This window comes from Acidaminobacter sp. (assembly GCF_030247605.1).
Lineage (GTDB): Bacteria > Bacillota > Clostridia > Peptostreptococcales > Acidaminobacteraceae > Acidaminobacter.
Genome location: NZ_JAOTSB010000024.1, coordinates 1 through 41,379 on the forward strand (window position 1 = coordinate 1; position 41,379 = coordinate 41,379).

Consider the following 41,379-nt stretch of genomic DNA (forward strand, 5'->3'; position numbering starts at 1 on the left):
ATACAAACGTCCACAATGCTTATGGCTAAGTGGACACCAATAAGTACTGCTATTATATTTATTCTAGGTAGCGCAATGCCTATGTATACAATATAAGTAATGTATAGCGCTTCAAAAATTGTAAGAATTAATTTGTATATCATATCTCTGCGCAATATATGTATTTTCCTTATAAAATTTTCATTTTTATCATTCATATAATTTTACAGGGAACCACTTTCCATTTATAGTAAAGCGGAAGGATGCTTTTGTAGATAATCATCCCTATCCTGTGTCCTCCTTTCATATCAATATAACGATTGGAGCAATGGCTTTGTTACTCTTTATACTACTATTTTCAATTTTTATCTTTAAATGTAACATTCTCTGCAATTTTTATAATTTCAGCTTCGTTTATTTCCCCAATAATATAAAGCGCGGTCTGGTCTATTGTCCAAATTAAAGTGCGCACATTGCCTTTTACAATTAATATGCCTTTACCGTTGTTGATCTCAACTTCAGATGTAACTGCATTTTCCGTATCCACCTGAAAGCTCGTGCCGATGGGTGATTGTGCAATCTCAATAACTTCACCTTCATTATTTGAAAAATGCATAATCCTCATAGTTCCAAATTCCTGACTCTCCGTCAACGTGTAATCCATTGGCATATATCCTGGAAAGAGCGTGTTTTCCAAATCCAATCCAGTGCGCTCTTCTTTAGGTCCATTGTTTTCCCTAAACTCAATCTTAGTGTATTGATCCTTAATCTCCGTCACAAAATTAAAGAGCCGAAGTCGGAATGCCTCGACACTCAGCGTCGTCAAAGCAAACCCTGAAATGATGACGATTAGAAAGATCGCGGCTCTCCTTGAAAATCCATTCAATTGTTTTCTTCTTCTGACGTTTTGTTCTTTCTTTTCGTTTTCTTGAAGAAATTCTTGAAACCATGCATTCAGTCCTTCTGGATAATCCAGTTGATTCACTGCCTCATCCATATCCTCCAACTCTTTTGAAATATGCTCAGCATATTGCTTTCCAATTTGATAATAGAGCCCACTCAGCAATTTGTCCTCTTCTTCAATATGAACCTTCATTCTCACACATCCCTTTATACTCCAAGTCTTTTGACCGTTCAGATCCTATTATTTTTTTGAGTGCCGCCTTTGCCCTAAACAATCTCACGCGTGCATTTTCATGTGAAATATTGAGTAGCTGCGCAATTTCTTTGTCATTGAAATCATGATAAAACTTAAGCGTCAAAATATCCGCATAGTCAGAATTGATCTCAATTAATTTTCTCAAGAGCTCATGAACCTCACTAGTTTTTATGACGAGATCCTCAATATTCGATGCTTGAAAATCAGTAATCTCATCCACAAGATCAGAATGTAAATTGGTCTCTTTTTTCTTTTGCCTGTATAGATCAATGGAAGTACTCTTTATAATAGTAACGATTAGGTGCTTCGTTTTGTTACAGTCAATATCGTTTATGCGATCCAAATATTTTACGACTTTCAAGATTGCGGTTTGAACAGCATCTTGAGCAGAATGTGGATCTCTTAAAATATCAAGTGCAATAAAATACATAGTTCTGTGGTATTTGACATAGATTTCTTCAAGCTTTGTTCGATCCTCAACGTTTTCAATACACATCAGAAATAACAGCATCATCATCCAACCTCACATTGTGTATGGCTTCAAAATAAGTCGGCGCATTGGAGATTATCCAAAATATCATAATTCACTATATTTATTGAATTACTTCTATTGTAGCATAACACTTTCACACTTGGTGTAATTTGGATTTAAAGGAATTTAATTTACACATTTGACTTTTTATAAGCATTTAGTGCAAAACATTCATGTCTCACTCAGATATGGTAATAAGTCAAGTTATATGGAACTGAAGCCCATAATCGTCCAGATTTTGAGCATAATATAGAATAATGTAATTAGTTAGGACGCGAACAATCGTCAAGAGTCTGAATTTCGCCAATAAAAATCAAAAATATGCCCGACTGGGCACAATTCCCATTTTGCACCCCTCAAAACAAAAATGCACCCTCCCCATCCTTCAAATCGTTGAACATTAGGATGGGAGGGTGCATTTTATCAATTGTTGTGGGTGTTTCCACATCTGTAAACACCTATTGATAATGAGCATTTATCAGCAGGTGTTTTTATTTTGCACTCAATGCTTTGAAACAAGCGGCCTGCGTGGTTTCTCGCAAGAACGCTTGTTTCACGTTCTTTAGACTATAATGCCACATATGGCCTTATGCACCTATGTTAGCGTATTTAACATAAACTTAAATCGTTGAACATTAGAACTGAAGGGTGCATTTTCCGAGTAATCGTTGAACATTAGAACCAATCGTTGAACAATTGAATTGGAGCTGTTTTCAGGAATTAGACTCGTTTCTCTTGTTTGTCATCCAGAGATTTATTCCACAAAATAAGATTTGTGTGCTAACTATTTTTAGCCCCATTATTTTACATGAAATATTAGCCTATACTTCATTTAAAATTTGCCTCATCATCAACTTAGCCCTTATTTATCGGAATTCAACATCAAGTTCACTTTCTCACGCATATTCACTTTTCTAATATTAAAATCGGAAAAATGGCAAATAAAAACCATCGGCAAACGTCTTAAAAACTTTAAAAGCCTTAAGCACTGCCGATGGTTATGCAATTCTAATAATATTATTACAGCTATTTCAGCAAACTCTCCAAAGTCTCGCTTTGTACAAATTCCTTAAGATGTGCATCGAACAGAATCAGCGCGGAAGCACTGGACGGACTCGGATTGCGGTGCGTAATTTTATAACAAACCCTGTTGGGCGGCGGAGAAGACAGCTCCGAAATCTTGATATTTTTGACTTTCTGGAAGGACCGGGCCATCGAGATCGGAACAATGGACCACAACTCAGCAGAATCCAGTAGAGTCAAAATCAAAATGGCAATGTCCACCGTGGAGCCGGAAGCTTTTGCCGGATCCCACCAGTAATCGTGCCAGATCTGAAACTCAGGACCCAGATACATGAATAGCTCATTCGCCTGGTTCAGCTCCCTGGGGTGAACCAAATCCGGCAGCGTCAACATATCCGGTGCGCTGACCACCACCATCCGCTCCTCAAATAAAGGTTCACTGATGATATTTTTAGAGTGAAAATTCCGCATTATAAAGCCAATATCGACTTCATGCGTTTCCAGCCGGTTGAACACCGTGTTGGACCAATGGGTGTTAATGGTCAAATTCATAGGCGCTGTAGGCTTCACAAATTGCTGATAAAGTGGTGGGAAAATATAGCCATTGAAGCTGTCAATGCACCCTATTCTAAGGTTCTGCTTCTGCTCAATCTTCTGCCAGGCGGTTGTATCTTTATGCAGTGATATCCATCGTTCAGCGATGGGGATAAAGTCCTCGCCCTTAGGCGTCAACAGGATATAGCGCTGGCCTTTGTTGCGCTCAATCAGTTGCACATCCAGATTTCGTTCCAGAAGCTTGAGTCTGTGGCTGACGCTGGATTGCGATAAATGCAGCTTTTCGGAGGCTTTCGACACGCTCCCGGTTTCGACGATCGCGAGAAAGGCTTCAATTTCAATAAGATTCATATTCAGCACTCCTTTAATAGCGATATCATCGAAATTATATAGCTAAAATATCTGCTATTCAACCTTTTCTTTTTGGAGTATATTGTTCTCATGAAAGAACATTGAACCACCCGTGTTTGCGCAAACACATTTTGAGAATTGTTCGACATTATTGTTCTGAATATTCTGTCACAGTTGATTCGTCCCGAAAGGAGCTTTTAATACAATGACATCCAAAGCGATACACTACGATTTCTTCCCTGATGACCTTCAAAAAGAAGTACGCCAAGCCTTTTACAATGTAGATTTTGATAAGAACATTGGAGAGCGCGTCTTCTTTGAGAACGCCGGTGGATCCTTCCGGCTAAAGTCCGTGGTTGAAGTTGACCAGTATTACGCCCAGTTCCCGGATTGTCCCGAAAGGCAGCACGAAACCTCATTAGAACTTAAAAGTGTTCAGCACAAAGGCCTTGATGACATTCGTCTTTTATTGAACGCGAAAAGCGGCAGCATCCTTCCTGCCTACACCGCTTCCATGGCTATTTTTGATGTGACTGGCACCATCATTGAAAACGTTCCGGGTACAAACGTCGTTACATCCTGTTTGGAACACCCTTCCGCTTATGATGCCTGTGCTTTCTACGCAAAGAAAACCGGCAAAGAGCTTCGGATTGCTGCAGCGGATCAGACAACAGGCAGAATTGAAGTCGATGCCATTACAAAACTCATTGACGAAAATACCTGTGTCCTCAGCATCATGTACGCATCAAACTTGTCAGGCGCGATTATGGACCTTGAGACGATCATTGCGGAAGCCAGAAAAATCAAACCCGATCTGCATATTGTTGTCGATGCCGTCCAACATGCGCCTCACTGTCTGATCGACCTTGAGAAGACACCGGTGGATGCCATGAATTTCGCGCCTTACAAGTTTTTCGGCAATCGCGGCGTTGCCTTTGCCTATGTCTCTGACCGTGTCGCAAAGCTGCCGCACCACAAACTGATCGCGAAGCTGGAAAACGAATGGGAGCTCGGCAGCCCTACACCATCCGACTATGCGTCCGTTACTGCAGTGATTGATTACATCTGCTGGTTGGGCAGCAAGTTTAACGATAGTGCGGATCGCCGAACCTTAATTGAGGAAGGGATGACCAAAATTAAGTACCAGGAAATGGCGCTTCTCGACAGAATGCTTAATGGAACCCCTGAAATCCCGGGGATGCGTCATATGAAGGGCATTACAGTCCACTTTGACACAGAAGATTTATCTAAACGTGATCTGATCCTTGCTGTCAGCGTCGTTGGCTGCGACTGCGACACACTGACAAAGCTCTACAGAGATAAAAGTATTATTGTTTATGAACGTGTCTCAAGCAGTCCTTATTCCGCACGCATGTTGGAATCCCTGTCATTGGACGGCGTCGTCAGAGTATCTCCGCTCCACTGCCACGGTCCGGAGGATGTTGACAAGTTCCTTTTGGTCACAAAGGAAATACTGGAAGGTCTTATCATCTAAATCTTATGAACTAAAACTTGAAAGGAGCTAAGCCCCGTGAAAAAAATGCAACTTAGCACAAAGGTATTTATAGGTTTTGGTTTGGGAATCCTTCTCGGCGTTATTTTTAAAGAAAAAATCCTCATTATCAAACCCCTGGGAGATCTGTTCCTACGTTTAATCAAAATGATCGTCGTTCCACTCATCTTCTTCTCCATCGTCAGTGGTGTCGCCAGCATGGGGGATGTTAAAAAGCTTCAGCGCGTCGGTTCCAAAACATTGCTATATTATCTCGTTACCACAGGCATCGCCGGGTTGATTGGCCTGTTCGCCGCAAAACTCATCAAACCGGGCGCTAACTTCTCGATGGCGCTGATCCAGACGGGCAATGTTGAAGTCAAAGAAGCACCAAAGCTTTTGGACACCCTATTAAATATGGTCCCTACCAACCCTGTTCAGGCGCTGGTGGATGGAAATCTGATCCAGATTATCGTTTTCTCTATCTTCTTCGGTATTGCCATTACATTTGTCGGTTCCAAAGCAAAGCCTGTAAAAGATTTCTTTGAGAGTGCCACTGAAATCATGTACAAAGTCACGAACTTCGTCATGGAATTCTCACCGATTGGTGTTACAGCACTGATTGCCACTTCTGTTGGCGAGTATGGTCTTAAAATCTTTGGACCGCTCGGAAAACTGATCCTTGCGGATTATGTCGGCATGATCCTGATCGTCCTAGTCCTCTATACATTTATGCTTAAATTCATTGCGAAAGTCAGCTTAACCGACTTTTTCAGATACATCCCTAAAATTTGGGCGGTTACTGCCAGTACCACCAGCAGCTCAGGTACCTTACCTGTCACCATCAGCGTCACAGAAAAAGACTACAAGGTCAAAGGCGAACTGGCCAGTTTCACACTTCCGCTCGGCGCAACCATGAACATGAATGGCGCCGCAAACTACTTCGCCGTTGCCGTCATCTTTGTCGCTCAAATCTACGGCATCGAAATGAGCCTGACCCAGCAGCTCATGACCATCCTCCTCGCGACGCTGATCTCCGTTGGCGCGCCTGGCATCCCGGGTGGCGGCATTGTCCTCACTATCATGCTCCTCAATACTATGGGCCTCCCGGTCGACATCATGGGCTTGATCGCAGGCATTTACAGAATCCTCGACATGGGCCACACGACACTGAATGTCACTGGCGACGTCGTCAGTACATTATGCATCGCCCGCAGCGAAGATATGTTTGAAAAGGAATCTGATTACAACATAGCTCAGGTGAATTCGTTCTAGGTAAAAGATTATGCCGATGGTTTATGAAATTTCATCTTTTGCATAGCCAATTGTTTTTCAATCGAAATCTTTATACTAAAAATGCACCCTCCCCATCCTTCAAATCATTGAACATTAGGATGGGAGGGTGCATTTTTTCAATTGTTATTGGTGGAGGCTTGCCCTTAAAAAACGTCCTACGCTTTCTAGCCCTATAGCTCTGCGTGGAATATTTCGCAAATCTACAGCCAACCGCTAATACATTCCTTCAACTTCGAAACGCTTATGCTTCATCAACACATATATTCCCAATAGCATAAAGCACTGCACCGCCACTTAATTTCACTCTATCACCATAATACTCACAGTAAACTGTACCACCGCGCTCCGATACTTGCCTTGCCACCATTTTATCTAATCCCTTTTTTTCTCTCCAATACGGGATAAGGCTGCAGTACATTGAACCACATACCGGGTCTTCATCAATATTTATCTTTGGCCAAAATGCCCTTGCCACAAAATCGAAGTTCTCACTTTTCGCTGTGACAAACGCTGATAATCCTTCAGGAATTTGCTTCAGCTTCGAAAAATCAGGTTTTAGATTTTTAACTACGTCCTCTGAATCAAAGATGAAGATCAGGTCCCTGTCCGTTTTTAGTACCTCAACAGGTGTTGCGCCAAGAGCCTCAACCATCAGATCGGTCAATTGGTACTTTTCCGGTAATGCAGTCGGAAAATCCATTTCATACAAATCATTCTTTTTTGTTACGACCAAATGATAATTCTTCATCTTAGTATTAAAATGGAGTACCTTCTCATTCGTTTCAATAAATCTAAAAATCACATACGCCGTTGCAAGAGTCGCATGTCCACAGAGGTCAATCTCACCACCAGGTGTAAACCACCTTAGGCCGTAAGCTTCACCTTCTTTAACTGCAAAGGCGGTTTCGGACAGATTGTTTTCTTTTGCTATTTTGTCCATTTTCTCGTCCGGGATCCATTCGTCCATTATACAAACGCCTGCTGGATTCCCTTCGAAAATTTTTTCGGCGAATGCATCTACTACATAATAGTTCAACATAATATTTTCCTCCTAACTATAAATGCGCCATCGCATCAATTTCAACCAGCGCCCCTAGTGGAATCTTAGCCACTTCGACGCAGATCCGTGCTGGATATGGCTTTAAAAAGTGCTTATCATAAACCCCATTAACTTTGCCAAAATCATTAACATCACTGAGAAATACCGTTGTTTTAATTACTTTGTCCATAGAACTGCCCGCAGCTTCCAAAACGGCCTTCATGTTAGTGAGGATCCTTTCTGTTTGAGCTTCGACATTTCCGGACAAAGTACCTGTAAGTGGATCAATTGCAATAATCCCAGAAACATAGACAATACCGTTGTATTCAATTGCTTGTGAATATGGTCCAACAGCTTTTGGTGCTTTTTCGGTTTGAATCTGATTCTTCTCCAAGCTGATCCTCCTCGTACCCAATTGTTCAATTCCCTTCACATTAGGTTGATTGAATGTAAAATCAATATAACATTAAGAAACAAATTTACAAGTACGCACATTTATGTGCCCTAATGGAGGAAATTTTTATGCTTGAAGATGAGCATTTTGAAGTCATTAACAATCGAAATTGTGTCATGATTTATGCTATGGACATCCTTGGCGGAAAATGGAGATTGCCCATACTTTGGAAATTATACCAAAATAAAACCATGCGTTATAACGAGCTTAAAAGAAGTTTAGTCGGGATTACAAATATAATGTTGACTCGATCTCTTCAAAGCTTAGAAGAAAATGGTCTCGTCAACAGAGTAGAGTTTAGCCAAATTCCACCACGCGTTGAATACTCACTAACGGATAGCGGACTGGAACTCGTGCCAGCGTTGGAAGTTATTTATAATTGGGGACAAGATAAAATTTCAACTTAGAGTACAGTTTGAAATTTTGGGTTAATTGAATACGACAAAAGACCATCGGCAAGGACCTAAAGCTTCTCGTGAGAACGCTTTAAGTGACTTTAATCTGCCGATGGTCTTCATTATTTATACCCTATTCTCCTGAACTTTTTCGCTGACTATACAGTCTTGTCTGTCGCTTTCGTTCTCTGCAATTACTTTGTGGTCTATTCAGCGAATCTAGAGATCCATGCTGTATTCATCTGTACCTATTCATCTGTACAAGGTAAGCCGCGCGAAGATGGTGAAGTTATTGTTATTAAGATTATAAGCTTCGCACTGATGTACGCTTGATCAACTGACCCTGAAATAGTTTCAGTTCAGGCTCAAAGTCACAATTTTCAATACTCTTTAAAAGCATTTCTACGCCCGTATCCACCATTTCCACAATAGGTTGTCTCACTGTGGTCAATGAGTAGGACGGCCATGAGGCAATCGTCACATCATCATAGCCTATAATAGAAACATCGTCAGGTATGTTGAGACCTAGATCATGACGAGCAGCATCCATTGCACCTAATGCTAATACATCACCTGAACAAAAAATTGCGTCAGGCCTGTCCTGACTTAGAAGTAATTGTCTAGCTGTTTTTCTGCCTGTTTCATAATAATACTCACCGCCATACACTACAACGAGATTATCGACGCCCCGTTCCTGAATTCGGTCTCTGAAACCTTTCAGGCGATCGTTACTAGATGAAACTTTGTCTCTGCCACCAATAAATGCCAGTCGCTTATGTCCTGTATCTAACAAGTAGTTCGCTACCATTCGCCCTACGTCGACATTATCAGAACTTACAGAATTAATATTTATCCCCATCATTTGTCTGTTGAACAGTAAGATCTGGGTCCCTTGTCTTGCACAATCTTCTACTAGTTTAGAAGTGAATGTTGTTACGGTTATAACCAAACCATCTACCTGGTACTGCAACATCTTGGAAATTACATCATCCAACTCCTGGTCTGTATCAACGTTAAAAAGCAAAACTTGCTTGCCTTCTGTCTGCAGTTTTCTCGAAATTAAATCCAAAGTGTATAGTGAAAAATCTTTATTTAACTGAGCTACGATTCCAATAATGTTTGTCCTTTGAGATGTAAGACTTCGAGCAATTGCATTTGGTTTATATCCCAGTTCTAGAACCGCATTCAAAACCTTATCTCGAGTTTCAGGTTTGACTTTATTTGCTGATGAAAAAACCCTTGAAACAGTAGGTTGAGAGACACCTGCAATTCGCGCCACATCTTTTGAGGTAATCCTTTGTTTCCCTATGCCAAGATTAACCATACGCCCTCCCCCATTCATAAGGTTTTGAATGACTTTGTTCTACTTAACCGGAGGTACTACACCCACAGGATATCGCTCTTTAATATCCTCAATTATTTTACTAATGTAATCTACAGCAGAAGTAACGATCTGCTCACCTTTTTCTGTCGTTGCTCTCGTTGCCCAGCCTATAACACCGCTTTCCAACTCTTTGTATTCAGGTCTCGCTATTGTTCCTTCAAAGTAGAACATTTGGCCAGGTTTTGGCGTCATGCCAGGAAGGCTCACAAATTCTCTGCTGACCAGCGGTTCTCCTCCATCATCCACGGCTTTGCTCATATCTACATATTCAGGGTACATGTACAAAGCTAATGAGGTTTCTGCTTCATCAGCATGTACCATTGGTGTTGAAAGCACCGTCTGGTTATCTCTAAGCAAATCATACCAGTGACAAGATAATGTAAAGAAACCTTCCAGACCCAATTTATGAACAGCAATCATAGTGGTGGACAGTTGACCATGAGCAGATAAAATGAAGAATTTCTTATATCCGGTAAATGATGCTGCACGAATAATGTCACACAGCACCCCAATATGAGTTTCATAAGAAAGCGGCAAGTTACCGGGCATATACCAGTGGTGGTAAGGATGAGCACCGTACTGCATAAGTGGCAGAAGCATTGCGCCTGTCTTTTCAGCAATGCGTTCTGCTAAACCTTTTGCATTGTAGGCGTCACTGCCACAAGGACAATGAGGGCCATGCTGCTCAATTGCGCCAATTGGTAAAATTGCGATATCACACTCTTTAACATCTTCCAAAATTTCATCTTTTGACAACTGATCCCACCACAAATATTTTCTCTTCAACATGTCAATTCTCCTTTTTGGTTTTATTATTAAGATAATTTTATTGCTTATGATCAGATTGAGGACTCTGATATTTTAATAAATTCAGGATTGATTTTTTAAGTGATCTAATGTTTTTTACTAACATCACTGCAGGAGGAAGACCCGTGTTATGACCAAAAAAATCATGGTGAAGCTCATTCATTGAGTACAGACACTATTATGTGATTTTTCTTAAACGCTTTTGCGTGTTCTGGTGCTTCTCACAGTTCCATCATACAGTTTAGTTTTTTCGGCCACAACGAACACATTTACCACATTATGTAATAATCGTTAGGTGCACTTTTGAATTATCTATATTTTCAGTTATTTTATTAAGAATCCAGTAATTTCAACGATCAATAACTTTAACTTCTCAGAAAAATGAAACAACAAAATTTCTATCAATAAACTTCTATTATTTTACCTGGCTCAACTTGTTGAAAAAACTAAGTTCTTGTATCATGTGGATGATGTAAAAATATTGAATTTCTATTACCTGAATGGATTCATTTATATTACATAATTAATCAATCTCTCCAAAAAAGGAGACCATCGGCAATCTTTAAGCTTCTCGAAGAACGCTTTAAGACGCTGCCGATGGTCTTCTCTACTTCAACCAATTCAACTTAACACAGCCTAGCACATCACAAATTGTCTTGTTTCAAATGGCGAGACATCATAGCTCTTTACAACCACTGAAATTACAGGTCCATAGCCGCATGATGCCCTTGATAAATGGCCGTTGTAATGGTTGACGCCTTGACGCAGTCTCCAATTTGAGCCACTTCCAGTGCGCTGTCCCAAAGCGCGTTCACGACATCGCGGCGTGGACGCTGCCCTGCAGCACAAATTATGGTCGTCCCGGGCACCAGTACTTCCCTGCCCTCCAGGTCTAAGCAAGCCAGGCCCTCGGACTGGACACGCACTGCTTTGTGGCCGGTAAGAACCTTAATGCCGCGCGCCTCGATCTCTCCCAAAAGAAGCGGACGGTGTCGGATATTCGCGTCTGGCGCAAGCTCTGCCCGCATTTCCACCAAATGCACCTGTTTGCCCTCACGCGCGAAATGGATCGCCGCCTCGCAGCCCGCCAGGCCGCCGCCGAGCACAACCACCTGATCGCTCACTTCATCCCGGCGGTGATGCAAGTCATTTACCACAATGACACTGTCTCCATTCAGCCCCGGAATTGGAGGCAGGATAGGCGCGGAACCAGGCGCCAAAAGGATGGCATCCGCGTTCTCCAGATCCGCGTAAGCCTTCGTCACGACCGTGTTGAGCCTGATTTCCACACCGGCCTCTTCCGCCAGCTTTCCAAGGGTGACGCCCAGCTTGTACATCTCGTGCTTGAACGGGATCGCCTGTTCACCCACCAGATTGCCGCCGACCTCATCACCCTTATCACAGAGCACGACCTTGTGTCCTCTGCGCGCAGCCGTCAGCGCCGCTTGAAGTCCGCCCGGACCGGCGCCTACCACCAGCACCTTCTTCGATTTTGCCGCCGGCAGGATTTCCATGCCGTCCAGCTCCCTCCCTATGAGCGGGTTGACTGTACAGCGCCTGGTCGCAGTCATAGCCCGCTCCGCCATACAAGTGAAGCACCTGAGGCAGTGAATGATGTGGTCATCCCGGTTGGTCATGACCTTCTTTGGCAGCTCAGGATCCGCCAGCAATGCCCTGGCCATTTCAACAATATCCGCCTTGCCGGACGCGACAATCTCTTCCATCATCTCCGGATCATTCAGCCCGCCGATGGTCGCAACAGGTACACTCACATGCTTCTTAATCTCCGCCGCCAGATAGACATTGCTCCCATGTGGCAGGAACATGGACGGATGGGTCACGCCAAATCCGCGCTGATAAGTGCCCGCCGACACATGAAGCAGGTCAATCCTGGATTCCAGAAGTTTTGCAATTTCAACACCCTCAGAAAGGTCATAGCCGCCATCAAACAGCTCTGAGCCGCTCATGCGAAATTCAATGGGAAAGCCGGGACCTACAGCTTTTCGGACGCTGTCCAGAACTTCCTGTGCAAACCGCACGCGATTCTCCAGGCTTCCGCCATAGTGATCCGTCCGCTTATTGAAGTAAGGAGACAGGAACTGATTTATCAGCCAACCATGGCCGCCGTGGACCATCACCATTTCAAAGCCGGCCCGTTTCGCCAGCGCGGCGCTGGTTCCGTAGGCTTCTACAATTTCCGCGATCATTGCCTCGGTGAGTGCCTGAACTTCAAGACCGTCAGGCCGCACCCCTTCGCTTGGACCCCACTGATTGAGCCCCTTTTTCTTATCCTTATCTGTCAAATAGGTGCCGGCATACTGGCCTGAGTGGGATAGCTCCACACTGGCAATGGCGCCGTGACGTCTGATGGCATCTGCGGTGTAGGTAAAGCTGGACAGTGCACCCACCGTCTGCAGATCCAAATGATACATATGTGACCCTTCCGTTTCCGGATGAACCACCAGCTCACTCACCGTTACGGAAGCGGCGCCGCCTTTGGCTCTAAGTTCGTAAAAGGCTGTGGATGCGCGCCCGATCGTGCAGTCCGCTGTGATGTCTGTGCCACCCATAGGCGCTCCAAACATGCGGTTTCTGAAATGCACGTTTCCTATTTGAATAGGTTTACAAAGATTAGGATACTTTCTGATCATGATGAATGCCCTCCTTGATTCTGATTAAGTTGTACCATAGCCACATTAAACATGTCAATATTTATATGTTTAACTATACCTGTTTTATTTAATCCCTATTGCATAACATGTCTGCTTGTCAACGTCAATACGCTATGTTAAGGTAATCTTGTAGCCTGAATCTGCTGATCTGCAGCGGCTCGAAATCATCAATAATTCATGGATATCGAGGGATTCTTATGAGAACATTGAAATTTGCTGTACTGGGCCTATTGAATCGCAGACCCATGACCGGATATGAGATTGGCAAGGAATTTGATTATGAGCTGGGCCAGTTCTGGAATGCCAAGCACAGTCAAATTTATCCCGAGCTGAAAAAACTGCTGGACGAAGGCCTTGTTGTCTTCGATATTGAAATCAGCGGCGATATTCTGGAAAAAAAGCGATATACCATCACTGAAAAAGGTCAGCTGGAGCTGCTCAAATGGCTTCACAAGGATGAGCCTGTGGAAAAAACGCCAAAAGACATTTTTCGTCTGAGGATGTACTTCAGCAACAACCTGGATCTGGAATCCCGAATTCACCTGTTGGAAAGCCAATTGATCCAGCACAAGAAGCGCTTGTCGATTCTTAACAAAACCATGGAACAATACCAGGGTGGTGTCCCGCCTCATGATACAGACCGCTTTGGAGACTTTATTGTGCTGGAAAGCGCTATTCTGAGGGAAGAATACGTCATTAAGTGGATTGATAAATGTATGGGCTACTGCAAGGCTGCGCTGGAAAAGGAACAGGGTAAGGCAAAATAAGGCAGTTCGTTGCACGTCCATCGGCACAAAAAAGAGAAAACGCTCGAAACCACTTTTGAAGGTTAAGAGCGTTTTTGTTTATTTTACTCAACTCACTTGCCGATCAGGCTGCACTTATAATTCATATTCCTCCAAGCAAAATCGCGAAATAATGTTCTTCTGTATCAGACCTTATTCAACGTATGCCACTGGGCAAATACTAATGCATTTCCCGCAGGTATCTGCCATTTCCAAAGGTGTGCTTGCCGTCATCAGCGACTGATTTTTGTTGAGTTCATCCTGACAATCAAACTTCTTGAATGATTCAGTCTCAAGTGCTTGAACAGGGCATATTTTCAAACAAAGTGAACAAGATCCATTTTTCATATATAAGCATTTATTTTCAATTGGTTTTATGTTCGCCTGTAACGGCGCAGAGGTGATCACCGTACAAAAGCGTCCGGCGGAGCCCTTTTCTGTGATCAGCAATCTGTTCAGACCAAATGCACCCAAACCTGCAATCGCTGCCGCGCTCCGATGGGACCACATTGATTTCAAATCCTTTTGATCATAGGTATGTGTTGCCTGTATCGTTTTTGTTGAATAGCCACGTTTTGTCAAATAGTCGGCCACCGCTTGATTCATCTTGTCGAAATGCCGATTGATTTCCTGATAGGCTTCCGACCATAAAAAAGAACCATTCACCACCGTTAGAGGTTCCATTGCAACTGCTTTTGTGAAAGGCACGAAATAGCTGATCACACTTTTAGCATCCGGCAGCAATTCTGCAGGGTTTAGATGCCAATCACCAATGATCTCTTTGAGTTTTGAATATCGCTCATCTTCAGCTGATGAAAAGCCAATGATGGGACTTCTGAATAAGTCAGGTCGATTAAGTTCGTTTAAGCTGTCGATGATTCTGTGTTCTATACTTTTTTCTAGACTTTCACTCGCTCGCATAAGACAAACCTCTCTGTGATACTCATTGTATTTTTGTTAAGTACATGATACAACAATATTGACATGAAGTAAACGTAGGAATCCCCGCCGCCGGCTGACAAGCTTTAAGTATAAGATCATTCACAATAATTAAAAATCAGATATAATAACACTAAAAATGTACTGTGAATACCGTTTCGAAAGGAGCACATTAAATGTTATATAAATATAGAAACCCAATATTCAATTTGCTTCTGGCAATTGCGATTATTGCCGGATCCACTTTGACCCTTGGAGCACCTTCCTTTGCCGCAACTTTTAGCGATATCGAGAACCACTGGGCAAAATCCTATGTAGAAAAGGTTACAACTTACAACGCTGTAGCCGGCTATCCGGATGGTTCATTCAAACCTAATGACAGCGTTAAAAGAATAGAATTTATCGCGATTGTCGTCAATTCACAAGGGGTTGATGTTCGAGCGCCATTACACGATGAGTACTGGGGACAACCCTACATTGAAGCGGCACTTGAAGGTGGCCTTATCCGCTCGAATGAATACGGGACTATGGATAAATCAACCTTCAACAACAACATATCGAGAGAAGAAATGGCCAGTATCGTTGTCAATGCGTATAATAAATCAGGAGTCTCAGTGGATCCTTTAGTCCTAAACGAAGCAAGCACAAGATTAAGCGACCTGGGGACAGTATCCCCAGGTTATTACGAGAATGCAGTTGCCTCTGTTGCCCTGGATTTCATATCAGGTTATACTGACGGAACCTTTGCGCCCAAACACTATGCCAGCAGGGCGGAGGCTGCAGTATTGTCTTATAAACTGCTCGTAAAACTGGGCATTATTACAGACCTCAAGCTTCCCCTGAATATCGTGCTTTCAAAAACCACTTTAAAACAGGGCGATTTATTAAAAATCTCTTTATTTCACGCAGCGAGCGCTTCTGAAATAGCTCTGGTTCAAGACTTGTATCCAAATTTTAAATGGTATGATCAAAACAGTGTGATCCAAGGGTATATCCCAACCAACTACAGTACAATACCAGGCAGATATAGTCTTAAATTTACCGATTCTGAAACCGGTATCAAATTATCAAAGGATATTGAAATCATTGCTAGGGAATTCAGAGTCCAAAAACTAACAGTGGATCCCAATATTGAAGCCAGCACGCGAAATGATAATGCCTATGCTGAATATAACAAATACTTTATCCCTTCACGGGAACTGTCCTCACCTGTAAAGTATTATACAAAAAGCTTTATCTTGCCAACCATCGGCAGACTTTCCACTGAATTTGGTGAGTCTCGCACTGTCAACGGCGCTCTAACGAATTACAGACACTCAGGCATAGACATTGCTGCGCCTCGAAGCGCTGAAGTACTATCCACCAACACAGGCAAAGTGACGCTTTCCATGCCTCTGATCTTAACGGGCAACAGTATTGTTATTGACCACGGTGAAGGGCTGTTCAGTGTTTACTTTCATCTTGATAAATTATTTGTTTCCGAAGGTGAACTTGTAGAACGCGGACAGTTAATTGGAACCGTTGGTTCAACCGGTTTTTCTACTGGTCCACACCTCCATTTCACGATGTCTTATTATCAGTTTAATATCGAACCGGGCTATATACTCTATGATAGAAGCATTACCAAGGATAATTATCTGGAGCTCATGAAGTGATAGTTTAGGAACAAAAAAAGATCATGACTTCGCAGTCATGGTCCTTTTTTGTTGTTCATTTCACATATCCTAATTTCCCAAAAGAAAATCTACAATATTGACCTGTTTGATGCCAGCATCTCCCATAGGCAGCTCATCTAAAGATAAGATGAACTTGGGATAATGGTCTGCAATCTTTTTCAAAGGGGCTATTTCACGCTCAAAAGTGGCGGGATCGAGAATACTTGCCGCAACTTGATAGTAAACTCGATCACCACCGAACTCAGCAACAAAATCGATTTCATTATTGTCAATCTTACCAATGCTGACTTTATTTCCGCGTCTCAATAGTTCAAGGTAGACAATATTTTCGAGAATATGACCCAGGTCGGCACTTCTGTCACCAAGCAGCATTCGGCGAAGTCCCACATCCACAAGATAGTATTTTTCAAGTGATTTAAGATACTGTTTCCCCTTAACATCATATCTGCCAGCTTTATATAATATGAAGGCCTCAGTTAGTGCCTCGATATAATTTTCCACAGTGACTGATGTTGTTTTGCGTCCGTAAGTGGTCAGACTATCGGCAATTTTCTTTGAAGATACTATACTTCCAATATTATCGAAAAGAAATTTGATTACACTTTCAAGAAGGGGGATATCGCTAATCCGTTTTCTTGCTACGACATCCTTGAGTAAAACGGAGTTATAAATGCCCATCAGATACTCTCTTCGAATTTCCTCTTCCTCAATAACAGCTGCATATGGGAACCCACCGTTTTTAAAATAATTGTTCCAAGCATCACGTTGATTTCCACCAACCATTTCATAATACTCTGCAAACGAAAGCGGCAGCATGGCAATTTCGATATATCTCCCTGAAAGCAATGTGGCAAGCTCACCTGACAGCAATTGCGCATTTGATCCTGTGATGTAAACATCTACGTTATCTTTAATAAACAGACTGTCGACTGCCTTCTGAAACTGCGGTACATTTTGGATTTCATCCAAAAATACATAGGCCATTTTATCTTGATGAAGATTCTTAGTGACATGATCATGAAGTTTTCTATAATCAAGCAAAGGTTCGTTTGCAATGTCTTCAAAATTGATAGTGATAATCTGATTGTCTTCTACTCCACATTCTTTCAGGTATTCTTGAAACATTAAAAGTAAGGTAGACTTTCCACAGCGGCGTATTCCGGTAACTACTTTGATAATTTTTTTGTCTTTCAATTTTTTCAGCTTACCCAAATATTGCTTTCTTTGAACCATGATCAGCACCTCGCTTTAAGTACAGTATAGCATAATAAAATAGCCGTTTTTAAATGTTTTTATACCGAAGTATAAAAATTATATATTTTAAAAGAGTTTTTATATTTCGAGTTAAGTTCACCGATTCACTAAACAATAGAGCCATTAAAGACTTTAAGTATAATTTGAACAATTATTGTGAGTGTTTCAAAAAATAATCAAGGCTTGTTAGTGTTAAGTCCAGATCAGCGCCACCGTCACATCATCGCGCCTTTTTTCATAGAACATAATCCGCCACTCCACCTCGTCAACTGGTTCAAAGTGTAAAGCAGAGCACGCTGTACGGTACTCACCTTGTCCACTTCCACTTATTTGGATGGCCGCTTGGCCGTCTGCACCGCCAATAATGCCTATACAAGCGCTACTGTCTGCCTGTGGCTCATTGAGACCTCCACCCTTCTGCCGTGGTCTGTCGGAACGTACGGTATCAGTGACCATGATAGCACCCTCAGGTAAATCAGGTGTGAGTGTATAGGTCATAAGGACAAAATGCGTCGGAAATTCTTGATTTTGGCAGCCAAAGTGCTCGTGGGAAATACTCTGTTGCTCATAGTTCAGTACGGTCAGGGTATGTTGTACCCCGGTAGTCGGGTGAGCGAAATCAACGTGTTCACCGGACTTTGATGCAAGAAAATGAGGCCCCAAAACAGCGACCGGTTCCTGTGATAAGGTTACGCTGAGCGTCTCAATTAAGGGCCTCAGTTTTTTCATCCAAGGAAAAGCAGCGCGCCAGACTCCCCAACCTATTGTAGGATCAAGGCCGTAATGCTGGATCACACTCTTGGCTGCCGGATCATTACTTTCCGGAAAGCAGGGATTCCAGGATACACCACAGCCACGGGCGAATGAATGGACCGTTCCGTTCAACATTAGTTTGGGATTTACATGAATACTCAGCGGGTTTTCTGCCTCGATTTGCATCCGCTGCTCATCCGAATAGTCAGCGCCATCATTCTCAATGGAGAGCTCCCATTTGTCCATAAAGGAACGGATCCGCTCAGCCGGAACCTGCACGCAAAAGTCCATGACCAACCCTTTGCTACAGATATAAATCGATGGGATGTGCCAAACTTCTTCGCCCCAGACAAACTGTTTATTCATGGCTATTTCTTTACCGGCTCTTTCGTGGCCTTGATGTCCCCAAAAGTTGCCTTCAAAGTAAACTTTCCATTCTGGAATCTTTGGCTCGGCTGGAACACACGCATAATAATCCTCAGTGTATTTGATGCGGCTGTATTCAAACTCGGTCTGCAGGGCTTTTATATAATCAAAGGGTTGCTCCATGGGCACGAGACTTAACTTGTCCTTAATGGCAGCCAGAATAACCTGTTGTTCAGCAGTGATGGGATTATCCCGCAAAAAGGCATCAAACTGCGACTGATCCATGAAGTTCGCCTGTTCCAATGCCGCAGTATCTCCGCAAGTCATCAGGAGTCTCAGGAAGTCCTTAAAATCTCTCGCAAGTGGATGCACATAGTTTCCCTTTGTATTCATTGGGCTGACGGCGAATACCATCTCGCCAAAACCGCGCACGAAGCAATAGTGAATCCCATCGGCACCAGCCCAGCCTATTACTTTCGCACCTCCAGGCGTACAGAAGTAGTGACTTTCGCTCTCACCGCGGGCCAAGCCAATTATCGAACTGTCTATATTCAGTTTTTGATATCTATCATAAAGAGTTGCCATCATAACCTCGCAGCTAGTGACATGTATTTTTCGAACTGCTCTAGGTTTTCGCTGTAAACATGTAATTTAATTCTAGACTTCTTACCAACCAACTCCGAATTTCCCTTCAATTTAACGGTTGCATATGATTTAGTTTTAGAAACTTCTTCGACTCTAACTTCTTCAGGAATACTCACATTGCCTTTGTAAAAGAAATGAATCACATTTTCTTTGATGTAGAAATCCATATTCAATCGAAGAAGAACCAGCGACACAACCATGAAGGCCAGAACAAAGGAAGAAATCAGCGGCCCAATAAACCTCGGATCGACATTTTCACGAACCGCCTCAGCTGCTTCTTTATATAACAGAGTAAATAACAAAGCAAAACCGTAATATGCATAGGTTTTAAGGCGGATTAGATTTGGCTTAATATTGCATACGACAACCTCTTTCATGTTCGCCTCTCGCAGAAATATATTTTTCTTATATTCAATGAAAATCACCAGAAGGATCATGGGTAGAGCATAGGCGTATTCTGTAAGCATTTGCTGACCTCCTCCAAAAAAACTATCGCTCTAACACCTACAATTCAACGACTCCCGAAGTATCTGTAAAGATAGTCACTTTCATTGAAGTAAATCTTATAAACTTGTCTGCTATTCTCATTAAATATTATCATTTTTGTAGGCAATTCCCAAATCGAATAATTAATTCTTACATCTTCTGATTCAATCCAAAATTTGACTTTTGGTGGTTGAGTCAAAACTTCCTGATCCTCATAAATCTGCGCCTTACTTAACTCAAACATGATGCCCAAGACTTCAGCTTGTTTTAATATAGTCCTGATTTCTTTGTCTCCCTCTTGATATCGAATGATGATATTATTTTGTACATGCAAAAACTTCCTAGAGCTATTAGAGAACTTATAATCAGCAAAAGGAACAACAATTTTTTTCTCATGCTCAATCCCTCCCCTTCATACACAATAACGATCGAGGTGCAGGTTTTGTTACAGGGTATCCATGAAAAACCATCGGCAAAACCTAAAAGATGCAATAGTCGTTCATAACACCAAACTAAACAACTCTTGATCTTCTCCTGCCACTGATGGTATACTTCATAGGAATCGCACAAAGACAGTTCATTCGCACCATCCTGTCTATAAACAAAACTAGGGCTTATTTTTATATTGTTTTTTTGAAGCGATATTTAAGGAGGCATAGTTTATGCTTCCTTTTTTTGCGTTTAGCCCAGGAACTGCGTGCTGAAGTTACTTTTCTCGATCTTATTATTTTCGAAAGGATGAAACTCTCCGTGTATGTTTTAAAATCCGAACACAGCTTTGATTCAGCCCATTTCCTCGCAAATTACGAAGGCAAATGCCGCCAGATTCATGGGCACCGCTGGCGCGTCATAATTGAAATCATGAGTGCCACCCTGAACACTGGTGAGCAGCTAGATGGCATGATTGTCGATTTTTCTAAACTGAAGAAGGACCTTAAAGAAGAGGTCGATTGTTTTGACCATGTGCTCATAATTGAAAAGGGCTCTTTAAAACCTTCGACGCTCACCGCTTTAATTGAGGAGGACTTTCGCGTCGTAGAAGTGGATTTCCGTCCCACTGCCGAGAGATTTTCGAAATACTTCTATGACAGAATGACGCAAAAGGGCTACAGGGTTAAGTCCGCCACGGTTTATGAAACGCCCACAAACTCTGCTTCCTATGAGGAGGATCCTCATGGCGCAGTATAAAGTGATTGAAAAATTTGTGAGCATCAACGGCGAAGGACCTTTAGCCGGTCAACTGGCAGTCTTTATCCGGCTTCAAGGGTGTAATCTTGCCTGTTCTTACTGTGATACCGCTTGGGCAAACACAGAAAATGCTGCTTTTACTTTAATGTCAGAGTATGACCTCTACCGTTATATTAAAGAGACTGGGATCAAAAATGTAACGCTGACAGGCGGTGAACCACTGCTGCAGCCTAATATTATTGATTTGCTGAAACTGCTGACCTCTGATGTTGATTTAGGCGTTGAAATCGAAACAAACGGAAGTATAGACATTACGCCTTTCACACGAATGGACAACCCACCTGTCTTCACCATGGACTACAAGCTTCCGGGGAGTTTAATGGAAGCCAGCATGTTGGTCTCAAATTTTGATCTGTTAACCAAAAAGGATACGGTGAAATTTGTCATTGGCAGTCTGGAAGATTTTAATGTTGCAAGGGACATCATTCACAAACACGCACTCGTTGGAAAATGCAAAGTTTACCTCAGTGCGGTCTTCGGGAAAATAGACCTAAAAGACATTGTTGAGCTGATGAAGGTTAATAATATGAATGGCGTAAACTTACAGCTCCAAATGCATAAAGTCATATGGAATCCAAACGAAAAAGGCGTCTAATGATCCGCGCAGCGGTGAAATCAATCTAAAGGGTGGTTATGAAATGAAAGCACTGGTACTCCTGAGCGGCGGCGTTGACAGCACCACTTGCCTTGGCCTGGCAGTAAATCGATATGGCAGTGACAATGTCGTAGCGCTGTCCATAGCTTATGGGCAGAAGCATTTAAAAGAACTTGAAGCAGCGAAGAAAATTGTGGCGTACTATCAGGTTGAACTAATGGAACTCGATTTAGCAAAGATATTTGAGTCCAGTGATTCGACGCTTATGGCGCACTCAGACAAGGAAATCGCAAAAGAATCCTATGCAAAGCAGCTTGAACAACTCGATGGGAAACCGGTCTCCACTTACGTGCCGTTTCGCAATGGTTTGTTTTTGTCATCAGCTGCCAGCATTGCCTTATCCAAAAAATGCAGTTTGATTTTTTACGGCGCGCATAGTGATGACGCAACTGGCAATGCGTATCCGGATTGCAGCGATGCTTTCAACGAAGCCATGAACCTGGCTATTTTCATAGGAAGCGGAGAGCAGCTCAAGATTGAAGCGCCTTTTATCTCAATGTCCAAGGAACAAGTGGTTAAGACCGGACTTGACTTAAAGGTCCCTTACGAGCTGACATGGAGCTGTTACGAAGGGGAAGCCCAACCATGCGGACATTGCGGAACCTGTCTGGACAGGATCGCTGCCTTTGAGAAGAACGGCGTCCTAGATCCCTTGATGGACTTTTAATTTTGATCAAGCATTAACGCATACTCAGAACTTCCGTTTTGGGCGGTGCAAACTTAAACCCTATTGAAAGGACACGGTAATATGACAGAACGAAAAATCGAGGAATTAAGCGGCATCACACATTTAGGCAGCCAAGGGACAAAATATGATATGAACTATAATCCGTCTGTGCTGGAGACTTTTATCAATAAACATCCGGAAAATGACTATTTTGTTAAGTTCAATTGTCCCGAATTCACAAGTCTTTGCCCCATCACTGGGCAGCCGGATTTTGCCACCATTACGATCTCCTACATTCCAGGTTTAAAAATGGTGGAAAGCAAGTCGCTGAAGCTCTATTTGTTTAGCTTTCGCAACCACGGTGATTTTCACGAGGACTGTATTAATAAAATTATGAAAGATTTGATTGTCCTGATGGATCCCAAATATATTGAGGTTTGGGGCAAATTTACGCCAAGAGGCGGCATCTCCATTGATCCCTACTGTAATTACGGAAAAGCGGATACCAAATGGCAGGAAGTCGCCTTCAACCGGATGGCAAACCATGATTTGTATCCGGAAAAGGTGGACAACAGGTAGGAATATTTATACACTCCACCAATAAAATAGGTGCCCACCCTTCCCTGAAGTTTATTTGGGAATGGGTGGGCACTTTTCATTTTTGCGTTGCTTTTCCCGTCATTAATAAACCCTATTTCACTTAATCTACATAGTTCTGAGTATGTACAATAGTCTGAATATTTTTATAATTAGGGTTGTCACTACTTAGTTAGAGCGATCCAAAATGAGCCGTCTCCCCATCCCGGCTCTGTTCTAAGGAAGGGCACGAATTCCCAAAGATTTATTTTCAGTCCTATGACAGATCTCAAAGAAAGGTAGTTGAAGCCTGTGAACGCCATTACATTATGTATGTCCAATCCTATTAGTGAATTCCGTGCGGATGAAATGAACAACTGGTACACCGCTGAGCATGTTCTCACCTGCATGCTGATGGACGGGTCTATTGCTGTTCAGCGTTTCAAACAGAGTAGGTTCCAACCCAAAGATGCCTATCTGGATTTCAGTGTCATTGCCCTCTATGAGCTATTTGACCTTGAAGCTTGGACAACCATGTGTTACAGCTGGGGCCGCGATCCTCACAAGATGCCGGTGTCATCCGCCTTCGGCAACTTTTGCGAGGATTTCTGGAAACCTGGCGTCATGGTGGATGATTTTGCCGATTTTGCGGATTACGAAGGTGACAAATCCGTTCTGCTTGTGAAGTTAGAACAACGTGGTGATGTGAAGACGGACGCGTTCTTTACTAAAGAAGTCCTGAAAAAGTTCAGAACATATGAAGGCTTCAAAACAGCGCATCTCCTCGAAACCGCTGGTACGAATCCATCACCCTCAAATTTGAAAGACGCTTCAACACATATGCTGGTGGGTCAGCTGAGCAATTCCTACTTTGCCAAGGTTTCCTGGGACACTTTTGTTGATGAAAATCCCGATTTAAAGACGTTGTTTAATGTTCGCGCTGTGATCTACGACCCGGTCATGCCGCGTACAAAAGCTTGCGATGTGTTGAAAGATCCCATTTCTCAGTCGCTCTTCACTATTACCCGACAGCTGATGAGACTACAGCTTCCGTGGGGTGATCAAGGCTGAACAAGGCTGATTAAGCTTATACACCTGTGATCCTGAGTCCTATAAGGTTTTGAAGTTCGGATGCGATTTAGTGCTCACACAAAAATATTAAAAGGATGTGTCTATCTATGGCTGACAGATTAAACGGAAAAATTGCGATTGTTACCGGTGCCGGAGCAGGCATGGGTAATGCAACGACTCTGGAATATCTCAAAGAAAACTGCAAAGTGGTCGCAATGGACAATAAAGCCGACCGTCTGGACGCTCTGACGAAAGAGGTTGCAGGTTTAGACCTCTCCGCAAACCTCGTCACTTTTACAGGTGACGTCACCAGCAATGCAGATTGCGACAAGGCAGTTGAAACAGCGGTTGAAGCCTTCGGTTCACTTAACGTCCTCTCACATTTCGCCGGCGTCATGGACTATTTTTCAACGGCGGATGAACTTGCAGATGAAGACTGGGACTTCGTAATCGCCAATAATTTGACAGGCTCCATGAAAATTTCCCGTTCGTGTCTGAAGTATTTCCTTCCGAACGAAATCATAGCAAGCATCATCTTGGTCACCTCGAACGGCGCTGTGCAAGGCAGCACCTCCGGCGTCGCCTATATTGCCTCCAAAGGCGGAACGGAGTCCTTGGCCCAATGCATGGCCTTTGAATACGGCCGAAGCGGCATCCGTGTCAACACCATCCAGCCCGGTCCATACGCGACCTCGATCTGCCTCGATCCGGCATGGGGGCCAAAAGCTATGGTCAACAAAGGCGCCGCCATCCATCGCGGCAGCGGCTACAACAAAAGCTCTCGTGACTGGATTCTGGCTGGCGAATGGGTCACCGAGAGATTTGTTGCCGCAGATCCAAAGCATATCGCCGGCGGCGCAGTTTACCTGGCGAGTGATGAATCTGCCTTCATGAATGCAGGCACACTTAGAATCGACGGCGGCATTTGCCTTGGTTAATGAATCTTCCCCTATCCCGAATACATTCCAAAATCAGCGGCGCCTCATCTTGTAGAGTCATCAGCACGCACCAATAAGTAACTTCAATCTCGTCAGGCTTTCCCACACACATTAAAAAGGACAGATGCCGATGGTCACTATAATGCACTACAAAGGCATTGAAGTGGAGCGGCCTAGACAGGCACCTTCTTCAAAAAATGCCGAACGTCAGCTTCAAACCGCGATCCTCGATAAAGTCCTGACACTCAACGACATTGAAGTCCCACAGGACTTAGTCAATCAAGAACTCACCCTAATGGTCATAGAGCACTCTCATAGGATGAAATACGATAGTATGTCGACAGGCGCTCCTTTCGATTTCATTCAGGAAGATATGGCCGAACTATTGGAATCGTTCAGAGAAGATGCCTTCAAGCTGGTGAAGACAAGGTTGGTCATTCAACGGGTTATTGAAGCAGAAAACTTCGAAGTCACAAAGGCAGAGCTGGAGGAAGAGGCGAAGATCATAGCTCTCCGCCAGAAAATCTCCCTTGAGATGGTCAAAGATTTTCTCGGCGAGGATTTCGAATCATTGAAAGAGGATTTGCTGGTCAGAAAGGCCTTTGACTGTATCTATGCCCACGCCGTCATCAATTAACAATCAAAAATTACCACCAAATGAAGGGAGAGAGCATTATGTCAGAAGAAAAAAAAGAAATGGAAATCAAATCAGAGGACAAAAACGTCAAGTCATCCAAAATGGTCAAAGGCCGCAAAACTATAGCCTATCTCCAGAAACTCAAAGATGAGGGCACTCCAATCGTTCAAATGTGCCCTGCGAATCGCGACCAATACTTCACCATGGCCGCTGAAATGGCTGGCTGCGACATTTGCCGCCTGACGGTACCTGCCGAAAATACCCTTATGTCAATCGCGAATGCGCCTTGGTGGATTCGTACTGTCAGAAACGCCGCCAAGCTCATCCATATCAATTTCTATATGCAGACCCCAACCTTCTCCTCAAAGGAAAAAGCTTTGGAGTACGGTTCCATGTACATGGCTGAAGGTGCTGACTCCCTGCTTCCTATGGGCGTCAGCAATGAGACCCTCAAGTATATGGCGGATAACCATTTGGTAGTCTTTGGCCACGTTGGCGCGCTTTCCGGCTGGCAGACCAGCAGACACGGCGGCTATAAGCGCCTGGGACAAACCGCTGAGGACGCAATGAAGGTCTTCCGCATGGCCTATGAGTATCAGGAAAATGGCATGATGGGCATGACCATTGAGCTGACACCTATTGAGGTGACAAATGCCATTGCCAAGAAACTCCATGTCCCGGTTGTCTCCATTGCTGCAGGCGGTGCTGCCGATGGTTGCGAAATGGTCGACTTCGACACCTTCAACATGATGCCTTCCCTCGCCTCTCACGCAAAAGTCTATGGCGACTTCTTCAAATGGTCCGCCGGCGCTTACGGTGCCTGGGCTAATGATGTCCGCACTGGCGTCTATCCTGAAGACAAACACGGTTTCCACATGGAAGAGAAAGAACTCGACAAGTTCCTGAATGCGCTTGAGAAATACTAATTTTCATCTCTAAAACACACTAAAAAAACAGAGTCGAAGCGACTTTAGTTCCAGTCGCAGCGGCTCTGTTTTGTGTTAGGCAAAATTGCGATCAAAATAATTTATGTTGATTGGGATTGGTACTGCCTTGAAAATAACTGTATAAGGCAAGGATCAACCCCTGACGATTAGAGACGTTAAGTTTAGTATGAATATTAGCAATATGCTTGTATGTGGTTGTCTGGCTTATGCATAATTTAGTGCTGATATCACTCGGCGTTACACCTTTGAATAGCAATTCTGCTATTTCATGCTCTCTCTTGGTCAGAGAAATTTTAACTTCAGGGTTTTTATCGAAATGCGTACTCGACAATAAAGTTACGAAAGAATTTCTGAGCAAATTCTGAATGTGGGGGTGAACTATGCTAAGGATTTCTATCTCCTGATCTTGAAATCTGGAATAACTGGTGCGGTCGAAACAAAAAATACATCTCCCAAAAGCATCCCCGTCCAGGGCAAATCCTAAGCTGTGTTTAATGCCCTGGGGTTCGATATAACTTGAAATGAATTCGTCAATCTTAAAGTTGGACCAATCCGTTACAGAGCCTTGAATCTCAGGTCTCTGGTATTTACGATTGATAAAAATAGAATAACGATTGTTTTCAATTTTGGAGTAATAGGTGAGATAGCTTTCACTCCATCTCTTCTCCACGCCAAATAAGATTTCGTGACTGATTTGCTCGTTGTTGTTGATGATATAGATTCGGGCTTTATCATAGGGCATGAGCGTATAAATCTGATCCATCACCTGCATGCAAAATTCCTTAGGGCCCCAGGATTTCTCTATTGAGAGCAAGAAATCATTGATTTTTAACCACTGCACTTGATTTAATTGAATCATGGAAGTATCACCCTCCCTATTTGCAATAGTTGCGATCGCTTATTCCAAGTAATTACAATGACTTCAAAACAGTTGAAAGGTTTGCACTCATTATAACAAAAAAACTAACAGATTAGACAGCACTTTCATTATTTCAGTTTGACTGGTAAAGTAGTTTAAAAGGACGGTGTAACCATGATCAAAGCAGTGATCTTTGACCTCGACGGCACGCTGATAGATACGAATGATTTAATTCTGGACACTTTTCAACACGTCATTAAGGAATGCCTTGGCCGGGTGCCCACCGAAGAAGAGCTCCATCACGTCTATGGTAAGACGTTGGATGAACAAATGGCCTTTTTCTCAGTGGAGCGAAGCCAGGAACTTGTTGCCTCCTATAAAGCCTATTACAGGACCCATATGGACGAACGAACTCACCTGTTCGATGGTGTGAAAAGCCTTCTTGACGAATTGTTTTCAAAAGGCATCCAAATGGCGGCCGTGACCAACAAGGGCTCGCGGGGTGTCCATCACGCCTTTGACAAGTTCGATATTGGAAAGTTCTTTTCTGCTGCCATCACTGCAGATGATGTCGTAAAAGGCAAACCTGATCCGGAAGGGATTCTTGCCGCGCTTAACCACTTGGGCGTGACGGCGGAAGAAGCCCTGTTCGTTGGAGACAGCCACAGCGACATTCTCGCGGCGAAGAACGCCAGTGTCAAATCAGTTTTGGTAGGTTGGACCTTCTTTCATGAAGACCACTATGCGACCTTCGAAGCGGATTTCGTCATTGAGAAACCATTGGATTTGATGGATCTGATTACTATGAGCGAGGAACAATTCAATGTTGAAATTGAAAAAGGGCTCAATGATCTTGCAAACGGAAAGGTTGTTTCAGCAGAACGTGTTGCCAAACGAATGAAGCGAGATTATGGTGTATGATTTCGTGGGAAAACATACAAATTCTTTAATTTGATTAACTTAAACGCCCTTTTAGGTGAAAATCCACAAAAAAGCCGCTTCTGCATTTATCGCAAAGCGGCTTTCAACTTTTATAGGCATTCAGAGTCAAATCATCTCTTCCATTTTAAGTATAACATTCCTGGTCTATAGTAACCAGACTGTTTGTTGTAGTGGGGACTTGGTATAATTCTAACACAGATCATTAATATTTTGACACCACATCCACTTATCTAAAACCCCGCAAGGAGGCAGCCCACAATGCCCTACGTCATAGAGCTTCTTAACACTGATAGAACAATGATTTCGCTCGTTGGGGGAAAAGGCGCTAATCTTGGAGAGCTTTCCAAACTGGAAGGGATCCGCATCCCTAATGGCTTTTGCATTACTGTTGAAGCTTTTAACAGAATCATGGAGACCGCGTCAGCTATTAAAGACTTAATGAATCAATTATCCACTCTCACTTTGGAGGACCAAGACAGAATTAAAGAACTCAGCAGCTCGCTTCGCAGCGTCATTGAAGGGATCCCTCTCCCAGAAGCGCAAGTTGAAGAAATTACCCTTGCACTTAACAGCTTTGAACCTGGCACCGCCTTCGCCATTCGATCCAGCGCGACGGCGGAGGATTTGCCAACCGCTTCTTTTGCCGGGCAGCAGGACACTTATTTGAACGTTACAGGAAAGGACGCCATCCTTGAGCACATCAGCAAATGCTGGGCCTCACTGTTTACTGAAAGGGCCATTACCTACCGGATTCTAAATAGTATTGATCACCATCAGGTACAAATGGCTGTAATAGTTCAAGAGATGATCTCCCCTGAAGTCTCCGGTATCCTCTTCACTGTTGATCCCGTGACTTCGAACAGAAAAGTTTCCTCCATTGACGCGGGCTTTGGCCTTGGCGAGGCCCTGGTCTCCGGCTTGGTGAACCCGGATGTCTATAAAGTACGAAGTGGTGAGATTATCGATAAGAAGATCAATCTCAAGAAACTAGCCATCGTCCCCCTGAATGAAGGCGGCACCCAACATATGTCGCTCCCGCCAGCCCAGCAAACTATGCAGGCGCTGACAGATAATCAAATTCTGGAGCTCGAAAGTATTGGCCGCAAGATTGAAGAGCATTTTGACGCGCCTCAGGACATTGAATGGTGCTTGGCGGACGGCCACTTTTACGTGGTTCAAAGCCGGCCAATCACGACTTTATTCCCAATCCCTGACGCAGCGGATCAGGACAATCACGTCTATGTCTCAGTGGGCCATCAGCAGATGATGACGGATGCCATGAAGCCTCTAGGTCTTTCCTTCTTTCTGATGACCACGAGCGCCCCTATGGCGCAGGCAGGCGGCAGGCTGTTTGTGGATGTGACGCAAATGCTGGTTTCACCTGTTTCCAGACCAGTAGTACTGGATGCCCTGGGACGATCCGATCCGTTAATCAAAGACGCGCTTTTGACGGTCTTGGACCGGGAGAATTTCATTAAAATCATCCCAGCGGACGAAGCCCCCAGCCAACCTGATACGGCAACTGTCAAACCCGCTCAGGAACCTCAAGCACCAGCTGATTTTGATCCGTCTGTCGTTTCTGACTTGATCCATCGCAGCCAAGCCTCTCTGGAAACTCTGAAACAGGACATTCAAGCCAAGACAGGACCTGAGTTGCTCGATTTCATCCAGGCGGATCTCAAGGAACTTAAGGCGCTTCTATTTGATCCCCTGAGTATGAAGGTGCTCATGGCTGGCTTTGACGCCTCCAAGTGGATTAATGACCACCTGGAGTTGTGGCTCGGCGAAAAAAACGCGGCAGATGTCCTGTCCCAATCCGTTCCAAACAATGTTACCTCTGAAATGGGCATGGCGCTCCTGGATGTGGCAGATATCCTACGGCCTTTCCCGATTGTCATCGAAGCCCTCCACCACGCAAAAGAGGATGACTTTTTCGAGGCGCTCTTTGGGCTGGAGGGTGGACAGGAAGCCATGGAAGCCATATCTGCATTTCTCGACCGCTACGGCATGCGCTGCCCTGGTGAGATTGATATTACCAGAAGGCGGTGGGCTGAACGACCATCGGCAATAGTCTCTGTCCTACTCAGTCATATTAAGAATTTTGAAGTCGGGGAGAGCAAGAGGAAATTCGAAGATGGGCTTAAGGAGGCTTTGAATAAAGAAGCTGAGATTTTAAGCCGGCTGAGGTCATTACCAGACGGTGAGGATAAAGCCAGGGAGACACAGCTGAGGATCCGCCTAATCCGGGATCTTTCAGGCTACCGGGAATATCCAAAATACGGCATGATCAGCCGCTACTTCATTTATAAGCAGGCGCTGCTCATAGAAGCGGCGCGGCTCGTGGGGGAAGGGATCCTTCAAGACAATGAGGACATTTTTTACCTGAGCTTTGAGTCGCTGCAGGAGGTTGTGCGTACAAAGCAGCTGGATTACGAGATCATTCGCAAACGAAAAATTGAGTTTCAAACTTATGAGAAACTGAAGCCATTCCGGGTCATGACCTCTGAAGGTGAAATGATTGCCGGTGCCTATAAGCGGGATTCGCTCCCAGACAACGCCTTGTTGGGGCTGCCGGTTTCATCCGGTATTGTGGAAGGCCGGGCGCGTGTGATTTTGAATATGGAGGAAGCTGATTTGGAGGAGGACGACATCCTGGTCACCACCTTCACCGACCCAAGTTGGACACCGCTGTTTCTCTCCATCAAAGGCCTGGTCACTGAAGTCGGCGGTTTAATGACCCATGGGGCTGTGATCGCTCGAGAGTATGGCCTGCCAGCCGTAGTCGGCGTGGTAGACGCTACCAGGCTGATTAAGGACGGACAGCGCATTCGGGTGAACGGGACTGAAGGGGTTGTCGAGATTCTGTGAAGGTGAAAGTCGGTGTCAGGTGAAACTCGGTGTCTGACACCGAATTGAAACTGGATGAAACTCGGGGTTGATAGGCCAAAGCCGCAGACACCGAGTTTCATCTTCCTTTATGGCCCTACAAATCAATCTCCCTGCTCTCGCGATCCATCAGATGAATCTCCACTTCTCCGCCCAAATACTTCTGAGTCAGCTCCGCCAGCGACTTGGCCGCCGCTGCCAGATCATCTGACCGGTCAGGATCCACAGACTCAATAATCAAAAATGCGTTAACGGTGTCCTCCGTGAGCATGGTTCTCTGGCCGTCACGCCAGTTCCAACATCGGCAGACTGCGCCTTCCTCATCCTTGTAAATAATTTCTCCCGGCAGCGCATTGTCAAAGTCCGCGTCCCCGAGGGCCAGAAAATACTCGCCGCCCTCTGCCTTCGTGAGCAGGAGGTCACCTTTGAAAGTATCTATGTCCTCTCCCCCGCATGGAAGCCCGTAGGTCAGGGACACAGAATTGTAAATGTCCACCAGTGGATTGATTGGCCCGACGCCGCTGCCCTTTTCAACCCGTTTCAGCAGCGCCTCAATGGAGCATCTGACGCCCTTTTTCGTCTTGAACTGCTGGTAAGCCTTCCGCCACACCGCAATGACTTTGTTGTCACTGAACACGTCTGCCGTCAGGAATTTGACCGCCTCGCCGCTGCCCTTCTCAAGCAGCGCGTCGAGCTCACCTCTCACCGGCTCTGCGTGGCCCATCGTGTTATTGATCCCCTTGGCCAGCACCACCGCGATCTCCGCCTGGGGGAACACCTCCCAGAATTCATTTGTGATAATAAACTTTGACATCTCAACGACTCCTTATTTTGTGTTTTTCACGTAATTGACTTTGATAAATTGCGCTTCATCACTTCTGCTCCTATTATACCCGATCCTGCTCAGAAATGGAGGTACAGAAAGGTTGAAGTCCAAGGGCAGCTGCGCCAGCAATATGCCCGAAAACATGATAATGCTGCCGATGGTCTCCCGAACCGAAATCGATTCACCCAATATCAGGATCCCCGCAATCACCGCTATGACGGATTCCACACTCAGGATCAGGGAGGTCATGGTCGGCTCCGTACGCTTCTGCGCAATCACCTGCAAGGTATACGCCACCCCGCAGGACATGACGCCGGCGTACAAGATAGGAATTTTGCTTTCCATTATCCCCGCCCAGCTCACCGTTTCAAAACCCAGCATAAACGGCAGCGAAATAATCCCGCACACCAGGAACTGAAGGCTCGACAGCTTGACCGGATCCGTCTTCGGAGAAAAATGATCAATCAGGATAATATGAACGGACAAACCTACAGCACTTAGGAGAATCAGCAGATCTCCCCAGCCTATGGAAAATCCCTCTTTGACGCTGAGCAGATATAAACCGGCCGTCGCAAGGATCACGCTGACCCACAGAACCGGACGAACCTTTTTCTTTAAAAACAGTCCCAAGATAGGTACGATTACAATGTATAGCGCCGTAATGAACCCAGCCTTCCCTGCGGTTGTATAAATCATACCCGCCTGCTGCAAAGAGCTGGAGATAAACACGACCACCCCGCACCAAAATCCACCCAGCATTAAATATTTTCTGGAAGAAGCAGCCTCAGCCTGAGCTTCTGCCGCCGCAGCAGAGGTTACAGAGCCCACACCAACTGTCGCCCCACTGACTTTTCTCTGACGATCCATAATCAGAATCACAGGTACCAGTACCAGCGCGCCAATCAGACTTCTGATGCCGTTGAAGGTGAAAGGCCCAATATAGGCCATCCCTGCTCGTTGTGCTACAAATGAAACGCCAAAGATCAAGGCCGTCAGCGTCAGCATGAGTTCTCCACTTACTTTTTTCTTCATTTTATTAGCCTCCATACGAAATTAATAATCTCAACGTTTTATTAAGCAAGCCTCGTGCCAAACCACTCAGTTTACTCAAAATTTAGATCAAACCCAGTATTTAACCGCCCTCCCGCTCATAGATGCCCAACTCATCCGACTTCAAAAGAATCGATACCGAGTCAAAAATGAAAACAGCGATACGAAATCGATTCACCCTCTATACATCCACCTCTTCAAAAGCTATAATAATTGGAAAGGGGGTGCCTTAAGTCCATGACGAAAATACATGACAGGTTTGGTTTGAGTCGCGTCATCGAGCCAAGGGGCGCTGTTCCTGTCACTGCGTGGCAGGTGGACAACAACCGGGCGATTTCAAAAACTGAATGCAGGCTCTCCCTGGAACGGATCCATTTGGAAAGAGACAGTTTCCAACAGCTCTGCAATGAGTGCGGTTTTGACGAAGCGAAGATCATCGCCAAAATCCTGGATCTGGTCAAGCGCAGAGGCAAGCTGCACAACCCCTTCACGGATACAGCCGGGCAATTTTACGGCACAATAGAAGAAATGGGCAGCGACTTCGAAACACACGCAAGGTACAAGGTCGGCGACCAGGTCCTATGCCTGACGACCATGTCCGCCCACCCTATGTTCATTGAAAAAATTCATAGTATTGACTACAACTATGGCGAATTAATAGTGACGGGCTATGGTATCCTATTCATGGAGTCGCCCCTCACCGCCATACCGCCAGACTTGGATCTGAATTACACCATGGCGACTTTTGACGAGGCCGCAAGTCTAAAAAGCATCTATCAGGCTGCCGGTGAGGGTCTAAGATACCTGATCATTGGAAAAGACCTGGTTTCCAGCGTCACCTATGCGGCGGCCATCAAAAAGGCTGCCGGTGGGAACTGCCACATTACGGTTCTGATGGACGAGGACGGCATTGGCACCCTGACCCACGCTCAGGTAAAACAAGAGCTCAGCCGATGGGTAAATTCCACCTACATACTCAACATCGCACAGCCCATCCTGGCATCCGAAGTGGTCTTAGCGTCTGAAACGGGGCTATACGATTTAACCATCAACTGTGAGGATTTGATGGGGTCAGAAGTTCTCTGTGTCCTTTTGACGCGACAGGGCGGGAAACTTTATTACACCAATCTGAAGAACAGCTACACCCACTCTCTCCTGTTTGCGGAGAGCATGAGCAAGGAACTTGAGACTTATGTGCTGGGACAGTTTACCATCGGCTACGAGTCCTTTACGTTTGAGTTGCTGGCTTCCATAGCGGAGGACCTGGCGAGGATCAACGCGCTATACGAGTCCCAGGCCATAGCTTTCAGGCAGGCCTCGAAAAAGGCCATGGCAGCGTCCATGGACAAAGTCGGAAGAATCGACGATTTTGTGTTCAGCAGCGCGACCACCAAAGCACTGGTGGATGAGGTGCTGAACATTGCGCAGTACGACTGCAGTGTCATCCTCCAGGGGGAGACCGGCGTCGGCAAGGAGAAAATTCTGGACCTGATCCACAAGAACAGCATCCGCAAGAATAAGCCATGCATTAAGATCAACTGCGCCACCATCCAGGAGAGCCTGGCCGAGAGCGAATTCTTTGGTTATGAGGCCGGCGCCTTTACCGGAGCGCAAAGCTCGGGTAAAAAAGGCTATTTCGAGCTGGCTAATGGGGGCCTGCTGTTTCTGGACGAGGTCGGCACGCTCTCCATGAACCTCCAGTCGAAGCTGCTGAGAGTCCTGCAGGAAAGTCAGTTTTACCGGGTGGGGGGCACGTCGCCCATCACTATTAATGTGAGGGTCATCTGCGCCAACAACATCCCTCTCCGGCAGCTGGTAGAGCAGGGAAAGTTCAGGGAGGACCTCTATTACCGTCTGAACATCTGCACTATTACAGTGCCGCCGCTCAGAGAACGGCGTGAAGACGTGGCGGCCTTGGCGGCGTCTTTTCTGGATGCCCATTGCAAGCGATACGGTGTCGACAAAGCACTGGACGCTTCTGCCTTAGTGCGTCTGGCGAGCTACGACTGGCCCGGGAATGTGAGGGAGCTTGAAAATCTGATTCATAGGGCCGTCATAAGGATCAGAGGCTATGTGATTACGGGGGAGGACATTCAGGAGATCCTGAATGAAAACCTGTACGAAGACTTGGTCCTGGACCTGAAGCACAGTATGCGGGCGTCATCCTCACTGAACTTCGAGGACATCATTGAGCAGCAGGAAATCAAACTCATAGAATACGCCCTTAAAAAATTGGGCACCACCCGAAAAGCCGCGGAGTTTCTGGGCATGACCCAGCCCAAGCTGATGCGCAAGAAGCAGAAGTACAATATTCAGATTTAATTGGATTCAAGCGCAACTATGCCAGATCGGGTCAGGTGCGTTCAGCCCACAGGGGCGCCACACTAATGCAATTAAATACATGTAAGAGAGAGGAATGAAGCTATGTTCAGAGAGATGAGACGCATTAAGCAGCTGCTGTCCGCTGAGGACACCACAGCCGTCATGAACCGCTGCACCAACGGTATCCTGGCCTGCCTGGGAGACGAGGATTATCCTTACGCCGTGCCCCTCAGCTATGTCTATCACAATAATAAGATCTATTTTCACTCCGCCAAAGCCGGTCATAAAATTGACGCGATCCTGAAAAATCCAAAGGTCTCCTTCGCGGTCGTCGACGAAGACACCATTGTGGGCAAGGAGTACACCACCTATTTTCGCAGTGTCGTCGCCTTTGGAACAGCCAGAAATGTGGAAGGCGAAGAATGGGTGGAAGGCTTTAAGGCACTGGTCGAGAAGTATTCCGGCGACCTGCCCGAAGACGCCAAACACAAGGAGATCATGGGGTGTACAAACTCTTTGATCCTTGCCATTGATGTGGATCATATCACCGGCAAAGAAGCGATTGAATTTGTGAATGCAAAGAAAAAAGGACTTTAGCCTCTGGCTATTGTCCTTTTTCTTTGCTTAGTTTATATCTTTGCGAAGCTTATATCTTCGCATAATTAAATTTATACATTATTGCATTTTATGCACAAAAGGTGTAAAATTACACTATAGAGAAGTTGAAAGGAGGAATTGATATGTCTGAACGACCATGGCTAAAGAATCTGATTGCTGCCGTCGTAATTATGGCTGGTGGATTTTTTCTATTTAACTTCGCCTTTATTTCAGCGGCTTTCATCATCAACGCCTCAATCAAACTTTTAAACTTGCCGGGAAACTCAGCCCCTCCATTCTTGGCACGCATTGTCTATGTGGTTTTTATCCTCGTCCTGAGCTGGTTTGTGCTTCGTTCCCGTCTGAACGACACGCTCAAAGCCACTTATCTTACAATGCCGCTTATGGTGGTTCTCGTGTCCATCGGCATATTTACTTATCAGTTGTCCATGAGCGTTGTGATCGGTCTGGGCGCAGCGGTCGTCGCTGCAGTCCTATTTTACGTTCATCATAAAAAGCTTTCCTGGAAGTATTATTTTGCTGTCTTTTATGTTGCTGCTTTAGCGCTGATGATCATGCTATTGGGGATCGATATTTAATTGAGGTGCTGTGAGTAAGGAAACAGAAGGTTTGATTTAAATTAGGTTTTCCAGTTGTTATGCCATATTGTTCAAATGTTAAAACCAAATCCAAATCCATTTCTGACAACTTCAGAGATGGATTTTTCTTTTTTTTGCATGCAATCCTCCACTTCCAGGCACATACCCCGGAGTGACAGCTGGTGTCTGACCCGCAACCTACTTTTTTCTCAAAATGTGCGCACGGTCACAGAACAAACCTCCGACTGGGTCTATAATAAAACCACAACAAGTATAATGTATACAGCATACACGGATTAATTTTCGTCACACAAAGCCACTAATCCACCACACATACGCAAAATCGGAGGTTTTCAAAATGACTCAAAACTTTACACAAGGCACTTGGAGCGACGCCATTGACGTTCGCGATTTTATACAGAAGAATTACACCCCTTATACCGGTGATGACCGTTTTCTCGTCGGGAAAAGCCCTAAGACGGAAAATGTCTGGGACAAGGCGAAGTCCCTGATCGAGGAAGAAATCGAGAAAGGCATCATAGGCATTGACACGACCGTCTTCTCCGGCATCAACAATTATAAACCGGGCTATCTGAGCAAAGAGAACGAGGTCATTGTCGGTTTTCAGACGGATGAGCCCCTCAAGCGCATCATGAATCCCTACGGCGGCTTCAGAATGCTCGAAGCGTCACTGGAAGCCTACAACTACGACATCTGCGACGACATGTCAAAGGACTTCCAGACCTATAGAAAAACCCACAATGAAGGGGTCTTTGACGCCTACACCACTGAAATGAAAACCGCAAGAAGCGTCGGTCTCCTGACCGGACTCCCAGATGCCTATGGCAGAGGCCGCATCATAGGCGACTACAGGCGGATCGCCCTTTACGGCACAGACCGCCTCATCGCTGAGAAAAAGAAGGACTTCAAAGCCCTCGAGGCAAAGCCCGCCACAGAGCAGGTCATTCGCCTCAGAGAAGAGCTTTCCATGCAGATTAGAGCGCTGAAGGAAATCGCCGAAATGGCAATTTCCTACGGTGACGACATCACCAAGCCGGCGACCACGGCCAAAGAGGCTATTCAGTTTTTCTACTATGGCTATTTATCCGCCGTCAAGGAGAACAACGGCGCCGCCATGTCCCTGGGACGCAACACGACCTTCCTGGACATCTACATTGAACGGGATCTGCGAGCCGGTCTGATCACTGAAGCCGAAGCTCAGGAGCTCATCGATCAGCTTGTCATCAAGCTCCGAATGGTGCGCCACCTGAGGACGCCGGATTACAACACGCTGTTTGCCGGGGATCCGACGTGGGTTACAGAATCCATCGGCGGCATGGGTACTGATGGAAGGACCCTCGTCACGAAGACCGCGTTCCGCTTCCTGCACACGCTGATCAACCTCGACCCGGCGCCGGAGCCCAACATGACGGTGCTGTGGTCAAGGGCGCTGCCGGAGAACTTCAAGCGCTTCTGCGCCAAGATGTCCATTGACACCGGCGCGATCCAATACGAGAACGACGACCTGATGCGCCCAATCTACGGCGACGACTACGGCATAGCCTGCTGTGTCTCCCCAATGCGCATAGGCAAGGACATGCAGTTCTTCGGCGCCCGGGCCAACCTGGGAAAAGCGCTGCTCTATAGCATGAACGAAGGCCGTGAAGAGCTGAAACGCCAAAAAGATGGTCAGCCGATGGTCATCCTACAGGACATCCACGCCCTGACGTCAGTGGATCCTGACGGACGGGAAAGCCTGTCCTATGACGAAGTCATGCCAGCCTTCAAGCGCGTCATGGACAAGCTGGCGGGACTTTACGTCAACACCATGAATACCATTCACTTCATGCACGACAAATACGCCTATGAAAGCGGCCAAATGGCCCTTCATGATTCTGAGGTACGCCGCTATATTGCCTTTGGCATTGCGGGGCTTTCCATAGTCGCCGACTCACTGAGCGCTATTAAATACGCAAAAGTCAGACCGGTCAGGGATGAGCACGGCATTGCGATGGATTTTGTGATCGAGGGCGACTTCCCGGCCTTTGGCAACGACGACGACCGGGTTGACACCATCGCCACCGAGGTCGTGACTTATTTCTCTGATCAACTTAAGAAACACGAAACTTACAGAAATTCCGAGCAGACCTTGTCCGTCCTGACCATTACTTCCAATGTGGTTTATGGTAAAAAGACCGGCGCAACGCCGGATGGCCGCGGCAAGGGCGAGCCTTTCGCGCCTGGTGCAAACCCAATGCACGGCCGTGATAAGCTGGGCGCCCTCGCTTCCCTGAATTCTGTCTCCAAGCTGCCATTTGAGAACGTCTGCCAGGATGGCATTTCGAATACCTTCTCCATTGTCCCCGCTGCGCTGGGCCGTACTGAAGGGGATCGACTCACCAATCTCGCAGGCCTGCTGGATGGCTACTTCGCGAAAGGCGCCTTCCATCTTAATGTCAACGTCATGTCCAGAGCGCTGTTGATTGACGCTATGGAGAACCCTTCGAAATATCCAACGCTGACTATTCGCGTTTCAGGTTATGCCGTTCACTTTAACCGTTTAACTCGGGAACAAAAGGAAGAAGTCATTATGCGTACCTTCCACGAGCGGGTTTAGCATTTCAACTAAGCATTTCAACTAAGCATTTTACCTTAGGATCCCACTGATCCCAATAAACGAAAGGAGCGTGGCAATCATGCGCACTGGGAAACTTCACTCTATAGAAACCATGGGCCTTGTGGATGGACCCGGCATCAGAACCGTCTTCTTCCTTCAAGGCTGCCCTCTGAAATGTCAATATTGCCACAACCCGGATTCCCAAAGCTTCATGGGCTCAAACGAGATCACTGTGGAAGACGTGGTTCAAACTGCACGGCGCTACAGAGAGTATTATCAGGTAACGGGCGGCGGGGTCACATTCTCAGGAGGCGAACCCCTTATGCAAGGTGCGTTTTTGGTTGAAGCGCTGGCTGCTTTAAAAGCGGAAGGGATATCAACCTGTATAGATACGTCGGGCTATGGGCAGTCTCACTATTATGAGGCAATATTTAAGCTGACAGATCATTTGCTGGTAGACATCAAGCACACCAGGAATGATGCCCACAAAGTGCTGACTGGCCGGGACATGACGGGGATCCGGCACTTTATCAAGGCATTGAGAAGCTTTGAGGGAACCATCACGATCCGTCACGTCATGGTGCCGGGCAGCACGGATCGTCCGGAGATCATGGCGGAACTCCTTGCCATGATTGAACCCATTCAAAAAAAGGTGGATAAAATCGATATTTTACCTTATCATAAAGCTGGAGTTGAAAAATATTCTCAGTTGAATTTGTCCTATACGTTTGAGTCGGTCCCTGAAATGTCACCTGAACGCGCAGCGGAATTTGAAAGGTCGATTAATGAAGCTTTGCGGGCATCGAAAGAACGCGCTGCCGAGGTGACGGTGATCGAGGGGAATGGGTACCAACTATCGGCTTAATGTTATCCTTGAAATGGAATGGTGATTTTATCTTATCTGCAGCCTGTAACCACGAATCATGCATAAATTGCGGAAAATTGCTCTGTATTCACAACATCCCCCTTTTGTCAGGTCTGGACGATTCTGAAATCGAAAAGATCTCGAAAGGGGTTTCTTCGCATACCTATAAAAAAGGCGAGGTCATCTTTCAGCAAGGTGAACGCGCCAGCAAGCTCTATATAGTGTGTGACGGCAAACTCAAAATTTTTAAGAATCTGGCGGAAGGCAAAGAGCAGATCCTTTACATTCTCTCCGAGGGCGACTTTATTGGCGCTTTTAATTTGTTGAAGGCGGATCGTTTTGATTTCAGCGCCGTTGCCCTTGAGACCACTCAAATCAGCACCCTGGATAAAAGCGCGTTCGATCAGGTGATGATCAGCAATCCGGAAATAACGCTAAAAATTTTTGAAAAGGCTTACGAGCGCATCATGAAGGCGGAGAGCCTGGTGGAGCGGCTGTCGAGCAGCACACCTGACGCGAAGGTGATCAGTCTGCTCATCGACCTGATCTCGGACTTCGGCAAACCCGCCAAAGGGGGCGGGGTCATGCTGGAGCTCACCATCAACCGAGAAGAGATGGGGAGTTATGCCGGCATTGCGAGAGAAACCATGTCCCGAAAGCTGCAGCTCTTTCACGAGATGGGCCTGATCAAGCTTGTGGGCGCGAAGAAGATTTTGATTTACGACGTGGCTAAGCTGAAGGCGATGGTTTAACGGTACCTTTGTGACGGTACCTTTGTGACGGTACCTTTGTGACGGTACCTTTGTGACGGTACCTGGCACGATATTCGGAACAGCAACGTTAAACACTTTTGAAAAGCTTGCAACCAGACAATTTCGACAAAAACAACTTCTCTATCTTCACTGCGCGTGCCAGATACCACAAGAAGTCAATGGTGGTAATTGGCAAAAACATCCCCCTAAGGGGTCGGTTCAGATCCCTTATTTCAGCTTCATAACCGGTTTGGATTCAAACCCTACTTCCCGTTCAAATAAC

General features: G+C 45.3%; 36 protein-coding genes. 21 read left to right on the top strand and 15 right to left on the bottom strand.

Going from position 1 to position 41,379, the window contains the following annotated elements; genetic code table 11:
• Nucleotides 1–337: 337 nt before the first annotated feature.
• The 3 genes from OEL90_RS11065 to OEL90_RS11075 all read right to left on the bottom strand — a co-directional run bounded on the left by OEL90_RS11065 (nt 338) and on the right by OEL90_RS11075 (nt 3,599).
• Entirely contained in the window at nt 338–1,075 is a 738-nt protein-coding gene (locus OEL90_RS11065; RefSeq protein ID WP_300688580.1) for a DUF4367 domain-containing protein, read from the bottom strand.
• Nucleotides 1,059–1,652: an RNA polymerase sigma factor gene (locus OEL90_RS11070; protein ID WP_300688581.1), complete on the bottom strand. Its 594-nt coding sequence runs from the start codon at nt 1,650–1,652 to the stop codon at nt 1,059–1,061. The genes OEL90_RS11065 and OEL90_RS11070 overlap by 17 nt, the downstream gene beginning before the upstream one ends.
• A gap of 1,044 nt (nt 1,653–2,696) precedes the next feature.
• Complete coding sequence (locus OEL90_RS11075) at nt 2,697–3,599, bottom strand: LysR family transcriptional regulator (RefSeq protein ID WP_300688582.1); 903 nt, start codon at nt 3,597–3,599, stop codon at nt 2,697–2,699.
• Nucleotides 3,600–3,804: 205 nt separating this feature from the next.
• Between OEL90_RS11075 and OEL90_RS11080 the strand changes: the two genes are divergently transcribed.
• Both OEL90_RS11080 and OEL90_RS11085 read left to right on the top strand, forming a co-directional pair.
• Entirely contained in the window at nt 3,805–5,094 is a 1,290-nt protein-coding gene (locus OEL90_RS11080) for an aminotransferase class V-fold PLP-dependent enzyme (protein ID WP_300688583.1), read from the top strand.
• Nucleotides 5,095–5,139: 45 nt separating this feature from the next.
• A complete protein-coding gene (locus tag OEL90_RS11085; RefSeq protein WP_300688628.1) occupies nt 5,140–6,366 on the top strand; it encodes a dicarboxylate/amino acid:cation symporter in 1,227 nt (408 codons plus the stop codon).
• Nucleotides 6,367–6,628: 262 nt separating this feature from the next.
• Here the strand turns inward: OEL90_RS11085 and OEL90_RS11090 are convergent, their stop codons facing one another.
• Nucleotides 6,629–7,426, bottom strand: a complete 798-nt coding sequence (locus OEL90_RS11090) for a PhzF family phenazine biosynthesis protein (RefSeq protein ID WP_331488130.1) — start codon at nt 7,424–7,426, stop codon at nt 6,629–6,631.
• Between the two features lie 16 nt (nt 7,427–7,442).
• Nucleotides 7,443–7,820, bottom strand: coding sequence for a RidA family protein (locus OEL90_RS11095; RefSeq protein WP_300688584.1), 378 nt, complete (start codon nt 7,818–7,820; stop codon nt 7,443–7,445).
• A 128-nt stretch (nt 7,821–7,948) separates the two neighbouring features.
• Between OEL90_RS11095 and OEL90_RS11100 the strand changes: the two genes are divergently transcribed.
• Complete coding sequence (locus OEL90_RS11100; protein ID WP_300688585.1) at nt 7,949–8,287, top strand: winged helix-turn-helix transcriptional regulator; 339 nt, start codon at nt 7,949–7,951, stop codon at nt 8,285–8,287.
• Between the two features lie 292 nt (nt 8,288–8,579).
• Here the strand turns inward: OEL90_RS11100 and OEL90_RS11105 are convergent, their stop codons facing one another.
• The 3 genes from OEL90_RS11105 to OEL90_RS11115 form a co-directional block, all read right to left on the bottom strand.
• The gene (locus OEL90_RS11105; protein WP_300688586.1) at nt 8,580–9,599 is read right to left on the bottom strand and encodes a LacI family DNA-binding transcriptional regulator; all 1,020 of its coding nucleotides are present in this window, start codon (nt 9,597–9,599) and stop codon (nt 8,580–8,582) included.
• A gap of 39 nt (nt 9,600–9,638) precedes the next feature.
• On the bottom strand, nt 9,639–10,448 hold the full coding sequence (locus OEL90_RS11110; RefSeq protein ID WP_300688587.1) for a creatininase family protein: 810 nt from the start codon (nt 10,446–10,448) through the stop codon (nt 9,639–9,641).
• A 719-nt stretch (nt 10,449–11,167) separates the two neighbouring features.
• A complete protein-coding gene (locus OEL90_RS11115) occupies nt 11,168–13,117 on the bottom strand; it encodes an NAD(P)/FAD-dependent oxidoreductase (RefSeq protein ID WP_300688588.1) in 1,950 nt (649 codons plus the stop codon).
• Nucleotides 13,118–13,335: 218 nt separating this feature from the next.
• On the opposite strand from OEL90_RS11115, the gene OEL90_RS11120 reads away from it, so the two are divergent.
• Nucleotides 13,336–13,905: a PadR family transcriptional regulator gene (locus OEL90_RS11120; RefSeq protein WP_300688589.1), complete on the top strand. Its 570-nt coding sequence runs from the start codon at nt 13,336–13,338 to the stop codon at nt 13,903–13,905.
• 171 nt (nt 13,906–14,076) lie between these two features.
• Here OEL90_RS11120 and OEL90_RS11125 read toward each other — a convergent pair whose 3' ends face one another.
• A complete protein-coding gene (locus tag OEL90_RS11125) occupies nt 14,077–14,844 on the bottom strand; it encodes a hypothetical protein (protein ID WP_300688590.1) in 768 nt (255 codons plus the stop codon).
• 194 nt (nt 14,845–15,038) lie between these two features.
• On the opposite strand from OEL90_RS11125, the gene OEL90_RS11130 reads away from it, so the two are divergent.
• On the top strand, nt 15,039–16,517 hold the full coding sequence (locus OEL90_RS11130; RefSeq protein ID WP_300688591.1) for a peptidoglycan DD-metalloendopeptidase family protein: 1,479 nt from the start codon (nt 15,039–15,041) through the stop codon (nt 16,515–16,517).
• 69 nt (nt 16,518–16,586) lie between these two features.
• On the opposite strand, the gene OEL90_RS11135 is transcribed toward OEL90_RS11130, so the two are convergent.
• The 3 genes from OEL90_RS11135 to OEL90_RS11145 form a co-directional block, all read right to left on the bottom strand.
• The gene (locus OEL90_RS11135; RefSeq protein WP_300688593.1) at nt 16,587–17,771 is read right to left on the bottom strand and encodes an ATP-binding protein; all 1,185 of its coding nucleotides are present in this window, start codon (nt 17,769–17,771) and stop codon (nt 16,587–16,589) included.
• A 213-nt stretch (nt 17,772–17,984) separates the two neighbouring features.
• Complete coding sequence (locus tag OEL90_RS11140) at nt 17,985–19,496, bottom strand: hypothetical protein (RefSeq protein ID WP_300688594.1); 1,512 nt, start codon at nt 19,494–19,496, stop codon at nt 17,985–17,987.
• Nucleotides 19,496–20,023: a hypothetical protein gene (locus OEL90_RS11145; protein ID WP_300688595.1), complete on the bottom strand. Its 528-nt coding sequence runs from the start codon at nt 20,021–20,023 to the stop codon at nt 19,496–19,498. Before OEL90_RS11145 ends, OEL90_RS11140 begins: the two co-directional genes overlap by 1 nt.
• A 769-nt stretch (nt 20,024–20,792) precedes the next feature.
• Between OEL90_RS11145 and OEL90_RS11150 the strand changes: the two genes are divergently transcribed.
• From OEL90_RS11150 to OEL90_RS11185, 8 genes are all read left to right on the top strand, one after another.
• Entirely contained in the window at nt 20,793–21,230 is a 438-nt protein-coding gene (locus OEL90_RS11150) for a 6-pyruvoyl trahydropterin synthase family protein (RefSeq protein ID WP_300688596.1), read from the top strand.
• The gene (gene queE / locus OEL90_RS11155) at nt 21,217–21,885 is read left to right on the top strand and encodes a putative 7-carboxy-7-deazaguanine synthase QueE (protein WP_300688597.1); all 669 of its coding nucleotides are present in this window, start codon (nt 21,217–21,219) and stop codon (nt 21,883–21,885) included. Before OEL90_RS11150 ends, queE begins: the two co-directional genes overlap by 14 nt.
• Before the next feature lie 43 nt (nt 21,886–21,928).
• Nucleotides 21,929–22,612 (top strand): 7-cyano-7-deazaguanine synthase QueC, encoded by a 684-nt coding sequence (queC, locus tag OEL90_RS11160; RefSeq protein ID WP_300688599.1) that lies wholly within the window; start codon nt 21,929–21,931, stop codon nt 22,610–22,612.
• 81 nt (nt 22,613–22,693) lie between these two features.
• Entirely contained in the window at nt 22,694–23,191 is a 498-nt protein-coding gene (gene queF / locus OEL90_RS11165) for a preQ(1) synthase (protein WP_300688600.1), read from the top strand.
• A gap of 309 nt (nt 23,192–23,500) precedes the next feature.
• The gene (locus OEL90_RS11170) at nt 23,501–24,259 is read left to right on the top strand and encodes a hypothetical protein (RefSeq protein ID WP_300688601.1); all 759 of its coding nucleotides are present in this window, start codon (nt 23,501–23,503) and stop codon (nt 24,257–24,259) included.
• A 107-nt stretch (nt 24,260–24,366) separates the two neighbouring features.
• On the top strand, nt 24,367–25,197 hold the full coding sequence (locus tag OEL90_RS11175; RefSeq protein ID WP_300688602.1) for an SDR family NAD(P)-dependent oxidoreductase: 831 nt from the start codon (nt 24,367–24,369) through the stop codon (nt 25,195–25,197).
• A gap of 130 nt (nt 25,198–25,327) precedes the next feature.
• A complete protein-coding gene (locus tag OEL90_RS11180) occupies nt 25,328–25,834 on the top strand; it encodes a hypothetical protein (protein ID WP_300688603.1) in 507 nt (168 codons plus the stop codon).
• Nucleotides 25,835–25,872: 38 nt separating this feature from the next.
• Nucleotides 25,873–26,760 (top strand): 3-methyl-2-oxobutanoate hydroxymethyltransferase, encoded by an 888-nt coding sequence (locus OEL90_RS11185; protein ID WP_300688605.1) that lies wholly within the window; start codon nt 25,873–25,875, stop codon nt 26,758–26,760.
• Nucleotides 26,761–26,851: 91 nt separating this feature from the next.
• On the opposite strand, the gene OEL90_RS11190 is transcribed toward OEL90_RS11185, so the two are convergent.
• Complete coding sequence (locus OEL90_RS11190; protein WP_300688607.1) at nt 26,852–27,640, bottom strand: helix-turn-helix domain-containing protein; 789 nt, start codon at nt 27,638–27,640, stop codon at nt 26,852–26,854.
• Nucleotides 27,641–27,814: 174 nt separating this feature from the next.
• On the opposite strand from OEL90_RS11190, the gene OEL90_RS11195 reads away from it, so the two are divergent.
• Both OEL90_RS11195 and ppsA read left to right on the top strand, forming a co-directional pair.
• Complete coding sequence (locus OEL90_RS11195; protein WP_300688609.1) at nt 27,815–28,561, top strand: HAD family hydrolase; 747 nt, start codon at nt 27,815–27,817, stop codon at nt 28,559–28,561.
• Nucleotides 28,562–28,840: 279 nt separating this feature from the next.
• Nucleotides 28,841–31,450, top strand: coding sequence for a phosphoenolpyruvate synthase (ppsA, locus tag OEL90_RS11200; RefSeq protein WP_300688610.1), 2,610 nt, complete (start codon nt 28,841–28,843; stop codon nt 31,448–31,450).
• Nucleotides 31,451–31,565: 115 nt separating this feature from the next.
• On the opposite strand, the gene OEL90_RS11205 is transcribed toward ppsA, so the two are convergent.
• Together OEL90_RS11205 and OEL90_RS11210 are read right to left on the bottom strand one after the other, a co-directional pair.
• Nucleotides 31,566–32,282 (bottom strand): B3/4 domain-containing protein, encoded by a 717-nt coding sequence (locus tag OEL90_RS11205; protein WP_300688613.1) that lies wholly within the window; start codon nt 32,280–32,282, stop codon nt 31,566–31,568.
• A 12-nt stretch (nt 32,283–32,294) separates the two neighbouring features.
• A complete protein-coding gene (locus OEL90_RS11210) occupies nt 32,295–33,326 on the bottom strand; it encodes a DMT family transporter (RefSeq protein WP_300688616.1) in 1,032 nt (343 codons plus the stop codon).
• Between the two features lie 255 nt (nt 33,327–33,581).
• Between OEL90_RS11210 and OEL90_RS11215 the strand changes: the two genes are divergently transcribed.
• The 6 genes from OEL90_RS11215 (at nt 33,582) to OEL90_RS11240 (ending at nt 41,096) form a co-directional block, all read left to right on the top strand.
• Complete coding sequence (locus OEL90_RS11215) at nt 33,582–35,666, top strand: sigma-54 interaction domain-containing protein (RefSeq protein WP_300688618.1); 2,085 nt, start codon at nt 33,582–33,584, stop codon at nt 35,664–35,666.
• Nucleotides 35,667–35,768: 102 nt separating this feature from the next.
• Nucleotides 35,769–36,263, top strand: a complete 495-nt coding sequence (locus tag OEL90_RS11220; RefSeq protein ID WP_300688621.1) for a pyridoxamine 5'-phosphate oxidase family protein — start codon at nt 35,769–35,771, stop codon at nt 36,261–36,263.
• A gap of 143 nt (nt 36,264–36,406) precedes the next feature.
• Entirely contained in the window at nt 36,407–36,862 is a 456-nt protein-coding gene (locus OEL90_RS11225) for a hypothetical protein (protein ID WP_300688624.1), read from the top strand.
• Between the two features lie 358 nt (nt 36,863–37,220).
• Entirely contained in the window at nt 37,221–39,479 is a 2,259-nt protein-coding gene (gene pflB / locus OEL90_RS11230; RefSeq protein WP_291402362.1) for a formate C-acetyltransferase, read from the top strand.
• A 79-nt stretch (nt 39,480–39,558) separates the two neighbouring features.
• Nucleotides 39,559–40,344: a pyruvate formate-lyase-activating protein gene (gene pflA / locus OEL90_RS11235; RefSeq protein ID WP_291402360.1), complete on the top strand. Its 786-nt coding sequence runs from the start codon at nt 39,559–39,561 to the stop codon at nt 40,342–40,344.
• A 104-nt stretch (nt 40,345–40,448) separates the two neighbouring features.
• Nucleotides 40,449–41,096 (top strand): Crp/Fnr family transcriptional regulator, encoded by a 648-nt coding sequence (locus tag OEL90_RS11240; RefSeq protein ID WP_291402357.1) that lies wholly within the window; start codon nt 40,449–40,451, stop codon nt 41,094–41,096.
• Nucleotides 41,097–41,379: the final 283 nt, after the last annotated feature.

Excerpts from the sequence above, each read along its gene's own strand:
- OEL90_RS11065 (WP_300688580.1), bottom strand. The coding sequence starts at position 1,075 with ATGAAGGTTCATATTGAAGAAGAGGACAAATTGCTGAGTGGGCTCTAT.
- OEL90_RS11195 (WP_300688609.1), top strand. The coding sequence starts at position 27,815 with ATGATCAAAGCAGTGATCTTTGACCTCGACGGCACGCTGATAGATACG.
- OEL90_RS11185 (WP_300688605.1), top strand. The coding sequence starts at position 25,873 with ATGTCAGAAGAAAAAAAAGAAATGGAAATCAAATCAGAGGACAAAAAC.
- pflA (WP_291402360.1), top strand. The coding sequence starts at position 39,559 with ATGCGCACTGGGAAACTTCACTCTATAGAAACCATGGGCCTTGTGGAT.
- OEL90_RS11210 (WP_300688616.1), bottom strand. The coding sequence starts at position 33,326 with ATGAAGAAAAAAGTAAGTGGAGAACTCATGCTGACGCTGACGGCCTTG.
- OEL90_RS11140 (WP_300688594.1), bottom strand. The coding sequence starts at position 19,496 with ATGGCAACTCTTTATGATAGATATCAAAAACTGAATATAGACAGTTCG.
- OEL90_RS11075 (WP_300688582.1), bottom strand. The coding sequence starts at position 3,599 with ATGAATCTTATTGAAATTGAAGCCTTTCTCGCGATCGTCGAAACCGGG.
- OEL90_RS11130 (WP_300688591.1), top strand. The coding sequence starts at position 15,039 with ATGTTATATAAATATAGAAACCCAATATTCAATTTGCTTCTGGCAATT.
- queE (WP_300688597.1), top strand. The coding sequence starts at position 21,217 with ATGGCGCAGTATAAAGTGATTGAAAAATTTGTGAGCATCAACGGCGAA.
- OEL90_RS11125 (WP_300688590.1), bottom strand. The coding sequence starts at position 14,844 with ATGCGAGCGAGTGAAAGTCTAGAAAAAAGTATAGAACACAGAATCATC.
- queF (WP_300688600.1), top strand. The coding sequence starts at position 22,694 with ATGACAGAACGAAAAATCGAGGAATTAAGCGGCATCACACATTTAGGC.
- OEL90_RS11085 (WP_300688628.1), top strand. The coding sequence starts at position 5,140 with ATGCAACTTAGCACAAAGGTATTTATAGGTTTTGGTTTGGGAATCCTT.
- queC (WP_300688599.1), top strand. The coding sequence starts at position 21,929 with ATGAAAGCACTGGTACTCCTGAGCGGCGGCGTTGACAGCACCACTTGC.
- OEL90_RS11115 (WP_300688588.1), bottom strand. The coding sequence starts at position 13,117 with ATGATCAGAAAGTATCCTAATCTTTGTAAACCTATTCAAATAGGAAAC.
- OEL90_RS11100 (WP_300688585.1), top strand. The coding sequence starts at position 7,949 with ATGCTTGAAGATGAGCATTTTGAAGTCATTAACAATCGAAATTGTGTC.
- OEL90_RS11070 (WP_300688581.1), bottom strand. The coding sequence starts at position 1,652 with ATGATGCTGTTATTTCTGATGTGTATTGAAAACGTTGAGGATCGAACA.
- OEL90_RS11105 (WP_300688586.1), bottom strand. The coding sequence starts at position 9,599 with ATGGTTAATCTTGGCATAGGGAAACAAAGGATTACCTCAAAAGATGTG.
- OEL90_RS11090 (WP_331488130.1), bottom strand. The coding sequence starts at position 7,426 with ATGTTGAACTATTATGTAGTAGATGCATTCGCCGAAAAAATTTTCGAA.
- OEL90_RS11145 (WP_300688595.1), bottom strand. The coding sequence starts at position 20,023 with ATGCTTACAGAATACGCCTATGCTCTACCCATGATCCTTCTGGTGATT.
- OEL90_RS11135 (WP_300688593.1), bottom strand. The coding sequence starts at position 17,771 with ATGGTTCAAAGAAAGCAATATTTGGGTAAGCTGAAAAAATTGAAAGAC.
- OEL90_RS11180 (WP_300688603.1), top strand. The coding sequence starts at position 25,328 with ATGGTCACTATAATGCACTACAAAGGCATTGAAGTGGAGCGGCCTAGA.
- OEL90_RS11120 (WP_300688589.1), top strand. The coding sequence starts at position 13,336 with ATGAGAACATTGAAATTTGCTGTACTGGGCCTATTGAATCGCAGACCC.
- OEL90_RS11175 (WP_300688602.1), top strand. The coding sequence starts at position 24,367 with ATGGCTGACAGATTAAACGGAAAAATTGCGATTGTTACCGGTGCCGGA.
- OEL90_RS11205 (WP_300688613.1), bottom strand. The coding sequence starts at position 32,282 with ATGTCAAAGTTTATTATCACAAATGAATTCTGGGAGGTGTTCCCCCAG.
- OEL90_RS11220 (WP_300688621.1), top strand. The coding sequence starts at position 35,769 with ATGTTCAGAGAGATGAGACGCATTAAGCAGCTGCTGTCCGCTGAGGAC.
- OEL90_RS11080 (WP_300688583.1), top strand. The coding sequence starts at position 3,805 with ATGACATCCAAAGCGATACACTACGATTTCTTCCCTGATGACCTTCAA.
- pflB (WP_291402362.1), top strand. The coding sequence starts at position 37,221 with ATGACTCAAAACTTTACACAAGGCACTTGGAGCGACGCCATTGACGTT.
- OEL90_RS11110 (WP_300688587.1), bottom strand. The coding sequence starts at position 10,448 with ATGTTGAAGAGAAAATATTTGTGGTGGGATCAGTTGTCAAAAGATGAA.
- OEL90_RS11190 (WP_300688607.1), bottom strand. The coding sequence starts at position 27,640 with ATGATTCAATTAAATCAAGTGCAGTGGTTAAAAATCAATGATTTCTTG.
- OEL90_RS11215 (WP_300688618.1), top strand. The coding sequence starts at position 33,582 with ATGACGAAAATACATGACAGGTTTGGTTTGAGTCGCGTCATCGAGCCA.
- ppsA (WP_300688610.1), top strand. The coding sequence starts at position 28,841 with ATGCCCTACGTCATAGAGCTTCTTAACACTGATAGAACAATGATTTCG.
- OEL90_RS11225 (WP_300688624.1), top strand. The coding sequence starts at position 36,407 with ATGTCTGAACGACCATGGCTAAAGAATCTGATTGCTGCCGTCGTAATT.